Below are 55,169 nucleotides of genomic sequence, written 5' to 3' on the forward strand. Positions count from 1 at the left end.
ATGGTAACTATGCACAAATACCTGTGGATCGCCGCTGAGACGGACGTTCACTCGACGATGGAGATCGTCGAATTTCGATCCCCCTCCCCACGTCTCCGCTGTGACTGACGGCCGTGTCCGCTCGCTTGCCGGGCGTGTCACCAGCGACGCCTCGGTGGCTGCCGTTGACCGACTGGGACGATTGCCACCGACGCCAGCCCGCCAGTTGCGGGCTCATCGATCGGATCAACACCAACGATTCACACACTGCTCGCACAGCTGTCGTACGACCGGGTTGCAGAACGTTCGGCGGCGACTCTCGCTGCGAGTGTCCGATCGAACCCCCTCTCGGGTCGCCTCCGTTTCACCCCCATGAGAGCGGCTGTCGCTTTCCCATCCTTTAATCCGGTCGTGCCCTCACGATACGTATGGAACGGCTCACTCCACGAGTGCGCGTCGTTTGGCTCCTCCTCGCGCTCGTTCGAGCCGCGATTTTCGGTGGCGTCATCGTCGGCGCGGCGTTCGGTCTCACCCGGCCGGCCGTCTGGGAGTCAGCGCCGGCCGCCCTCGTGCCAGCCGCCGCCGCCCTCGCCGTCGCGCTCGCGCTCCTTCGCATCCTCGTGGCCTGGCGGCGCTACGGCGTCTGGCGGTTCGAGCTTCGGGACGACGATCTTTACATCGAACGCGGCGTCTTTACGCGCGTCAAGACGGTCGTCCCCTACGTTCGGGTCCAGCACGTCGACTCTCGGCGGTCGCCGCTCGAGCGAACGACCGGGCTCGCGACGGTCGTAGTCTATACTGCCGGCTCCCGAAGTTCCGACGTGGCGATCCCGGGACTCACACCGACTCGAGCCGAGGACCTGCAGGAATCGCTTCGCCAACTCGCGATCGAGACGGCGGGTGAGGACGCCGTATGACGACGCTTCATCCGGCGTCGGTCGCCGTCCGATCGCTCTCGCGGAGCCTCAACACCGGCTTCCTGTTTTTCGTCGTCGGGATCGTCGCCTCGCCCGGCGGGAACGGGACGAATCTGCTGTCCGTGGTCGGACTCGTCGCGATCGGGATCGTCCTCGGGATCGTCTACGAGTTCGCCTACTATCGGCGGTTCCGGTACGAACTCACCGACGACACGTTCGACGTTACCTCCGGCGTACTCGCACGCAGAAATCGGGAACTTCCCCTGGGACGGGTCCAGAACGTCGACATCAGGCAGAACGTCCTCGGCCGCGTCCTCGGGATCGCCGCTGTCCACATCGAGACCGCGGGCGGCGGTCAGACCGAAGTCAGCCTGCAATACGTCGACGAAGCCGAAGCCCGCCGTCTCAGACGCCAACTCCGCGACGGTGCGAGCACCGACACAGCCGACGCGGACGAGACGGGGACCGCCGTCACCGAATCCGACGCGGCGTCGGCCGACGACGAGACGGTCCTGTTCGACATTCGACCCCACGAACTCGCGATCTTGAGCGTCTTCACGATCGATCCGGGGGCGAGTCTGCTGGGCGGTATCGCGCTCTCGTTCGCCAGCGGGTTCGACCCCGTGGCGCTGTTTCCGGCAAACCGTCTCGGCGGACTTCCCGGCCCGGAAACGGGCGTGATTGCGATCGCATGGGGTCTCCTGCTCTTCGTGCTCGCGGCCTGGCTCATCAGTGCCGTCCTCACGTTCACCCGCTACTACGGCTTCCGGCTCACCCGCGTCGGCGACGAACTCTACTACGAACGCGGCCTCCTCCAGCGGTACAGCGGGACGATCCCCCTCGAGAAGGTCCAGACGCTGACGATCACGGAATCGATCCCCTTCCGCTGGTTCGGCTACGCCGCGTTGAGCGTCGAGACGGCCGGTTACGCGCCCGGCCAATCCGAGTCCCGCGGATCGGAGTCCGCGATCCCGCTGGCCGACGCCGACCGGGTCGCCGAACTCGCGCGTGCGATCGAACCTTTCGGCCCGGTCGACCTCGAGTCGCCGCCGCGACGCGCTCGCGAACGGTACGCGGTCCGGTACCTACTCGTCGTCGCCGCCGCCGTCGGCGTCGCGTTTCTGCTGGCGCGATACACGGGCCTCATCCGCCAGTGGTACGTGCTCGCCGCCCTCGCGGTCCTCGCCCCGATCGCGGCGCATCTGAAATGGCGGAATCGGGGCGTCCGCCTCGACGACCGATACATCCTCGCCCGGACGGGGTTCTGGCGGCGAACGACGAAGGTCGTCCCCTACTACCGGGTGCAGGCCGTCCTCCACCAGGCGACGATCTTCCAGCGCCGACGGCGACTCGCCAGCGTCACCGCCGATACCGCCAGCTCCGCCTCGCTGCTCGGCCGAGCCGCGACCGCTCACGACGTCGATACGGACCGGGGACTCGAGCTACAGGCCGTCATCGAGGACCGGTTACAGGATCGCCTCCGGGCGCGCCAGCGCCAGCGGTCGGTCGGACGCTGGTTCCGCGACGGGATCGATCCGACGGACGAGGATTCGGCAACCGAGAGTGACGGTGAGGAGTGACCGCCCGGCGAACACTGCCTTGCTGCTCGAGCGGGTCGGCCACTGTCCTGTCGAGATCGGCGTTGGACATCGAGAATCAGTACGTCAGGCTCATCCCGCCGTCGTGAGTCATATCCCCGCCGTTGAGGTGCTTGCTGTGCTGTGAACAGCCCATCACGAACAGGTTCGCGACCTCGTAGGGTTCCATCATCTCCGTGACGCGGGTGTGTTCTAGCATGACGTTCTCGACGACTTCGTCGACGGTCATATCGCGGCGGTCGGCCGTCTCGGGGAGTTGTTTCGCGACGAGCGCCGTCTTGACGTAGGCAGTACTGACGGTGAACGCCCGGACGGCCCCGTCGCCTTCGGCGGCGATCGACTGCGTGAGTCCGCGTAATCCGAACTTCGTCGTGTTGTACGCGACCTTGTCCTGGGTGACGATGTGGCCGTGGACCGAACACATGTTCCCGACGACTCCCGCGCCGTCCTCGTTGTCGCGGAAATGAGGGAGACAGTGTTTGGTGAGGACCATCGGAGCCCGCTGCATGACGTCGTGCATCAGATCGTACTTCTCGAGCGGGAACGACTCGATCGGCGCGACCGTCTGAATTCCGGCGATGTTGGCCAGATATCGAATACTGCCGTGCTCGGCCGCTTCGTCGACGATCCGCTCGAGGTCCGAATCGATGGTCAGGTCGGCGACGACCGTCACGAGGTCGCCCGGCAGGGCCAACTCCTCGGACTGCGTTTGCGTTTCGGTGAGCCCGTCCTCGTCGCGGTCGGTTGCGACGACGGTCAGTTCGTTCGCGGCGAAGGCCAGCGCAGTTGCTCGGCCGATCCCCGAACCCGCACCCGTTACGATCGCGACGTTCTCGGCGGTGTAGTGTGGGTCCTCGAGTTCCAGCAGGTCGTCGCGAGCGAGTTCGGACGGGCCGTACTTCGCCAGGGCCTCGTCGACAGTCATGTCAGCCATATCGAGTCGGACGGCGACCAGCGTGGAATAACTACCGCCCGGAAGGGGTTTACGCTGCTACCGGTGAGTCCCTCATTCGAGTCTCGAGGGCGGAAAACGGGGGTGGTTATTCGATCGGCCCCAGTCTCGCTGACCCGCTTCCGACGAGTATCGATACGTACCGTGGGCTCTGTACTGGATATAGCGTCATATTGTTTATACAGGTTCGGACGGGTACGCCGCCTGAAGTTCGACTGACCGAAAGCACCGTCGGATATGCTCCCCGAAACTCACTCCGACTCAGTGCCGAGACGGATCGCCCAAACAGTGCCGATACCGAAGCCTGCCCCCCATCGCTGAAGCCACTCAGTGGCGTTCTGAGAGGGGGCAACCAGAGAAGGCTCAAAGGTGGCCCGATCCGGGAAACGTCGCCTTAGCGAAGTCTACGAGGAACCACGCACGACCTGGGGCCCCGGACGGGCGCGACCGCTGTGGCGGACCTCATCGAGACCGTCGCGGTCGAAGCCGGTCTTCCAACGATTCCTTCGGACGACTCGCCCACTCCCGTCGACGGTTGCAAGGAGATGCGAGTCCACATCGCTGGCCGCTCGAAATCGAACGGAACGAACGCTGGCGAGTCACGATACCACAGCACTCCGCGTCGCCGAGACAGGGTCCGGATGGTCGTTGCAGTCGGCCGGACCCGCCGGTTGCCGATCGACGGTTGCGATGGAGATCGTGGTCGCCGCAGAATCAGGACGCTCGAGGCGGGGAGCGGCGACTCGGTGAGCGAGCGGGTACTGCATTCCCATCGGATAGCAGTCGGATCGACTCCGAGGGCTAGGTCGGGATTGATAGCCTCCGGCCCGTGCCGACGGAACGTCGCTCCGTCCGATGGAGCGACAAGTCGATTCGAGTACTAGCGATCTACCCACCACCGCCGGGAATCGACGAGTCGACGCACGGTAGCCGATCCGACCGGGAATGGCTACGACAGGTGCGTGGAACCCGTGGTCTCTCAACACGTTCGACCTCCAGCACTCGAGGACGATATCGATCGAGAAGTGAACAGACCACACTCGCGGGCAGTAAAGTGGAGGCTGCGAATGCTGATCGGGTATCGTTTACCGGTCGTTCGGCCACAGAATGTATCTCGAACTTTGGACCCAATACGCGCTGGCTTGTATCTCGACTGTATGACCATAGTTTGAGCAAATCCCAAACTATAGCACCAGAAACCACGCAATATGGGAACCACAAATGGAGATAAGCTCATTTAGCTCGAATAATAGGCAGATTGAATATCGTCGCGTCTGATTGATGGCGTATGGGCGATTCGACGGACACTGAGAAGACTGCTGTCAAAACATACGTGCCGACCTATCAAAAGGCGGAGTGGCAATCCCATGCTGACCGCCTCGACATGAGCCAGAGCGAATTCGTTCGGACGATGGTCCAGGCCGGCCGTCGGGGGTTCGAATCCGGCTCAGCGGAACCCGATTCCTCGTCCCCAGACCCTAGGGGTAACGCCCTCGAGACGCAGGTCCTCGAACTACTGTCCGCTGACACGTATTCCTGGGACGAACTCCTCGAGGCGGTCGCCGACGACATCGAGTCGCGATTGGACGAGACGCTCGAGGAGTTGCAGTCGGCAAACCGGGTTCGGTACAGTGGACGCCACGGCGGGTACACGACCGTCGACGGTGATGGCGATGGCGACTGAATCCGGGGCCGACGCCCCGACAGACGTGGCGGATCCGATCGAGTACTTCCTCGACGATCAGCGATACCACGGCAAAAGCGAGCGGACTCTCGAGGCCTACGAACGTGTGCTCCGGCGGTTCGAGGCGTTCGTCCGGGAACGCTTTGACATTGAAGCGGTCGGTGCGGCCCAGCGTCGCGAGTGTATGGCCTGGATTCACTCGCTGCGCGGCGAGTTCGAATCCAGCACGATCGCGACCTACGCCTCGTATCTCAACCGGTTTTACGATTACATGACCCGCGTCGGCGTCTTCGACGGCAACCCGATGGGGGTGGTCATGGAAGAGATGTCCGAATCGATCGATACGAACCCGACGAGACGGGACCTCTCGGTCGGCGAAATGCGATCGTTCGTCGGCTCGATCGCCCATCCCCTCGAGCGGGCCGTCGTCGTCACCCTCTTGAAGACCGGGATGCGTGTCGGCGAGCTCTGTAACCTCGATCTGCGGGACCTCCACCTCGAGACGCCCGCACTCGATCTCGAGTGGACGCCCCGCGTCGGACTCGAGCGGCGGCCCTCGTCGCTGTTCGTCTCGGCCGAGCCCGCCCGTGGAACGACCGTCAACGGGGAGGAACGGACGGCCTCGAACAAGCGAAAGCGGGAGACGGTCGTTCCTGTCGACGACGAACTCCGACGCGTACTGCTCGAGTGGCTGGCAATCCGTCCGGATGCGGTCTCGGGAGCGCGGCCGCTCTTTCTCGATACGCGTGACTCGTGGGGCCAGCGGCTCACGCCGTCGGACGTGCGCTATGTCGTCGAGAAGCACGCTCGAGAGCACGGGTGGTACCGGACTGGCGGCGGCACCCAGGAGAACGTGACGCCCCACTACTTCCGACACTTCTTTACCACCCATCTCCGGGATCGAACCGGGGATCGGGGGATCGTCCAGTACCTCCGCGGTGACGTCGCCGGCGACGTGATCGACACCTACACCCACAACTGGGGGGATCGAGTCCGTGAAACCTACCTCGAGTGTATCTACGGGGTGACTCGGTAGCGAGAACCGACCGTAGGCGATGTCCACGTCTGCGGTGGGTCGGTGCCGCTGTTTCGGTCAGTGCCGCGGAATTCGTTCGGAGCGATCTCGTATTTACTACGTTACGACTCAATCATTCCGTCCCGAATACGACTCGTAAATCACATACTGCGATATCAATATACTGCCGGCAGATGCGACACAGTTTCGGAGGAGAGGCCAGTTTTGGATCGAATCTCCGCCGGTTCTGGATCTATCTCCCAATGAAGCACTCGATTCCTGCCCATCCTGAACGAGATAACTGACTGAGACAGGCGGAGGCCGGTGAGAATTTGGCTAAGGGGCAAAGGTCACTGAATCAGCAGCCAACTGGTTTGGCGTATCTGAACGTGCTGTCGGCCTCTATGCTCGATGCAGTGCCCCAATCGTTGTCCGGGTTTCCTCAACGAGTTCCGTGACGGCTGTCTCCGCCGACTGGATCTCGTCGACGCCGCCGGCACTTTGGCCTGCGTATAGCGCCATCGCTTCCAGATCGCCTTCCATGCCACCAACAGGAATGTCGTCCCCGTACCGCTCGACTGGCTGTCCGTTCGGATACCGGCCGACCTCCTCGCCTTCCCCCGGCCGCTCTCCAGGCACGGGACATCCCTGCGTTTCCCACGCTTCGACCGTACTGTTCCGGAGCACTCGGTGGGGAGTCCCCTGCCAGCCGCCATCGAACAGTTCGCCGTAGAACGTCTCGGCCTCGTCGGCGTCGATCACCCGGTCGCGGTAGGCCCGAGCGACGTTGGCCTCCTCGGTGGCGACGAAGCGGGTCCCGAGCCACGCACCGTCTGCCCCCAGAGCAAGCACTGCGGCGACGCCCCGGCCGTCGGAGATACCACCGGCTGCGACGACCGGAACGTCGACCGCATCGGCCACTCGCGGGACGAGTGGCATCGTTGCGACTTCGCTCTGGACGTGACCGCCAGCCTCCCAGCCCTGCGCAACCACGACGTCGACGCCTGCATCTTCGGCAGCGCGAGCCTCCGCAGCGGTACCGACGCTGGCTAAGAGTGTCGCGTCCGCCGCGTGGACCTGCTCGACGTGTGGTGCTGGGTCGCCGAATGACAGCGAGATGATCGGTGCCCCAGCGTCCAAACACGCCTCGAGGTGCTCGTCGGTCGGGTGGCGAATCGTCGCCTCGTCGAGGACGAGATTGACCGCGAACGGCCTATCGGTCAACTCGCGAGTCCGTTCGATGACCTGACGCGTGTTTTCGACCGAGCGCCAGGTGACCGCAAGCATTCCCAAGCCGCCGGCATTCGAGACTGTTGCGGCCAGTTCTGGACAGGACGCGCTTCCGATAGGTGCCTGTACGATTGGATGTTCAATGCCGAGCGTCTCACATAGCGGCGTTGGAAGTACAGCCATTAGACGGTACCATGCAGGCAGATAGCAAAAATCTCAGGTATCACCACGTTCCTACGGCAGATAACCGATCCAATCTCTAGATCATGAACGGAAGGCACGCATCAAAAACCATCCTCCGAGGTTGTGGATGCGAAAACGGGATGGGACCGTCGATGCGTCTCCCCACTTCTCGCGTCGCTCCTCGATGTCTTCGGAGGGACGCCGCGTCACGGAAAATCGTGGAGGATCTCGAGTCGCCGACCTCGTCAGGGCTCGAGACGAACGACCGGTACTGCTACTGGCTGACGGCGAGTTCCGTCTCGAGGTCGCCGCCGTTCAATAGCGACCGGACGAGCACGACCGTCTCGGTCGTCTCCGCCGCGTTTTCGAGCAACACCGTCTCGCTGGGGAACAACTGGTCGCCCAGCAAGAGCCCGTATTCGCGTGCGGTCGAGCCGGTCACCGTCAAATACACGCCCAGCCCCGCGTCGGCGATGGCCGCTTCTTCTTCGCGGCCCTCCTCGGGGTAGCGGAAGTCGATGCCGGCGAGCGCTCGCGTGCCGAGAACCGCCTGTACGAGCCGTTCGTATCTCGGTTCGATACAGAGCGATCCCTCGTAGTGCTCGAGGAAGTCGCGGTCGAGCGATCCCGCGGCCGGCGCGACCTCGGGCGTAGCCAACAGCGTGTGATAGACGGTATCGCCGAGGCCGGTGACGACCTGTACGTCGGTGTCGGCGGGATCGATCCGAGCGTTGATGTCGGCGATCCGGTCGAGCGGCTCCGGTCTGAGTTCGACGACTTCCTCGAGGACGAGGTCGGCGCTGTCGAATCCCAGCGCGAACTCGTGGGTACGCAGGGAGCGAAACGGCTCTTCGCGCCCCACGAGCTGAATCGCCGCGTCGTCGGGGACCCCTTCGACGCTAGCCAGCGGAACCGTCACACTGTCGAAGACGATTCGGCGCGGTTTGCCGGCCCGGTCGTCCCGCACCAGCGTGTACTCGGGCTCGGTCGGATCGTCGACGGCGCTGTAGTCGGCGAGACGATGGTAGACGTCCTCCTCGTCGGGGTCTATGCTGCCCTTCGTGAGCGCCTTTTCGTGGCGAAGCGTCGACGTAATGTCGTCCGCGAGTCCGGGGACCCCAAGACGGTCAGCGAGTCGGTCGAGCACTGACTCGAGGGGTCTTCCTTTGCGCGGAACAGCGATCGGTATCGTCTCGCCCATCGACCGATGGTCTACTGCCGACGGATAAACGAGTTGTGTTTCCGGAATAGCCGCATTTCGGTCCGGAACCGTTGCCGATTCAGTCCGAGAACATCGAGCCGAGCTGGTCGCGCCACTCCTGGATGTCCGTCACGTCCGCCTTCACGTCCTCGAGTTCGGCCTCAACCGACTCGACGTCGGCTTCCACGTCTTCGAGGTCTTCCGCGACGGCTTCGAGCCCGTCCTCGACGTCCGCGACATCGGCCTCCACGGACTCGACGGACCCCTCGACCGAGTCGACGTCCGATTCGACGGTTTCCAGGCCGTCCTCGACGGTATCGACGGTTTCTTCGACCGTTTCGAGCTCGCTGGCTACCGTCTCGACCTCGTCGTCGACCCCATCGAGATCGGCCGCGAGGTCGTCGACGGTCGCTTCGAGATCGTCCACGTCGTCGTCAACCGCGTTCAGATCGGCCTCGAGGTCGGCGTTCCATTCGTTGAGATCGGCGACATCGTCGTCGAGGCCGTCGACCCGTGATTCCGTTCCGCCGAGTCGCTCGTCTACCGACGCGAGGTCGGCTTCCAGCGCCTCGAGATCGGTCTGGAGGTCCTCGATGAGGTGTGCGCCCGTGCCGTTCTCCTCGAGGAACGTTTCGAGCGCGTCGGTGTAGGCGGCGACTTCCTCGACGCGGGACTGGAGGTGCTCGACTTTCGCGATGTCGGGTCCGGACGGCTCGAGGTCGAGTGCCGCCCGAACGGTCTCGAGATCGTCGTCGTCGACCGTCCCGTCGCGAATCTCGGCCGCGAGGCGGGTCGCGATCGAGCCGTCCATGGCGTCGGCTTTGGCCGCCACATCGTCGGACGCGGCCGTCGGTGCCGGTTCGGTCACCGTCTCAGCGGAGTCGCTCGAGGCGGTCTCGTCCGTCGCGGGAGCGTCGTCTGCGACAGCCCGGTCGCCGTCGTCGACCGATCCCTCGTCAGCAACCGGTTCGTCGTCGCTTTCGTCCGTGTCGATAGCCGGCTCGGGTTCCGCGTCATCCACGTCGGGAGTCGATTCGGCTTCCGTCTCATCCGTGTCCGACTCGGGTTCCGAATCGTCGGCCTCGACTTCAGTTTCGAGATCGGCGTCGAGTGCCGACTCGGCGGCGTCCTCGCTTGCATCGTCCGACTCGTCGGGTTCCTCGGTGGACTCAACGGGGTCCGATTCGGGCTCCGACGCGATGTCGTCTTCGTCGGCGGTAGCAGCCGCCTCCTCGAGTCCGAGGTCGATTTCGGGCTCGGCGTTCTCGTCTGCTGCAGCGTCGTCGCCGTCGGCTACGTCGGCATCGCCGGGTCCGGTATCGTCCGTCCCCGCCTCGTCCGTATCGGTGCCGAGATCGAGTTCGACCGCGGGCTCGTCGTTCGTCTCCCCCGCCGTGACATCGAGCCCAGTATCGTCGTCGGACTCGGGTATTTCGTCTTCCTCGAATCCGAGGTCGATGTCGGGCGTGTCCGTTTCTTCGTCGTCACCCGCATCGGGGGCGGTCGGCTCAGGGTCGGTATCGACATCACCGAAGTCGAGATCGAGCCCGTCGGACCCGTCGTCGTCCTCGCTGGTCTCGGTCTCCGTCTCGGCGGTCGCAGCGTCGGCATCGTCGTCCTCGAGCCCCGGCACGGCGTCGGAGTCGCCGGCGATCATGTCCTTGACGGCCTGATTTCGGTCCTCGGAGACGATATTACCGATGACCTCGTCATCGACTTCGTCGGCCTCGACCGCGTCGTCGCCGCCGGTCCCGCGTTCGACGATCGTCGGTTCGGTAAGAAACGCCGCGGCCTGACTTTCGTCGTCGATCTGGATTCCGTAGACCGTCTCGAGTCGCGCACCCGGCTCGATCGTGGCGGTGAACTCGACGTGGTGGTCCTGATAGGCCGTCCAGTCGTCGCTGTGAAAATCGGGGTGAAATCCGACCTTGTCCATCGGGAACGACTCGGGAACGTCCTCCGAGAGCTGAAACGTCACGGCATCATCACGGTTCGACTCGATTTCGAACCGAATCGCGGGGACGGGAAACTCGTCCGCCGTGAACGTCTTTCGGACGGCTATCCCGTCAGTACTGACCTCGATCACGTCATCCGTGTCGGCGGTGCTACTCATATGGGCCCAACGTTACGATACCACTACTATAAATTGTGCGGACGGATTCAGGCTCGATCTACGACAGGTCGACGCGATCACCGATCTCGACGATCTCGAGTCGTCGGGGGTGATCGAAGCTCGCCGCGTGGTGGTGCAGCGCCGCCGGATCGGCGGTGAGCCCTTTCCACATGTCCCAGTGGCTCGGCAGGAGTCGCTCGCACTCGAGGGCGGCGGCGCACTCGACGATCTGGTTCTCGTCGTTGTACCAGCGCGTCCGCTTCGGCTCGCGGGTCTGCTTGTCCGGGATCCGCCCGACGCTGCCGAACGCGAGCGCCGCGAGATCGATCGCGTACTCGTCGCCGATCCGCTCGAACTCGTCCGTGGGTTTCGTGTCCCCACCGTGGAAGAACGTCCCCGCCTCGTGTTCGAACACGTAGCTTACGGGGTGGGTCGCATCGGGATCGTTCGCCTGCTCGACGTGGACGGTGAACTCGCCGATCTCGAGGGTGTCACCCTCGGCGACTTCGGTTAGCTGGTCGCCGGCCACGTCCCACTCGTCGGTCCACGCCTCTTCGTCGCGGGCGACCGCGACGCTGTCGTCGGGCGCGTAGAAGGTCGCTCCCGTGTTCGCGAGGATCGGCGCTTGGCTCGGCCCGTGAACGTGGTCGGTGTGTTCGTGGGTCGCAAACACCGCGTCGGCTGCTTCGACGTCGTCCGGATCGAACGGTACCGGAATCATGCGAATCGTCCGCGGCGGATCGCCCAGACCGAGGTACGGATCGATGTAGATCGTCGTTCCCTCGCGGCCCTTGACGACGAAACCGTTACAGCCGAGATACCAGATCGCGACGCCGTCCGGAGCCGCGTTCTCCACGTCGCGAACGAGCCAGTCGCCCCAATCGCTTCGGATCATACGGGAGGATGCGGTGACCGATTGGGTAAGTGTTGTCGTCTCCGCCAGCGAGGTACCGATCCGATCTAGCGAGGACGGCCCGGCACGCTCGGAGTGCGGGATATGCAGGTGGTGACAGTAGCCGGGATCGCGCTCGTGTCGGCCTCGTGCACCGCGATATCGCGGGCAAGCGTTGGATCCTGTCGGGTATCCCTGATCCGTCTACCGCGAGCCCCGTCCGTCAGCGACCGTCGGCCGGAGCCTCGGAAATGGTATCGGTTCCGTCAGCATCGGTCCCCTCGCTATCGGAACACAGGGTTTCGACTCCGAGTCCGTCGATCATCCGGCGATCGACGAGCCGCAGCAGACCGTCGTCGGTCTCCTCGAGCAGCCCCGCGTCCGTCAGGCGGGGCAGGAGCCTGTGATGGAGCGCGACGAGCGCTCGATGGTGGTCGTCGTCGGTCACCGTAGCGAGTTCTTTCTCCGCGGTGACTGCCGCGAGCCGGAGCGCAAGGTCGTCTTTCCCGATTCCCTGGGGCGTTCGGTCACGGACGAGACGGAGGACGGTTCGGCGGCGGCCGTCGGCGAGGGCGTCGAAGAGTTCGTCGCGGGTGGCCGCCGCGGACCCGCTCCGTGCTGTGTTACTCATCGACTATCTGTCGGGGACTACCATACAAAAGATCTCCCCCAAACTGCTTTGGATGCAGTGTTCGGTTACTCATTGGTGGGAGAAAATCAACTAGATTCGCTAGTTCTGTAGAGAACGTCCGATTTCGATTCCGTCTATTTGGCGAGCACGCAATCAGTCGCTACCGTCGTTCGCTGATGATAGTCGCTGTGTCCCGACCGCATCGATACGAGTCGATCGGATCGGCAAACGAGCGCGGCGCGAACCTGATTGCTCGTCGCTACCAGGTGCCGTGGAACGTATCGAACGAGAGGCTATCGAGCGGTTCGTCACCGACGGCGATCCGGTACTCGCCGGGGGTGAGCATCGGCTTATGGAACTGCGGGCCGTCGTCGGTCGTGATCCGCGGACAGCCGGTGTTGACGAACGCGTCCATATCGAAGTTTCGCAGGCGATCCGGCGTCACCTCGTCCATCGTGATGAGATAGGCGTTCTCGTTGTCGTCGAGGATCTCCTGGGCCATCTCCCAGCGGCCCTGGCCGATCTTGGTACAGAAGATGACGCCCCACTTCTCGGCATCCATCGCGCGGTGGATGGCTCCGTAGCGTTGTTTCATGAACTTGTCCGTGTCCGCGACGGTGACGACGTTGTTGACCGGGTCGGCGATGACGACGTGTTTGTCGGGGTGTTCCATCGCCAGCCCGAGAGGATGGAACTTCCCGCCGCCGACGTACAGCACCTGATCAGCGGGTACGTCCGCGCTCGCGTAGTTACAGCCGAGCACCTGCCCCTCGTGGGTGAGCCGATCGTCGCCGCGACGGCTGTGGACCTCGTACCCCCGCTCCTCTAAGAACGCCGTCATCTCGTCGTAGCGGTTCATGTGCTGGGCCGTGGTAACGAGGCCGACGCCCTCCGTCTCCTCGGGGGGCTCGAGCGTCTCGAGGGACTCCTCCATGATCGGCGTGACCTCGACGTTCGAGAACAGCGGGACGTAAATCACCTTGTCCGTGTCTTTCATCGGCGAGTGGCCGAAGTGAACGAACACGTCGGTGCGTTTCATCAGATAGGTGTCGAGATCGCAGGCACCGTAACACGGCTGGCCCGAGAGCATGAACGTCACGTCGTCGTCGGCCAGCTCGCGGAGGTCGTCCGCGACGGCCGGGCCGCGCCGCTTCAGTCCTTCGGGGAACTGGAGCCCGACCTTCGTCGCGTCCCGTTCCTCGATCGCGTCGACGATCTCTTCGAGTTCGTAGTCCCACTCCCGATCGTGCTTGAGACGCATTCCCGTGTTCCGGAGGTCCCCCTCGGTGTACTCCGACTCCTGACTCATTGGCCGCCCTAACGCCCACGGACGTATATACTGCACGCTGTGCCGAAACACGCGTGTTCGCCGTGCTCGCCGTCGGGACCTGCGTGCCGGGACTGGGACGGCCGCCGATCGCTGCCGTCCGGCAATCGGAAGCTGTCGCCGCCGTCCGGCGGTCGAGGCGACGTGTGCGGCCGCTCGAGCGTTCGTTTTTCGTCCCAACAGTCATAGTACTGGAGCATAAACGGAGCGTTAATGGCAGCGGAACAGGCCGCAGACGGCTATCTCTTCGACCTCTATCGTCGATACATCGGTGAACCGGAGGACCGGACCGACGTCTACGTCGGTTTCGGTCTGTTTCTCGGCGGGATCGGGCTGGCAATCGTCGCCCTCGTACTCTTCGTCTGGGCCAACACGTTCGAAGCGCGGTCCGGGAGCTACTTCGCGTGGGTCGGGCCCGCGTACGCGCTCGCGATGATGGCCCTTCCCGTGACCATGCTCGGAATCGTCGTACTCCTGCCCTCGGAGCGCCGCATGCTGTATACCTCGGTCGCCGGCGTCGTCATCACTGCCGGCGCAGTCGTCGGCTTCCTGGTCGTCTATCCCGACCACTGGAACGGCTACGGTGCCGATTACACCGTTTCCGTCGTCGCGGTCTACGCCCTCGGACTCGCCGGGATCACCGCCTCGACTGGCGCGGCGCTGATCGCACACTACCTCGACATGGCACAGCAAGCCGAAGTCGTCGCAACCGACACCGACGAGGACGACGCCGAGCCCGAACTCACCGACGCGGAGGTCCAACGGGACATCGACGACGCGATGGACGGCGTCGAACTCTCGTGGGGAGGCGTTGAACAGACCGAGCACAAACGGCTCTCCTTCTCGAGCGACGACCTCGACGACGTCAGTATCGACTCGGACGCCGGGACGACGACGACCCGCTCGTCGGGCGTCGATGCACAGGTCGCTGGCCTCAAGGGACTGAAAGGGGGCGAGACGAAAGAGACCACCTCGAGTTCGACGGTCGACGACCAAACGGCGAAACTGCGGGAACTGCGGGAACAACAGCGCGCGGAGGAGTTGGCCACGGCCGACGACGACGGTGGTGCCGTCGAAACCGTGGCAAAGCCCTTTTCAGGGCTCATCGAGAGACTGCGGGCTCTCGTAAAACGGAATTAATGTCGTCTGGCTGGAGGAAATATGAAATTGTATCGTAATCTATGAAAGCGGAATTAATCCACATAGATTTATAATCCGTCGGTGGCCTTGCCCACGTATGGCCAAAGGCCTGGACGTCGGTACGATGAACATCCTGTCAGCACAGCAGGATGGGAACGATACGGTTTTCGTGCAACAGCGTAACTCATTCGTCGAGATCGAGTACTCAGATATGGCCGAGCAGATGCTCTCGCGAAGCGAAGTGCTCCACATTCGCAAGGACGACAAGGTCTACGTCGTCGGCGACGACGCGCTCAATTTTGCGAACATCTTCAACAAGGAGACCCGCCGCCCGATGAAACACGGGATCCTCTCGAACGACGAGCAGAGCGCGATCCCGATGATGAAACTCATTATCGAGCAGGTCGTCGGCGAACCCGCCTATCCCGACGAGAAACTCTACTTCTCGTCCCCCGCCGACCCGATCGACTCCGATCTCTCGACGCTGTACCACCAGAAAACGATCGAGTCGTTCCTCGACGACATGGGATACGACTCCGAACCGATCAACGAGGGCATGTCCGTCATCTACAGCGAACTCGCGGACAACAACTTCACCGGCCTGGGAATCAGCTTCGGTGCCGGGATGACGAACGTCTGTCTCTCCTACTACGCGGTGCCCGTCATGAAGTTCTCCGTCGCCCGCGGCGGGGACTGGGTCGACGAGCAGGCCGCCCGCGCGACCGGAACGCCCGTCGACAAGGTCACCTCGATCAAGGAGGACGACTTCGAACTCGACTTCACGACCGATGTCGGGGGCGTCGAAGGGGCGCTTTCGATCTACTACGAGAACCTCCTCGACTACGTCATCGAAAACATCGTCAAAGAGGTCGACGAGGAGGACGTCGAGGAAGGACTGGACGTTCCCGTCGTCGTCACCGGCGGTACCTCGAGCCCGAGCGGCTTCGAGGCGCTGTTCCGTGACCACCTGGCGGACGCGAACATTCCGTTCTCGATCAGCGGCGTAAGCCACGCGAACGAACCGCTGTACAGCGTCGCCCGCGGTGGTCTCGTCGCCGCACGCTCCGACGAGGACGTCGACCACCAACAGGACGACGAGGACGCGGAAGCGGCAGCCGCAAACGAATAAGGCTCACAACCGCGGGCCGCGATTCTTTCGGGACGCCACGGAGAGCGACGGGTCTCGAGGTCACTCGACGACCGACTCCTCGTAGAAGCGGTTGAACGCGTCCCGCCAGGATTCGGGCTCGTCGCCCTCCGGCTGGTGTTCGACCGGGACATCGGCGAACCCACAGTGGGGACACGCGACCGTCGACATCTCTCCGAGGGAGAGCTCTTCGACGGATCCCCCACACCGTGGACACTGCTCCATACGTGTAATTTTCCCGGAGCGTCCTTAACTCTATGCGAACCTGTCGCGGCGCGGAAGCGTTCCCGTCGGGCCGACTCGTCGGCTCCGCGGACGGCAGCAGGTCGTCCGGCGTATTACTACTGCGAATTCAATAACCTTTTTGTATGCAGCCTATGTATGGTGCGGCAATGAGTACGACGTCGTCCCACGGCTCCACGATCGATCGCTGTCACCCCGCAGATGCCACGCCGGTTACCATCGAGGCCGCAGCGCTCGAGTCGACGGCACCGGAGTACCTCCGCGATCTCAAGGAGCGACTGACCGATGAGGGACTGGTCCCCGCCGAACTGACCGTCGACGCGTGTTTCGACGAGGACTGCTCGCTCGCGACGCAGGCGGAAGTGGATCGCATCCGCGGCTACGTCCGTGCCGGGTCCTTCCTCGGCGTCGGCACGGTGACCGTCACCGTCGATGGCGTCGCGGACCCCGAGAAGGTCCGCCCCGCGCTGGCGGCCTGTGCGGAACGAGCCGACCGCGACGGGATCGCGTTCGCTCTCGAGGGACCCATCGCCGTCGACGCGTGAGATGACCGGACCCTCGCGACGGACGCTCGCTCGCCGTCTCGAGTCGATCGTGGACTTTGCTGACCCCGCGGCCGACCTCGAGCAGTATCTGACGCCGGCGGAGCTTGCGGCCCACATCTGTCATCTGGCCGGGTTGCACGACGACCTCGAACGGCGCGTCGTCGATCTCGGAACGGGAACCGGGATGCTCGCGATCGCGGCGTCGCTGGCCGGTGCCCGCCGGGTGGCGGGGATCGACGTGGACTCGGGAGCCCTCGACCTGGCTCGACGAAACGAGCGGACGGTTCTGGACGGACACGGAGCGGGCAGCGATCGCACTCTCGAGTGGCTCCGCGGGGACGTCACTCGGCATCCGTTCTCGGTGACCGACGCGACCGTGGTCTCGAACCCCCCGTTCGGTGCCCAACGCGGGAACCGACACGCGGATCGGGACTTTCTCGAGACGGCCGAAGAGATCGCGAACGTCTCCTATACGATCCACAACGAGGGGAGTCAGTCGTTCGTCGAATCCTACGCCGCGGACGCCGGTGGCGAGGTGACACACGCGTTCCGCGCCGCGTTCCCGATCGCGAAGCGGTTCGCGTTTCACACCGAAGCCGAGGCAACGCTCGAGGCCGAAGTCTTCCGGATCGAGTGGGAGACGGCTTAGGTTCGTTCGGGGCGAATCCCGGGGCCGGAATTACCGCGGTCGCTGTCGGCGACGCGCCGAGCGCTGACACCCACGAGATAGCTGCCCACTGCGAGCGGAAGGCCGATGACGATCGCAGCGCCCGCCCCATCGGCGAACGCTTCCGGTAGCGAGACGACCACCGTCATGTGTCCGACCGTGTATTCGATTCCGTACCGAGCGAGTCCGACGCCGAACGGGACGCTGGCGACCAGCGCGACCGTCGGGACGAACCCGCCGGTGATGGCGGCGCTTACAGCGCCGATGCCGACGACCAGACAGGTCGCGGCCACGACCTCGACGTGGAATTCGGCACCGGTCCACGTTTCGACGACGAGGTCGGCGACGCGGCTGCTCCCGATCGTCATCCCGACACCTGCTGCGACTGCGAGGGCGAGTATGGCCGCGAGGACGCCGACGGCCAGGGATGCGACGGGACGGCGACCGATGAGCCAAGGTGAGACGACCGAGGCGAGCGACCGGCCCCGTTTGCGGAGCTGACTGGCATCAAATGGCATGCATCTAACTACTCCGTCCATTACTAAAAAGTAACTGTTACACGCCCACGATGGGACCGCGATTATCCGACCGCGCCGTACGTCTCTTCGCTCGCGATCGCGACTCGCGTTCCGTCGGCGGCCGCGTAGATCGACTCGTCTTCGCGGTCGAAGGTGAGTCCGCCCGCCGTCGTCGTCTCGTTTGCAGCCGGCACCGTCGTCGTCGCGACCCCATCGGTCTCGGTCGGTGTTACCTCGAGGACGAACTCCCCATCGTCGGAACTGATCGTCACGTTCCGGCCGGCGATCTGTGCCTCCGCCCGGGACTCGTTTGACTCGTGTGCGAGCCGTCGGTCCTCGCCGTCTGCCCACAGCCAGACCTGATAGACGGTCTCGTTGCCGACGGGTTCCCACCCGGTTCGCTCGACGTGGACCGCTTCGCGCCAGCCGGGACCGCCGACGTACACCGTCTCCTCGCCGGTGAAGGAGAGCCGCTGGGCGCTGACCGCCTCGAGCCAGATCTCGCGTCGCTCACTCGCGACGATCACCCCGCTCGAGTCGAGACCCGCGTCGCTCTCGATGGCTTCGACGCCGATTCCGGTCACGAGCCCGTTCGGAACGCCCTCGACGTACTCGACGGTGTAATCCTCGATCTCGACGGCCGCGTTCGATGCCGCCGTCGCGTCCTCGACGACCAGGAAATTGGCGGGGATGGCGATGCCGGCGACGACCGCGAGGACGCCGATGACCGCGAGGAACGCGGTCCGTCTGCGGGTGAGGCCAAGCAGCGAACTCGAGTCACGGGCCCGCGATCGGGTTCCCGCGATGATCTCGCGAATCCGGTCGACATGAGCCGCGACGACGCCGTCGCCGTCGGTGTCGCCCGCCAACTCGAGTGGCCGATCGATCGCCGACGGAGTCCCGCCGTCGGACCGGGAGGACTGTCGCTGCGCTCGCGCGAGCAGGCGTTCGAGTCGCTCGGGGATGACCGGGTTCTCCGACGCGGTCATCGAGAGGGTGACCACGAGCGCGAGTATCGAGACGACGGCGACGCCTGGACCCTGAAAGAGGACGTACGAATCGTCGCCGCCGAACCAGTAGATCGCCCACAGTCGCTTCGAGAACCCGAAGAGGAGGACGGCAAGCCAGAGTCGCAGCGGGTTCGGGCGGGTCCCCCGACGCTCGAGGAGCGCGATCCCGAGGACGAAACCGAGAAAGAGACCGAGCGCATGGCCCTGGATGGCGATCCCGGCCCACGACGGCGGCGATGGGGGACTTGGCTGGGCGGTGTATACCCTGATCGGGTCCTGCAGCGCGTAATAGAGGCGCAACACGACGTTCTGGACGCCGAGCATCCCGACGATCGTCGCGATCGGATAGTGGACGATGGCGAAGCCGGCGAACGCGAAGACGACGCCGGAGAAGCCGATCACGGGACCGAGCGCGAACAGGCTCGTCACCAGACCGACGGCGACGACCGCCAGCGGAAACACCGCGACGGCACGGACTCGCGGATCGGTTCGCCACGAGCCAGCCCGTTCCGAGTCGCGCCCGTCCGGATAGTGACCCCAGGCGTATTCGGCCAGCGGTGCGACGACCACCGTTCCGGCGAGGTTCCCGACGAGGTGGCCGGGGCCGGCGTGGGAAAACGCCGCCGTGACCATCCCGAGCGGATAGAAGTACGACCAGGTCCGGTAGGGGATCGTCACCGGCTCGTCGACGTTCGTGAGCCCGTCCTGTACGAAGAGATAGACACAGACCACGAACGCGATGACCACGAGCGATCCCCACGGGACGCCGTAAACGAATCGCGACTGGAGCACGTCACGCCAGCGCCGAGCCGGCCGGTGGACCCGCCGTACGACGGCGATCGACCCCACCAGCGCCGCGGCGACGAGGACCGTCAGCAGGGCCGCAAGCGAGCGCATGTCCCGTGGTTCGAACGGGGGCGTATAGTGATTTGCCTTCAGCGACCCGCGCGAGCGGCGGCTTCGAAAGGTACAAACAACCGACGACCGGAGTGGATGACATGGAACTGCGGGTCACCGAGAGCACCGAGAACGAACTCTCGATCGAAATCGCCGGCGAGGACCACACCTTCATGAACGTACTCAAAGGCGCACTGCTCGAGCACGACGACGTGAGTGCAGCGACCTACGACGTCAACCCCGAACAGTCGGGCGGCCAGACCGAGCCCATCCTGACCATCAAGACCGAGAACGATGCCGACCCCCTCGAGTGTCTCGAGGACGGGGCCGTGACGGTTCGCGAGAAAGCGAACTCGTTCAAGAACGCGTTCGAAGCGGCCGCCTGAAACGCAGCCATCGGCGGCGAACCGATCGTCCGATTCGATTTCGGCGCTCGTTTTTATCCGAGTCACGTTCCCTCTCCGTCGCCGCGCTCCTCGTCAGCACGTCGCGTAAAAGGCGTAGATGTCCCCGTTCGGGGCGACGTGAACGTCGACGCCCTCCGCGTCGAACCCGGTTCGCATCGCGTCGCCGTACCGCGAGAGGGACTCCGCGACGATCGCGTCGGCGAGGGCCGCCTCGTCGGAGTAGTCCGCGGGCGAGACGCCCGTAATGACGATCGGCCCCTCCTGAGGGATCGCATCGCCACACGCGTGATCGAACCTGCCGGGGTCGACGGTCTCGGGATCGGAGTCCCCGAACTCACGCTTGACGAGCCGACGGTTCTGGTACTCCGCGTAGGCCGCGAGGCCGCTGTCGTACGTCCGACTCGCGGCTGTGTCCCGTTCGTTCTCGAGTCGGTCATGAATCGCCCCCTCAGTGGCCTCGAGATCGAGCCCTCCCGACTCGGCCCCGTCCCCGGGCGCGTCCGGCGGTGACGGGTGGCCGATCCCCGGCAGCACCGACGGCGGGACGATCCCCGTCGCGAACAGGGCGACGACGATGCCAATGACGACGAAGAGCGGCAGGTAGGGCTTTGCGACCTCGAACCAACTCGGCGTGTCGAGGTCCTGTTCGAGCCCGTCGTAGGTCTGCTCGACCCGCTCGAGGTCCGGGTTGCCACAGCGCGAACACGGCGGAGTGTTCCGGACGTGTTCCCGGCCGCAGTTCGGACAGGCCCAGACGTAGTCCGGCCCGGTTTCGACGGTTCCGGACGCGATGGGGTCGCGGTCACCGTCGGGAGCGCCACCGCTCCCGGCCCCGGAGTCGCGTTCCTCGTCGACGCGAACGATCGCCTTCTCGAAGCTGTTGTGGCCGCAGGCGTCACAGGGTGGGTCATCGTTCGCGTGCGGTTTGCCACACCGCGTACACCGCCACTTCACTACCGAAACGCGGGACCGGGACGAAATAAACGTACTGGATACCCGACCGAATCGCCGAGGTCGCCGACCGCTGGCGATCGGTTTCGAGAACGCCCTCAGAGACGGACGGGAACGCCGTGCTCGTCGAGGTAGGCCTTCGTCTCCGCGATGGAGTACTCGTCGAAGTGGAAAATCGAGGCCGCGAGGCCGGCGTCGGCACCCGCCTCGGTAAACACGTCGTACATGTCTTCGGGGCTGCCACAGCCCGAGGAGGCGATCACCGGCGTGTCGACGGTGTCACAGACCGCTTCCGTCAGCGCCAGGTCGTAGCCGTCTTTCGTCCCGTCCTTGTCGATCGAGTTGACGAAGAGTTCGCCCGCGCCGCGGGACTCGGCTTCGGCGGCCCACTCGAGGACGTCGATGCCGGTCCCCTCGCGGCCGCCCTTTTTCGTGCACTCGAACCAGCAGGACTCGCCGTCGATCTCGACGTAGTGTTCGCCGTCCTCGTCGAACCGCCGTCTGGCGTCGACGCTGATGACGATACACTGGTTGCCGAACGCGCGCGCGCCCTCAGTGATCAGTTCGGGCCGCTCGAGCGCGCCGGTGGTGATCGAGACCTTGTCCGCGCCGGCCCGTAGCGTTTCCTTGATGTCCGCAGTGGTACGGATGCCGCCGCCCACGGTGAGCGGGATAAAGACCTCATCAGCGACGCGCTCGACGACCTCGAGCATCGTCTCGCGGCCCTCCGCGGAGGCGGTGATGTCGAGAAAGACGAACTCGTCCGCGCCGGACTCGTTGTAGGCTTTGGCCATCTCGACCGGATCGCCGGTGTATTGCAGGTCCTCGAAGTTGACGCCGGTGTAGACCGCCGGGTTCCCGTCCTCGTCGAGATCCACGTCGATACACGGGATGACTCGCTTGGTCAGTACCATGTGATTCTTGTCCGATCCTTCGCACCGGTGGTAGTAAAGGGGTCTGGATCGAGCAACGGATGCGACCGTCGTGACGACGCCCTCGTCAGTCCTCGAGCACGCGCGATCGAAACGCATCGACCGCCTCGGGAAGCACCTCGAGGGACGCACGAACGCGCACGTAGTTGCCGTACTCGCTGGTCAGCGAGACGACGGCGTCGGGGTCCGCGTCGGCTTTCCTTCGGACGGACCGATCGGCCCACCCGAGTCGCTGGACCGTCTCCGCGAGTGCCAACGCCCCGGGTGATGGGGCAGTGAGTTCGTTTCGCGCCGTCTCCGCTGCCTCGATCGCGGCCTCTCGTTCGGTTCGGATGTCATCGATCGTTTCCGGGAGCGTCACCGACTCAGCCGCGATTCGATCCCGAACGACTTCGAACACTCGGAACGCCTGTTCGAACCGAACGGCGTGACGGAGTCCCGTTCCGGGGTCCCCGTCGCTTACCGCGGTCTTCATCCCCTCCAGTTCGTCCGCGACGGCGCCACCGGTCCGCCACAGGATATGCTCGATGTACGATTCGTCGATATCGCCGACGCCGACCTCGTCGAACCAGTCGTCGTCCTGTGTGGGAAACTCGACGCTGTCGGCGTGATCGACGCACCGCTCGAGCGCATCGATCAGGACCGACTCGAGGTCGATCGGATCATCGAGCGTCGCCTCGTACCGCCGGGCGCAGTGTTCCCAGACATCGGCGGTCGCGGCTGCGGACTCGAGTTCGCCGGCGGCCTCCCCGATGTCGATGACGGTGGCGGTTTCGTCGATCGCCCACTGTGTGAGGGACCCGACCGCCCGTTCGAGAGCCGCCTCGAGTTGGGAGTAGTAGAGAATCGACCGGAGCAGGTCGTCGGCGGACCCGCGGTACGTGATCGACGTGCGCTGATCGCGGAGCCGCGGCTGGAGTTCGCCGTGTTCGTCCGCGAGATCGGCTGTCAGCGTCTCGTCGTCGATGGCCGCCCACGTCGCCCTCGCCTGTCTGGCCTCGGCGCGGGCACCTCGGAGATCACGAAGGGCGTGATACGACGCGGCTCCCGTCGTGTCGGCCGCCCCGGCCCGGATCCCGCTGGCCTCGTCCCGCGCGTCGGTGATCGATTCGCGGACGACACCGTTCGGGACCGCCTCGGCGGTGAGCGGGTCGGGGACCGACGCCAGCAGTTCGTCGACGCGCTTGAGTGCGTCGTCGACCGCGCTCGCGTCGGGCTGGACCGGTATCGGCTTCTCGACCAGTGGCACTGCCGTCGTCAGGATGCCGTCGATCTTCGACGCGGCGAACGTCCCGTTCGACTCCTCGTCGGTCCATGGGAGGGTACTACAGCCGGCGACGGCGACTCCCGACGCCGTGACGAGCCCCGCGAGGAACCGCCGTCGATGAGTCGAGCGCCGGTTCGGCCCCGTCATTCGCGATTGCCCTCCTCGCTGTCGGTCGCACCCGTGTCGGCGGATCCGTTTCCGCTCGTGTTCGTCTCGAATCCGTTCCCGGCCACGATGATCGATCCGCGGCACGACGCGCTCTCGGACCGAGAACGACTCGACGGAGCCTCCTCGTACGGTCGGTGGACCCGAAAGACGACAGCCTGCATTACGTCGGTATCCGCCTCGCAGGGCGTCATCGGATCTTTCAGCGTCCGACAGTACTGTAGACTAAGGTCGTCGTCCATCGCTTGTACGCCCAACACCTGTCTGTGATAGCAGTCGCCGATAGGACGCTGATTGACGACGATCGACTCGGTCTCGAAATCGGTGTCGGCGACGAACTCGCGTATCTCGGTCGCCTCCACGGCGTTCCCGTTGGAGGCAATCCGAAGCGTATCGGCATCGTCGTCGTCGATCACGAAAAACAAGTGATCGTGTCGCAGTGGTCGATCCTCATCGTCCTCCTGCTGGGCCGCCGCATCGTCCGGATAGATGAATTGTGCGTTGTCGGCCGAGCGCACGAACAGTACGTCGTACTCGTGGGTCGATTCGGACACCCGATTCGTGTCGTGGACGGTCTCGCTGTCGCTGGTCGATCCGCCGTTCCCAGAACATCCCGCAACCGCGGTCGAAAGACAGCTCCCACCGGCAGCGAGGACCCGCCTGCGGGAGAGCGTCGTGGAGGACATCGTCCACCGATGGTTACTCGATCGATATATACTTCCGGGTGACAGGACGGCCGAGGCGGCATTGCTCAACGCTCCGCTGTAGATGTCTTTAAGGGACCGAGTCGAGAAGGGGCACCTATGACGGACGACACTGCAACCTCCGACGGTGACGATTCGGGAGCCGACGTCGGTCACGATCTCGCCGCCGACCGAACGACCGCGCCGATGAGCGAGTACTCGGCGCGAGCCGTCCTGATCGGGATACTCGTCGCACTCGTCGGCTCGGCGATCGCGTTCGGGATACCGCTGCTCGCAGTCGGCGTCTAAGCTAGAAGACGTATTCGTCGTCGTGGCCCATCATGCCGTCGTCTTCGAAGCCGGTGCCGCCGGTTGCTCCCTCCTCTTCGTCGGAGGGTCCACTGGTCTTGTAGGCCTTGATGCCCGTCGAAAGGAGGTCCTCGATCGCCTCCTCGCGGTTGACGAACTCGCCGCGTTCGACCATCTGGGCGATCTGCATCTCGAGGTGTTCCGGTATGGTGATCTCTACTTTCGGCATCTGATTCGGCTTTCGGCGAGGGGGTATTTAGGTTTGACGGGGAGTCAACACCGACGAGACGGAGCCCGGTCGCGGTCGAACCGATGGCGTCTCTGGCGGTGCGACGCCGATACAGGGACCGCGTGGGTGAGATCCGCGGGCCGATTCAACTGCCACCCATTACCGAGTCGATCGCGTCCCGCAGTTTCGTTCCGGGCTGGGTCAGCGTCTGGAGTTGTTTGCGCATCCGTCGCTGGTTGAAGTAGCTCGCGAACGCGAGGATCGTCGGGGGCCACAGGCCGACGAACGTCCCGAGTTCGCGTTCGCCCTGAATGAAATAATAGTACAGGGCGAGGCCAACCGACGCCGCCGACGCGACGAACGCGGGCCCCATCGCCTGTTCACCGACTTCCGCCGTTGTCTGTCCGGACATCTCCCGCTCCGTGAACTGTTCTGTGCTCGCCATGCATCGCTATCCCTCGCCGAGACCGTACTAAGTGGTGGCGAGGGTTTCGCGGGAAACACTCGAGTTGTCCCCGCTTCGTGACCGTTGCAGTCAGTTTCGAACCCCGTCCCCGGGTGTCAATCGGGTGTTTCCCGTGGACTGCTCCTTCGATCGGTGCGAGATGTGTGTGCGAGCGATCGATGGCTCCGGCCGTCCTGCATCGCGGCTGCGAACGTGAGCAGTCGCCCGGCGATCGCGTGGCCGACGACGAGGCGTCACATCTACGTCTTTCGGGACGTATCGACGAGTATGGATGTGACGGACGTGACGGATCTCTATCAGGAGTTCGGTGACGAGCGGCTGCCGCCGGGACAGCGCGAAACCAGCGCGTTTCCCGTCCTCTCGAAGAGCGGGACGCCCGACTGGGACCCCGAGACGTGGGACTTTACCGTCACCGGTGCGGTCGACAAGGAACTGTCCCTATCGTGGGACGAGTTCCGGGACCTGCCGAGTGTCACTCAGCGACAGGACTTCCATTGTGTGACCGGCTGGAGCAAGTTCGACTGCGAGTTCACCGGCGTCCCCTTCCCCGAACTCGCCGACCGAGCCGGCGTCCACGACGACGCCGTCCACGTCATGTTCTCCGCGCTCGATGACTACACGACGGATCTGCCACTCGAGGACTGCATGCGCGAGGAAGTCCTTTTTACCTGGGCGTTCGATGGCGACCCGCTCCCCGAGGACCACGGCGGACCGCTCCGCGTCGTCACGCCACATCGATACGCCTACAAGGGCGCGAAGTGGGTCGACGGAATCGAGTTCCTCACCGAGCCCCAACGTGGCTACTGGGAGCGGCGGGGCTACTCGCAGACGGCGGACCCGTGGCAGGAGGAGCGGTACAGTTAGTGTCCCGGTCGGAGAATAGTTAGGCTGAAGGCCGGGCGGTCCTGACGTGCGGTCGATGGATCGATCGTTGGGCGATGGCCGACTGACGGGCGAAACGGGGTCGATTGACGGTGCCGATGACCTCGTCAGCCGGAGTCGCGAACTCGAGGGTGTCTCTTTTAGCGCGATTCTCGACGGGAGCGCCGAGTCACGCGTCCAGTGGGCTACGCCAGGCGGTCTCGAACTCGTCGGTCGCGGCGTCGCCGCTCGATTCACCGCCGACGGTCCCGACCGGTTCGACCGTGTTCGAACGCAGGCGAGCCGCGCCTTCGACGGGCTCGTCCACGACGGTCCCGAAGCGGCCCGCCCGCGAGCCGTCGGCGGCGTCTCGTTTCACGACGGCCACGAGCCGGCCCCACCCTGGACCGGGTTCGACGCTGCCTCCTTCGTCGTCCCGCAGGTGCTCGTCACCCGGACCGACGACGGAACGTGGCTGACCGCGGTCGGAAATCGCAGCGACGATGTCGACGACCGCCTCGAGCGCTGGCACGAGCGCCTGGCGGCGCTGCCGTCGATGCGACCGAGCGGTTCGACGCCCGGCGTCGCCGCGACGCGGCGCACGACGTCTCCCGCCACGTGGACCAGCCAGATCGAGGCGGTACTCGAGCGAATCGCCGACGGGCGATTGACGAAAGCCGTCCTCGCGCAGGCCCTTTCGGTGACGCTCGAGGGGCCGGTCGACGTTCCCGCGACCCTCGAGCGCCTGCGCCGACGGTATCCGAACTGTTACCGGTTCTTGGTGAGCTACGATATCGGCGGTACGTTCTTCGGCGCGCCGCCCGAGGGACTGGTTTCGAAATGCGGCCAGCGCGTCGAGACGGAGGCCCTCGCCGGGTCGGTGCCCCGCGGGGAGACGCCGGCCGAAGACAAGGAGCACGTCGACCGCATGCGAACCGACGAGAAGTCCCAGCACGAACACGGGCTCGTCGTCGACGCGATCCGAAAGCAACTCGCCCCGTTCGCGCGCGATCTCACCGTGAGCGACCAGACGATCCGGCGACTGGCAACGATTCAGCACCTCCAGACGCCGATCGAGGCGATGCTGTCGGGCGACCGTCACGTCCTCGAGATCGTCGAGGCATTGCATCCGACGCCCGCGGTCGGCGGCGTTCCACCTGCCGTGGCCTGGGAGACGATCCGGGACACGGAGACGTTCGAGCGGGGCTGGTACGCGTCGCCGGTAGGGTGGTTCGACGGCGATGGCGACGGCGAGTTCGCGGTCGCTATTCGGTCGGGGATCGCGGCCGACGGAACGGTGACGCTCTTCGCCGGGAGCGGCATCGTCGGCGATAGCGACCCCGAGGCAGAGTGGGACGAAGTACAGCTGAAGTACCGTCCGATCCTCGATGAACTACAGTAGTACCTGACTCCGATGTCCGCACCGAACCGCGCGACCCTGTGGGGTCGCGTCCTCACCGACGAACTCGCGAAGGGAGGGCTCGATGCCGTCTGTATCGCCCCCGGGAGTCGTTCGACACCGCTGACGGTTGCGTTCGCCGAGCAGCCCGAGATCGATGTATACTCGCAGTTAGACGAGCGCTCGGCGGCCTACTTCGCGCTCGGACGCGCCCGCCGGACCGGCAAGCCGACGGCACTGGTCTGTACCTCCGGCACGGCCGCGGCGAACTTTCACCCCGCGGTGATGGAGGCCGATCGGGCCCGCGTCCCGCTGCTCGTCCTCACGGCCGATCGACCGCCCGAACTCCGGGACAGCGGCGCGAACCAGACCGTCGACCAAGTCGACCTCTACGGCGACGCAGTCCGGTGGGACGCCGACCTTCCCGAGCCCGAAGCCGACGAGCGGAAAGTCCGCAGCCTCCGCACGACCGCCGCTCGCGCGCTCTCTGAGACCACCGGCGTCGAACCCGGCCCGGTCCATCTGAACTGTCCGTTCCGCAAGCCCCTCGAGCCGATCACGGTGCCGGGGGACGTACCCGACTCCTTCGCCGAGACGACGGCCGGACGAGGACGGGACGGCCCCTTCGTCGAGACCGGCGGCGGAACGCGGACGCTCGCGGACGACGACCGCCGTCGGCTCCGACACGCGCTCGCGGCCGCCGACCGACCGCTGATCGTCGCCGGCCCCGCCGATCCGACGACGCTCGCGGCGCTCGAGCCCGCGGCCGTCGTCGACCTCGCGAATCGACTCGGCGCGCCGGTCCTCGCGGACCCGCTCTCGGGACTCCGATTCGGCCCCCACGTCGGCGGAGCGGGCGACGGTGACGGGGACGGCGACTCGCGAACGATCTACGGCGGCTACGATACCTACGTCCCCGAGTTGCCGACGCCGGATGTCGTGCTCCGATTCGGTGCCTCTCCCACGTCGAAACCGCTCCGCCACTGGCTGCGGGACGCCGACGCTCGACAGTTCCTCGTCGATCCCGCAGGCGCGTGGCGCGAGGCGACGTTTACCGCAACCGACCTGCTCGCGGCCGATCCCGCGACCGTCGTCGACGGACTGCTCGAGACGGTGACGACCGCGGAGGCCGGGTCCGACGACGCGTGGCAGGCCCGGTTCGACGCGGCCGAGCGCCACCACTGGGCGATCCGCGACGAGGCGCTGACCGCCGACGCGCTCGCGTCCGCCCCGTTCGAGGGTGCGATCCTCGCGTCGGTGGTCTCGAATGCGCCGGACCCGGCGACGGTGTTCGTCTCGAACAGCATGCCGATCCGGGACGCCGACCGGTTCGCCCGGCCGCGGACCGCCGCTTTGACGATGCTCGCGAATCGCGGCGCGAGCGGGATCGACGGGATCGCTAGCACGGCGCTCGGTGCCGGCAGCACGACCGACGACCCGCTGGTGCTCGTGACCGGCGACGTCGCGTTCTATCACGATTCGAACGGGCTGCTCGCGGTCGATCGGTGCGACGTTGACGCCACGATCGTCCTTCTGGACAACGACGGCGGCGGCATCTTCCACGAACTCCCGATCGAGGCGTTCGATCCGCCCTTTACCGACCAGTTCAAGACGCCCCACGGCGTCGCGTTCGACGCGCTCGCCGACGCATACGGTCTCGAGTTCGAGCGCGTCGCGCCCGCGGCGTTCGCAGAGGCCTACCGACGGTCCCTCGAGCGCGCGGGGACACAGGTACTTGCAGTCGAGTTCGATTCCGAAACGAGTCACCGACGACGCGACGAACTCGAGGTGCGAGTCGAGGACGCGGTCGACGCACTCGAGTCCGACCGCGACTGAGTTCAGGGCCGCAGGACCCACCAGAGCGCGCCCGCGTAGCCGAGCGGGATCCAGGCGAAGGCCAGCGTCAGCAGGCCGAACAGCGAGAGGAGTTCGACCGATTCGAATCGGGCGATGCCGACGGGAAAGAGCACGCTCCAGATCCCGAACGTCACGGCCGCGATCCGCGGCATCGTCAGCAGATAGCCGATCAAGGCGAGCGTACAGGCGGCGATGACCGCGTTGATCGGGAGCGAAAACAGCGGCGTCAGACTTGCGGCGACGAAAAGCGGATAAAGGAGCGCAGCGGTGCCGAGCGAGAGGACTGCAGTCTGATCGATCCTCGGTCCTTCCCATTCGAGGTCGACCTCGTCGTTCCAGTCGTGGACGGAGTACGCGGTCCCCTCGGACTCCGCTGTGTCCGTCGTCTCCGTGGTCGCGTCCGTCGTAGCCCCTGCGGCCGTGGCCGTTTCGGCGCTCGAGCGCGCCGTCTCGTCCTCGTCGAACGACCAGCCGGCCGCCGCTTGCCGTTTCGCTCGTTGCCGGCGGCGCTTGGAGCGCTGTCGCGCGTGGTGGCTCTCCGTTCCGGCAGTGTCATCGGTCTCGGTTCGTTCGCTCGTCTGTCGGCCGTTCGTGGTCGTCCGTCCGCCGGCCGTGTCCGATCCAGCCGTTCTCGTCCCAGTCGCTGTTCCCGAACCGCTCGTCGTCTGTTTCCCAGTAGCCCCCGTCCCGCTACCGGCCGACGTCCGTCGGGCATTCGTGCGGTTCGAGGCTGTGGCCGACCGCTCGGACGCGTCGCTCGAGTCGGCGGCGGTTCCGTCGTCGAGATCGACGTACGCCTCGTGGCCGAGGCGGTCGTACCGCGCGCGCTCCGTCTCGTCCGTGAGCACCGATTTCGCGGTCATCACCCGCTGGAACCGCTCGGCCGCGTCGGGGTCGTCGGAGTGATCCGGATGCGTCTCGAGGACGCGGTCGCGATAGGCCGACTCGATTTCGTCCCGGGTCGCGTCCGGATCGACCCCGAGGACATCGTAGTACGTGTCCCCCATCGCGTGAACGGTCGGCTGGCTGCGTAAAAAACCACTCGGCTGAAACGACTGTCGCCGACGGCGACGGGTTTCTCGAGCGCCGACACCGGTCGATCGCGATCCACCGACGGTCGGCTTGCGACGGATAAATTCTATTTCGGTATATCAATTGGTGGCTGATAGAAGTTGAGACTACGGCGAGTTTAGCAGCCCTGTAATGCGTAGTATCGGCCGATTCAGTGCACGGAAACTGACACAGATTGCTCTCCAAACGGCCAATCTTGTTGAATTCCCAACCGAATGCGGGGATTTTAGCGACTCTGGGATGCCGAAGGTGGTCATCATTGATGCAAACTTCTGCTGGTAGATTTGTTACTTTGAGTTGGGAACTCATCTTCTGCTTCGGTTTCCAGGACGACAACATCGTACCCACGGTCAGCCAGATTTCGTGCACACTGCGCCCCCGCTGGACCTGCCCCAGCGATGATTACATCATAACTTTTGGACATCATTGGTGAACAACTCCTCAAAAGAGGACGGACAAGATGTCGGAACACAGTGTCACTTTTCGGCTGTTTCTACACAGACCTGGTGCCCACCATCTTAGTGGGCAGACATCTGTGAAACCACGTTAACGCAGTAGACGCCACCAATAATGAGGCAGATTCCGAGAAGGCCTGCCAGATCAACTGGTTCACCAAAAACAACGGCTCCGATACCTGCCACACCGACGATCCCTAATGCTGCCCACGTCGCATAGACGACACCAATCGGTAATTCCTCTAACGTCAGGGATAGTAGATAGAACGCCGCCCCATATCCGAGAACAACACCAATACTGGGTACCGGTTGTGAAAACCCATCGGAGAGTTTGAGGGCAGTTGTCCCGAATAATTCGGAGAGTATTGCACCAGCGAGCAGTACGTATGGATGCATATCGTTAGGTCTCGAAGCCGCCGATATACGGCTATTGAAACAAAACAGCACTTACAATTTGTTTGGAGGCACAATGACAATCTATGACGGAACTGGGCGAGCTTGGGCTCTCAAGTTACGAGGAGAAGGCCTATCGAACGCTTCTCGTGACGGGGGCAGTGACGGCAGCCGAACTCTCTGATACTAGTGGGGGCCCAAAAGGACGTATCTACGACGTGCTAAACGGTCTTGAAGCTCGCAAGCTGATTTGGCGACAGTCAAGCGACCCAAATCGGTACGTGGCCGTACAGCCAGAAACCGTCGTCGACAGGCTTCTGGCTGAACGAGCGTATGAACTGAAACAAGAGTGGGATCGTTACCACGAGACAGCACAAACAGTTCGTTCGAACCTTTTGCCGACACCACCAACAGAGAGTAGTTTCTGGCTTGGATCGCTCGGGAGCGACGAAATGAGTACAGCACTCCAGCAGCATATGCGAACCGCGGAGAACGTTGTCCAAGCAGCCGTTGGGCCTCCCTACGAGGATGCGACGTGGGAGACACTCCAATCTGAAGTGGAAGGCTTTTTCGACGGTGCTAATACAGATTTGTCTGTCGACCTCCTATTCAGTGAAAAAGTAGTTACCGTACTCCCTGACCGGTTCCCACATCTAATTGAAAACCAGTCTGCAGACATAACTGTCAGAACGATTCCTGAAATTGCGCTTTCGTTTGATATCGTGGATAATGTAGAGACGACGATCGATGTTCTGCATCCGGTATCTGGTAACGATCGGGTCGGTGTGATCGGAATCAACGATTCGCAAGTCGTCTCCGAGTTTGAGCAGTACTTCCAACAACTGTGGACCAATGCTGTTCCTCTCCTTGAGTGAGACAGTGGTGATGGGAGAAAAACGTGAGGCGGTGTAAGTGACTCAAACTGAATATTGCCTCTATGCATTGAGGAGACCAGTCTCAACTCCTGGTGGCTGAGGAGTTGCGACTGCCATCGAAAGCGGTCACGAGAAACGATCGTCACCATCGAAAACGGATCATGATCGGCCGACACTGCTCGAATCTATAACTAGGATGGCTTTCGGGGCACCCGTCCAAAAAACAGCGCCGCTCATTATAGATCGCTCTCACGAGAGACAAATCCCCGAAACGAGTTACACACTGCTCACATAACCGTCGTGCGATCGGGTGTGAAGGAGTTTCAGAAGGCACTATCGATCGATGCGGACGCGTCAGCTCAAGCGATCCGCTCGTGTGCGATTCACACCGGCGCACCGAGGAGAACCGAAACCCGGTCGAACGGGGTGTACCGAACCCGCGTCAGTCGGTGCTAGGGTCGTCGGACCGGGGATCGAGTTCCCTGACCTCCTCGAGCGTGCCTTCGAGGGTCCCGCGAGTATCGGCAATCGTCGCACCCACGAGGCCACCGATCGCGCCGCCGGTACTGGCCGCGTTACGACTGAACAGGCCGCCGATCGCTGCGCCGACCGCCGCGCCGATCGCCGCGTATCGCGCACGGAGCAACACCGCTGTGATGCGTTCTCTCATATTTCCTACTTGGTGACTGTTACGGATAAATATACCTCTCGAGCGCTCGCATCGACTCCATTGCGGCGCGGACGCGCGCGATCGCATCCGTGCATTCCGATCGAATGGGCGCTCAGAGCAGCGTCCCGACCGCAGCCAGCGACTCGAGGACGTGATCGGGGTCGGTGTCGGCGTCGGTGTCGGCGAGATCCACGCGGTCGGTAACACCGGTGAGCACGAGGGCCGTCTCCATGCCGGCGCGGTTGCCGAGTGCGATGTCCGTGTCGAGTCGATCGCCGACGACCAGGACGTTCTGCGGGTCCGCGTCCAGCCGGTCCATCGCCGCTGCGGCCGCGATCGAGGACGGTTTGCCAAGAATCGCGTCCGCCTCGCGGCCGGCGACGGCCGCCATCGCGGCGAGAACCGCCCCCGTCCCCGGCATCTCGCCGTCGTCGACCGGAATCGTCGCGTCCGGGTCGGTGCCGTAGAACGGAACGCCGTCCTCGAGCGCCCGCAGGGACTCCCAGAGCGTGCCGAAAGAGAAGTCCCTGTCGAACGAGCCGAGCACGATCTCGGCCGCGTCGGGATCCGTCGTCAGGTCGACGGCCGCATCGGCGAGGATGGCCCGGAGTCGCTCCCCGCCGACGAGGTAGACCGACTCGTCGGGGTGGGTCGCCGCGAGGTACTCCGCCGAAACGGTCGCCGACGTGAGAACGGTGCCGGGATCGACGTCGATCCCGTGGGGCGCGAGTTGCTCGCCGTAGTGATCGGCTCCCCGCGTCGGATTGTTCGAAAAGAGCAGCCGCGAACAGCCCGCCGCCTCGAGCGCGCGCAGTCCGTCGGTGACGCCGGGCAGCAACGCCTCGCCGCGGACGATCGTCCCGTCGACGTCGAGGATCACCGCCTCGTAGTCAGTCATCGCTCGACGGTACGGCTGGTCGGCGATTGAGTGTTTGGATGCTCGACCGTGACGGTCGCCGACCCGGCCCGCTCGCCGTTCGCCGGCCCCGACTCACGGAAGGAATTCTTATCCGGGAACCCGACCTACGACCGCCCATGACACTCGAGGTCGAGCCCCCCGAGCCGCCGGAACTGGAGTTCGTGGACCCGAACGAGTACGAGGACGCGACCATCAGCGCCGACGGGACCGCGGAGATCGACTACCGCCGCGAGGAACTCCAGGCGTTCCTCGAGGACGGCGCATGGATGGAGTCGTTCGACGAGTGGCGCGCGGACACGGACCTCGAGGCGGCCGAGTACGAGATCGCTCGCGACCTCGATCTCTTCGCGGGCTTTGACTTCTTCTGGGACGACTTCGCCGACCGCGTCGGGTATCACGCGCCCGGCATTCCCGAGGACTGGCAGGCTCGAGAGTACCATCCCGACCTCGATACCTGGGGAACGGTCTCCTCGATCAACGCCGAACTCACCGAGTTCGGCCAGATCGTCTCGGTCACGCTCAAAGAGGAGTACGTCGACTGGGAAGCCGAGTACGAACCGCCGGAGGACCTGCCCGACTTCGAGTAACCGCGCCGGTGTCGCCTCTCGAGGCCGGTGTGAGACCCGCGCCGTGATCGGGCGGACCCAGTGAGTCACTCCCGCGGAACCGCGAGGTTGTGTAGCTGCCCGCCGCATTCGGGACAGGAGCCGGGCGAACCGGCCGTCCGTCGATACCCACAGTTCCAGCATTCGTAGTGCGATCGGTCGGGGGTATACGGATCGATGTAGACCATACGCATCGTTAGAAGGAGTTAGCAAAAGCATTACGCCAAACCAGTTGTGGGTGCGTTTGAGTTGTTTATTAGAGAATGTCGGGGAATAGTTATTCATACGTCCAACCAGGGGACACAAGTCGTACCGATTCCGATCGTCGCCACCAAGCCACGGACGAGTCCGATCTCGAAGCCGGGAGGCGAGTTGTGTCGTCACCGTCGCGACGGCGAAATCACACCACGGAGAAACGCGATCGGCACGTCACCGGTTCGACCGAGCAACGCGACTCGAGTCGGTCGCTCGCGGTCCGAAACACGACGCGAGGCGGAGCGGCCGTTAGCCCGACCATTCGCCGGCGAGATCGCCGGCGATGTTCTGTCGCCACTGATCGAATCCGTCTTCGCAGTCGGTGTTGTCGTCGATGTGGTCGACGAATCCGGCTCCCGGGGATGCGAGTTCGTCGCCGCAGAACGGACAGGTGATCGGATCGATCCAGTCGGTCGTCGTGTTCGTCGCCATTGTGCCAGTATCTATCAAGACCTGTCATATAAGCCCCGTCCGTTAGGAACTATTACAATTAATATGGCATATAATGCCATATGTTGTGAGTCGGCGGAGCCGGAATCGATGGATCCTCGAGCGATCGCTCTCGAACTCGACTCTCACTACCACCATCGGACTCGACGGCGGACCACTGTGCAAAGAGTTAACACATTCTGTTGTGTATGGTTTCTCATGACACTCGAGGAGCAACGCGAGTACGTCTGCGTCCAGTGTGGCCGGCAGGAGACGGTCGGAGATGCGCTCCTCAGCACCTGTCAGCAGTGCGGGGGCGAAATGCGAAACGTCGACCTGATCCGCGACTAGCCATACCCGGCGTCGGTCGGTGCGAGATAGTGTCCCCGCTCGAGCGGTGCCGCTGTCGTCGAGGGGGTCGCGCCATCAGTTCGGTCACGTGCGAGCGAGCCCCACCGCGACCGCGATCAGCGCGAGTCCGAGAAGGCTACACCGCCGCCGCCGATAGTCGTCGCGCCCGCGAGCGCGGTGACGCACGCCGGTAACGACTGCCTGCACCCCCACCGCCGGCGACGACCGCAGGCGAAAGTGTCGACGACGCGGTCGCCTCGGCTCGAAGCTCCTCGAGATCCGCCCCCCGGATCGCCCCCGGTCCGATGTCGAGAATCGGGTTCGGTGACTCGGACCACCCTCTTGGCCGTTTGCCCCACAGTCCCGGATGTGAAAACCGGGTCAACGGCGGCGTCGACCGGGTATCTGCTCTCACGACCTCGAGCACGGGACCCCGGGTCGAGTCCGGATGGGTGCCGTCCTGTCCTCCGATCGCCGATTAGAATTATTTCTTACTCGAGTACCTATTGTCATCCCTCTGATTACGAACTATTTTCGATGGATAGTGATACTCCTTCTCGAGACCATCACAGCGCTATAAACCGATTTTTACCCTTCAGTGTTGGGTATGTCGTACCACACAGCGAATAGAATCCTCCATGCTTATGCATCAGGACAGTGGTGCATCACGTGTATGTCTGAAACCGGGATGGAGTCCCGTCCGCTGGTCCGACAGCTCCCGGACCCAGCCACAGCGCCGAACGTGCGGTACGATCCGTCGCTCGAGGAACTGCGCGAACTCGCCGCGCCCGACGAGACGACCACCGAGTTCGGATCGCCGTCGTACGTCAGCGAGTTCCGTTCGCGGAGCGCCGATCGGACGAAAAACGCCGTCGACGACGAGTTCACCGACCGCGATCACGCACTGATCGACGAGGCCGTCGACAGCACCGACGACACCGAACTGCTCTGTGTCGACCGCCTGATGGGCCGCCATCCGGAGGCGAGTTTCTGCTGTCGGCTCTTCGTTCCCGTCGACCACGCCCGGATCGCCTACGCGTGGGCGAAACTCTTCGAGCCGTCGGACGGGAGAGATCCCGATCTCTACACCGTCCAGCTTCCCGACCACGACGAGACCGCGATCCGCGTGCTTCCCGACATCGGGTTCACCGCCGTCCTCGGCAGCGACTACACCGGCGAGGCCAAGAAGTCGTTCCTCCGGCTGTTCATGTACCGAATCAAACAACAGGGCGGGCTCGGACTCCACGCGGGCAGCAAGCGCGTCCGCGTCCGCGACGCTGACGGCGATCTCCGGACCGTCGGCCAGGTCTTCATGGGACTGTCCGCGACCGGCAAATCCACGCTGACCTCCCACGGCTGCTGGCTCGAGGAGCCGGAGGGGGCCTCGATGCGACAGGACGATGTCTGTGGCCTCCTCTCGGACGGGTCCGTCGCCGGCAGCGAAGGCGAGGGGCTGTTCATCAAGACGATCGGCCTCGACGAGGCCGAACAGCCCGAACTCTACGCGGCCGCGACCGACGAGTCGGCGATCCTCGAGAACGTCGCCGTCGACGACGACGGGACCGTCCGCTTCGACGAGGACCGCTATACGTCGAACTCCCGGGCCATCATCCAGCGCGACGAACTCGAGAGCGCCGACGAGGAGATCGACCTCGGCCGCATGGACCAGGTTTTCTTCATCACCCGCAACCCGCTGATGCCCCCAGTCGCCAAACTCGACGAGGAACAGGCTGCCGTCGCCTTCATGCTCGGCGAGTCGATCCAAACCAGTGCAGGCGATCCGTCCCGGGCGGGCGAGTCGATCCGCGTCGTCGGGACCAACCCGTTCATTATCGGCCCTGAGGGAGAGGAGGGAAACATCTTCCACGAACTGATCGACATCCTCGACGTCGACTGTTACGTCATCAACACGGGCTATCTCGGCGACCGATCGGCGGATATCGGCGTCACCGAGTCCGTGACGATCCTCACGGAGGCCGCCCGCGGCACCATCGAGTGGACCCACGACGAGCGGATGGGGCTGACGATTCCCGAATCCATCCCGGGACTCGATGTCGACGACTACTACGTCCCCGACCACGTCGACAACTACGACGCGGCGCTGGCGGACCTGCGAGCCGACCGCCGCGAGTACTTGGCGCAGTTCGACACACTCCGCAAGGTGATCAGGGACGCCGTCTACTGATCGATCGTTCCCCCACGCCTCGGAGCGCGAACGATACCCCCGGCTTTCAGACCGCGTTGTGATCCTCGGTGGGTGGCAGTACTTGCCGCACACGCACAGCGTTATATGTGTTGAGTTCCCACGGTTCGGTAATGAGTACCCAAGTGCGGAAACCGACCGTGAGAATCTGCGAATCGTGTGGTCGAGGTGAACGGTGGGACGAACGCCTCGAGGCCTGGCAGCTCGCCCGCGACGACGGCGAGAAACAGGTCGGCAACCCACACTGCATCCACGAGTGGGATATTACCGGCACCTTCACGCCTGTCGACGCGACCGACAGCTAGCCGACGCGCCGCGAGCGACGACACGGACGTTTTTGCCTGACTGGTTCGTAGCGCGTTGCATGCCGACCGTCTACATCACGGCACCGCCCGAGGCGGCCGACGAACTCGCCGAAACGCTGGTCGAAGAGCGACTCGCGGCCTGCGTCAACCGACTGTCGACGACATCGACCTACCGCTGGGAGGGCGACCTCCACCGCGACGACGAAGTCGTGTTGCTCGCGAAGACCACCGACGACGCCTACGACGACCTCGTCGACCGCGTTCGCGACAGCCACCCCTACGAAGTCCCCTGTATCGAGCGCTTCGACGAGAGCGACGTTCTCGAGTCGTTTGCGGCGTGGCGAACGGAACACGTCGACTGATGGGACGGCACCCTTGGCCTGTGTACGGCAGACGGTCACAGACTATGACTGCCCGAATTAGCAACCCTTAAAACTCGCGCACGGGTTATCACGGATATGGCTGGAACCATCGAAGTGCTCGTTCCGGGTGGCCAGGCCAACCCTGGCCCACCACTCGGTCCCGAGCTCGGACCGACGCCCGTCGACGTGCAGGCCGTCGTACAGGAGATCAACGACCAGACCGAAGCGTTCGACGGAACCGAAGTCCCCGTCACCGTCGACTACGAGGAGGACGGCTCCTTCGAGATCGACGTCGGTGTCCCGCCGACAGCGGCACTGATCAAGGACGAAGCCGGTTTCGAGACCGGAAGCGGCGAGCCCCAGACGGACTTCGTCGCGGACCTCTCCGTCGATCAGGTCAAGAAGATCGCCGAGCAGAAACACCCCGACCTGCTCGCGTACGACACGATCAACGCCGCGAAGGAAGTCGTCGGAACCTGCGCCTCGATGGGCGTCACCATCGAGGGCAACGACGCTCGAGAGTTCAAGCAGCGAGTCGACGACGGCGAGTACGACGATGTGCTCGCCAGCGAAGCGAGCGCCTGAAGACGGCGCAGCGAGTACTTCTCCGTTCTCGTAAGCGGCCGGTAGCGTTGGCGATACCGTTTGACACGTCGGGACGGCCGGTCAGCTTCTATCTCCCGTTGAGACTGCCGTTACCGCCAGTATCGGTCGGGATCGAACTCTCGCGTTCGATGGCCGGCGAATGGAGGAAACCGAAATCGCCCGTAAGCTGAGGGTCCGAGCAGGAACGCAGTTGGGACGGCTACCTAGATCTTGTTCGCGGGCGGGACGGTCCGATCGTCGGGACTGGTCGCCCCGGACGCACCGAATAGAACCCGGATGAAGGCCCCCGTACCGAGCATTCCGGCGAGCCCGAAGAGAGCGACGGTGGCCGGAAGCGACAACCCGGCGGCCCCGCTCGCAAGCGCCCCGACGAACAGCCCGGTCGCGAGCCGGTCGTCACCGAGCCGCGCGGCGACGGTTCGGCCGATCGCGACGCAGCCGATCGCCATCGTCGCCGGGAGGACGACCGCGCCGAGGATCACCATCGGAATCCCGAAGAACGTCCCGATGTCAGTATCGACGATCAGGTATCCCGTACTTGCGAGTCCAACCACAATGAGGAACCCCGGAATCCCGATACAAAGCGAGATGATAGGGCTCTGGCGTGATTTCGACACTGCCCGTCTGCTGACGTTCTGTACCAAGCCGAAGACGACCATCGCCACGAGGGCGGTCGCGGCGAACTGGACGCCCATCCGAACGAGCGGCTCGAGCGACCGGTACGCCTCGAGTTCACCGCCGGACGGTGCCAGCACGGCGACCGAACCGATCCCCGCTCGACCGATGATAGTATATAAGTCTATTGGCCACATAAGTACAAACTACACTAGCACGCATAATAGAGTTTTCGGTTGTTGTGAGCGTGAATAATACGTTACTGTGATGAAACGAGGTGGGAAGAAGGCGGCCGCGTGGCGTCCATCTCGCCGGGCCGGTTCCCGTGGAGACGACGGACCCAACCGCGAGGCGAGCGTACTGGTAGTTCGACGGGTTTAAGTTCGGGTTGGCCCTCGGTTCAAGGGAGACAGGCATCGCCTGTTTCACTGACCCGTAGGAGCAGTCCTGCGTACTACGGAGGTGAACGATGGCAGATTCGGATATTGAAACAGCAGTAGCGCGCGCACTCGAGGATTCGCCCGATCGGAACTTTACCGAAACGGTAGACCTCGCGATCAATCTGCGCGACCTAGACCTGAACGAACCGTCGAACCGCGTTGACGAGTCGATCGTCCTGCCGGCCGGAACCGGCCAGGAGACTCGGATCGTCGTCATCGCCGAAGGAGAGACCGCAGTCCGTGCCGAGGAGGCCGCGGACGAGGTGCTTTCGGTGGACGACGTGGCCGATCTGGACGACGACGAGGCCAAAGACATGGCCAACGAGACGGACTTCTTCATCGCCGAAGAGGCGATGATGCAAGACATCGCCCGGCACCTGGGTACCATTCTCGGTCCCCGAGGGAAGATGCCGGATCCGCTCTCGCCCGACGACGACGTCGTCGAAACCGTCAACCGGCTCAAAAACACCGTGCAGCTTCGCTCCGGCGACCGGCGAACGTTCCACACGCTCGTCGGTGCCGAAGACATGGACGCCGAGGACATCGGCGACAACATCGACGTCATCCTGCGTCGCCTGCACGCCGACCTCGAGAAGGGGCCCCAGAACATCGACGCCGTCTACGTGAAGACGACGATGGGGCCGTCCGTGGAGGTGGCCTAGAATGAGCGCACAGGCTGAACGCAAAACCGAGAACCTTCCCCAGTGGAAGAAAGAGGAAGTCGACGAGCTCGCACGAATCATCGACGAGTACGAGAGCGTCGGCGTCGTCGGTATCGCCGGCATTCCCTCGAAGCAGCTCCAGGACATGCGTCGCGACCTGCACGGTACCGCCGTGTTGCGCGTCAGCCGCAACACCCTGCAGACGCGTGCCCTCGAGGACGCCGGATTCGGCGACCTCGTCGAGCACATCGGTGGGCAGGTCGGCATCATCGCGACGGACGAGAACCCGTTCTCGCTGTACAAGGAACTCGAGGCGTCGAAGACGCCAGCGCCGATCAACGAAGGCGAAGTCGCCCCGAACGACATCGTGATCCCCGAAGGGGACACCGGTGTCGACCCGGGCCCGTTCGTCGGCGAACTCCAGGGTATCGGCGCGAACGCGCGCATCGAAGACGGATCGATCCAGGTCATGGAGGACTCGACGGTCCTCGAGGCCGGCGAGGAAGTCTCCGCCGACCTGGCGAACGTCCTCAACGAACTCGGAATCGAGCCCAAGGAAGTCGGGCTCGACCTGCGCGCCGTCATCGCCGAGGGCGTGCTCTTCGACCCGGAGGACCTCGACATCGATGTCGAGGCCTACCGGAGCGACGTGTCGACGGCCGCCGCCCGCGCTCGGAACCTCTCGATCAACGCGAGCGTCCCGACCGCGACGACGGCCCCGACGCTCATCGCCAAGGCTACGGGCGAGGCCAAGAGTCTCGGCCTGCAGGCCGCCATCGAGGACGAAGACCTGATGCCCGACCTCGTCAGCAAGGCCGACGCACAGCTGCGTGCGCTTGCCGGCCAGATCGACGACGAGGAGGCGCTTCCTGACGAACTTCAGGACGTCGCGGCTCCCGCCGAACCGGCGGCAGCCGACGACGAGGACGAATCGGCAGACGACCAGACTGACGACGAGGCCGAGACCGAAGACGCCGATACCGATGATGACGACGAAGACGACGGCGACGGCGCGGCTGGTCTCGGCGAGATGTTCGGTTAATCAACGGAGGATCCAACAATGGAATACGTATACGCTGCACTCATCCTGAACGAATCGGACGAAGAGATCAACGAAGACAACCTGACGAACGTGCTCGACGCTGCCGGCGTCGACGTCGAGGAGTCCCGAGTCAAGGCGCTCGTCGCCGCGCTCGAGGACGTCGACATCGACGAGGCAGTCTCCGAGGCCGCTGCCGTCCCCGCTGGCGGGGCCGCCGCAGGCGGTGCCGCGGGTGGCGAGGCCGCTGCCGACGAGGGCGACGAGGAAGAAGAAGCCGAGGAGACCAGCGACGTGCCGGACACGACGGACGACGACGACGATGACGACGAGGCCGACGGCGAAGGTCTCGGCGAACTCTTCGGATAACGCGTCCCGTCGATCCGGTTTCGACGAGTTGCCAACCCCGATTTTTATCGCTGCTGGACGGTGAGTGACACTGCCGCCTGCAGGGACAGCGGATCGCAACTCGAGCGCTACGAGCCGAGACATTATAACGGAAGGCGCGGCCAAAGTCGGCGATGCCCACCCCGGTCGAGATCGTCGCCGAGCCGGTGTTGACACTCCAACTGCTTGCGTGGGTGGTCGCCGGCTCGCTGCTGGGGTGTTGTAGCGGGCTCGTCCCCGGCATTCACGCCAACAACTTCGCGTTCCTGCTGGCCGGGGCCGCGCCGTCGATCCCTGCGCCGCCGCTGTTCGTCGGCTGTGCGATGCTCGCGGCCGGCGTCGTCCATACGTTTTGTAACGCCGTCCCGGCGATGGCCCTCGGCGTTCCTGACGCGGAGATGGCCGTCACCGCACTGCCGGGCCATCGGATGGTTCTCGAGGGACGGGGCTACGAGGCCGTTCGGCTCTCCGCGCTCGGCAGTATCCTCGCCGTGATCGCGGCGGTTCCGCTGGCCGTGCCGGTCACCTGGGCTGTGACGGCCGTCTATCCGACGCTCCGGGCCCACCTCTCGGTCGTTCTCGCGACGGTCACAGTCGCACTGATTGCCTCGGAACCGACGTGGCGCGGCCGGTTCGGTGGGGTGCTCTCGTTCGCGCTCGCGACTGGCCTCGGCGCGCTCACGCTCGATCTCGCCACGGACGCCCCGCTCGAGGCGGGCGGCACGCTCGCGCCCCTGTTCGCCGGCCTCTTCGGCGCGCCGGTGTTGATCGACGCGATCCGGGGCAGCGGGATTCCGCGACAGGAGAGTGCCGGCGTACGGGCCTCGCGACCGTTCATCGGCGTCACCGCCGCCGCCGGCGCGCTCGCGGGTGCCGTGGTCGGTTACGTGCCCGGAATCACGGCGGCGATCGCCGCCGTCGGGGTGTTGGCGCTCGTCCCGAACGGAGCCAGCGACCGCGGCTACATCGTCGCGACCAGCGGCGTCGATACGTCGAACACGATCTTCGCGCTCTTCGCGTTGGTCGCGATCGGTCAGCCCCGTACCGGCGTGGTCGTCGCGTTCGAACGCACCGCCGCGCCGCTCGAGTTGCCGATCCTGCTTGCCGGTGTCGTCCTCGCGGGGCTGATCGGGTTCGCGGTCGTGATCGTCGTCGGCGACGCCTATCTCGAGGTGGTCGGCCGGCTGACCTACTGGAAGGTATCGGTCGCCGTCCTCGTCGTCCTGCTCGCCCTGTCGTATCTGTTTACAGGCCCGGTCGGCATCGCGATCTTCGCCGTCGCGACCGCGATCGGACTGGTGCCGGTTCGGGTGCGGTGTCGCCGCGTCCATCTGATGGGCGTACTGATCGGGCCGCTGATGCTCGGCCTCTGATCCGTTCGCCGTCAATCGTCGCTAGATGGCATCGCGAGCGGCCGCGACGACCCCTTCGACGCGCTCCCGTGAGACCGGAGCGGTCGTCTCGCCACCGCGTTTGAGTGCGGTGCCGACGATGACGCCGTCTGCACCCGCGTCGAAGCACTCACTGACCGTCTCGCTCGTCACGCCGCTCCCGACGAACACCGGGACCCGATCGTGGTCCCGCTCCGCGAGCGCGTCGGCGACGCGGTCGACGTCTGCGAGTGAGGTTTCGACGCCGGTTCCGGCCCCGGAAACGATAACGCCGTCGGCCGCGCCGCGCTCGACCGTCTCGAGGGCCGTCCGCTCGATATCCCGCTGTCCCATCGGCGTCGCGTGCTTGACGTGGACGTCCGCGAGGATGGCAACGTCGGCCCCGATCCGATCGCGAAGCCGGAGCGTCTCGTGGGCCCGGCCCTCGATGAGTCCCTGATCGGTTGCTGCGGTGCCCACGTGGACGTTGACCCGGACGAACGCGGCGTCAGCGGCCGCCGCGATCGACAGCGCGGCGCGGGCATCGTTGCGGAGCACGTTGATTCCGAACGGCACGTCGACGGCGTCGGTCAGTGCCGTCGCGACGGCCGTCATCTCCGCGACGACGTGTTTCGGAACGTCATCGGGATGGAACGGCCCGTCGCCGAAGTTCTCGAGGATGATGTCGTCGACCCCGCCCGCCTCGAGCCGGGTGCCATCCTCGAGTGCGCGGGTTCGGACGGCCCGGCGGTCGCCGTCGAAAGCCGGTGCGCCGGGGAGCGGCGGGAGGTGAACCATGCCGATAACGGGGCGGTCGGCGTCGAATCGGTCCCGGAGTGCTGTGGCCGTGGCCATATCAGTGCTGGGTCCGAGCCGGATAAATGAGTGCGGATCGCTCCGTCGGAGGGCACGGTGTACGGACGATCCGGCAAGCCCCGCTCCCTCCACGGTTGTTTTTTCGTCGGCGAGGTAATGTTCCGCTGATGGCAGACTTACTCGCTCCGTTATCGTTGCGCGACCGTGAGGCGGAAAACCGGATTGCCGTCTCGCCGATGTGTCAGTATTCGTGTGAGCGTGACGGGCTCCCGACCGAGTGGCACCGCGTCCACCTCGGGAGCCGGGCCGTCGGCGGTGCCGGCATCGTAATGACCGAGGCCACGGCCGTCGAGCCGGCCGGCCGCATCACGCCCTACGACCTGGGCATCTGGAGCGACGAACACGCGGCCGCGCTCGAGCCGATCACCGAGTTCATCCGCGAACAGGGCGGACTGCCCGGCATCCAGCTCGCCCACGCGGGTCACAAGGCCAGCAAGGAACGGCCCTGGGAGGGCCACGTCCCGATCCAGCCCGACGGGACCGACCCCCACGGTGCGTCCGGTTGGGAAGTCATCTCGCCGTCCCCCGACGCCTACCCGCCGTTCGACGGCGACCGGCCGGCGATGCGGAAGGCCGACCAGGACGATATCGAGGGCGTCATCGAGGCCTATCGCGCGGCGGCCGAACGGTCACTCGAGGCCGGCTTCGAGATCGCGGAGATCCACGCGGCCCACGGCTACCTGCTCCACGAGTTCCTCTCGCCGGTCACGAACACCCGCGAGGACGACTACGGCGGCAGCTTCGAGAATCGGACGCGGCTGGTCCGCGAGGTCGTCGCGGCCGTCCGCGAGGTCTGGCCGGACGACAAGCCGGTGTTCGTCCGCATCTCCGGTACCGATTGGCTCGACGACCGCGAATCGTGGAACATCGAGCAGTCGGTCCGCCTGGCGAACGACTTCGCCGATCTCGGCGTCGATCTGGTCGACGTGAGTTCGGGCGGGCTTCACCCCGAACAGTCGATTTCGGGCGGTCCGAACTTCCAGGTGCCGCTGGCAGAACGGGTCCGTGCGGACGCGGACGTCGCCGTCGGCGCGGTCGGCGGCGTCACCGAACCGGAGCAGGCAGACGCGCTGGTCCGCAACGGCCGCGCCGACCTCGTGCTCGTGGGCCGGGAGTTCCTGCGCGATCCGTACTTCGGCCTCCGCGCAGCCGACGACCTCGAGCGTGACCCGGACGCGGCCGCGAACGCGTGGCCGGCCCAGTACCGGCGCGCCGCGAAGCGGTAACGCGGTCGACTCGACTGCGGGTTCGAACCGGTCCGACGGGCGGGACTCGAGTTACGCGCCGTTGAAGCCGTCCAGCCAGCCGGTGACCGAAGACTGCAACGCGCCCGTCGTCGTCCCGATATTCAGGAGTTGGTAGCCGTTCGCGGCCTTTTCGTTGACATCGTCCATGCCGAAGCCGAGGCCACCGACCGGCACGTCGGCCTCGACGGCGGCCGACCGGATCGTCTCGACGGCTTCCTCGACCTCCGGATGATCGAACTCGCCCGGATGGCCCAGCGAGACCGAGAGATCGAGCGGGCCGATGAAGACGAAGCCGAGTTCGGGGACCGCGAGGATGTCGTCGAGTTCGTCGAGCGCGGACTGCGTCTCGACCGTGACCCCGACGACGGCCGACTCGTCCTCGCTGGTCACGTACTCGTCGGTCAGCCCCCAGCGGCTCGCTCGAGGGTTGGCCATGCCCCGGCGGCCGGGTTCGCCGTCGTACTCGAACCGACCGGCCCGAACCGCCGCCCTGAGTTCCTCGGCGCTGCCGACTCGCGGGAGGAAGACGTTTCGAACGCCGGCGTCGAGGGCTTTCCGTACCAGCGACGGATCGGTATCGGGAAGCCGCACCAACAGCTCCGTCCCGGTGCCGTCCACTGCGCGTAGCAGTTCCTCCAGTCGGCCCGCGTCCCGCGGGCTCGGCCCGCCGTGCTCGAGGTCGATCCAGACGAAATCAACGCCCAGCGCCGCGTAGAGTTCGACGACCGTCGGACTGTACGTGTTCTCGAGGACGCCGAGGGCCACGTCGCCGGACTCGAGCGTCTCCCGAAGCGCGTTGGTGCGCGGGTGCTGACTCACACGTCGATTCATACGGTCCCGGACTAAAGGCTTGGGCCGGACCGGCGGTAGTGGGCCACGTTTACGGGTCGAACCGCCTCAGTCGTCTTTCCACTTGATCGAACAGCCACGGGAGGGCTGCCACTCGAGGTCGACTGACGTACCGGCCAGCACGGATTCGATCGCCTCGCGAACGTGGAACCGGGTCGGCTCGTCGTCGGGGTTGAGAGCGTCGTCGAGACGGCCGTGGTAGACCAGTTCGAACTCGTCGTCGTCACGCGCGAAGAGGAACGGATCCGGCGTGCAGACCGCACCGTACGCACGGGCGACGTCCTGGCGCTCGTCGCGGAGGTACGCGTCGTAGTCGACTTTCCCGTCGTCGACGTACTCCCGCATCTGATCGATGGAATCGTCGGGGTACTCCTCGGCGTCGTTGGGGTTGATCCCGACGACCGCGACGTCATCGTACTCGGCGGCCAGTTCGTTCAGCAGGTCGAACTTCGCCTGCGCGTACGGGCAGTGGTTACACGTGAACACGAGCAACAGCGCCTCGTCGTCGGCGAAGGAGTCGAGCGAGTACGTCTCGCCGTCGACGCCCTCGAGTTCGAACTCGGGAGCGGGGTCGCCGGCCTCGAGTTCCGATTCGGACTCTTTGAGAACCATATCCGACCGTTCGGCTCGTTCGGCCTTAATCGTCACGCTCGGGACAGTCGGCTCGCGACCGTGATACCGCGTCCTAGCCGAACAACTCCGCGAACTCGAGGAGCAGGCCGGGGACGACCAGCAGGGTGATCCCGCCGACGAGCAAGGCGAGCGGGACGAGCAAGCTAACATCGGTCAGCAGCCAGAGGGCGAGTCCGCCAAGGATCGCCAGCAGGCCAACCAGCCGGAGCAGCCAGACGAACAGCCCCTCGAGTTCCGAATCGGCGACGACATCGGCGAGTTCGAATACTTCGTCCATGAGTGGTCGAAACTGGCCGACGGACACACTTAATTCCGGCGGCGAGTGTTATGAGTGGATCCCTCGTGTTCCCCCGTGACGACTTACATATTTGTACCCCCGGCCGCATCGACTGGGTATGAAGACGCTCGAGGTCACCGACGAGCAGTACGCGTTCATCCAGTACCTCCGCGAGGAGATCTCCGAATCGGTCGTCGGCAAGTACGGGTTCGTCCGCGAACAGGACGCCGTCCAGTTCCTGGTCGACAACCTCGATGAGGAGATCGAGATCGACGCCGACGAGTTCGACTCCTCGGCGACCGACGACGTTTCGGCGTCCGTCGGTGCCGCCATCGACGGCAGGGACGATCCGACCGAACTCGAGGAAGTCTCCTACGTCGAAGGCGACGCCGCCGACCCGCCGGCCGACGACGCGGGAGACGCTGACGGCTCGAGCGAGACGGGTCCAACCGACGACGCCGACGGGACCGGAACTGACTCGGACGACGGCGAAGCCGACCCGGACGCCGACGACGGCGACGATGGGGACGATGAGGACACAAGCGACAACGGCGGCGACGGCTCGGCCGACGACGGCGACGATGGGGACGATGAGGACACAAGCGACAACGGCGGCGACGGCTCGGCCGACGACGACGACATGTTAGACGAGATGATGAGCCTGCTCGAGACCCACGACGACAAGTGGGCGGAGTCCGACGCGGCGGATTTCCGGTACACCGTCGACCTCCCCGACGGCTCGAGCGAACAGGTACAGACGAAAGACGACGTACGGGCGCTGCTGTTCAAGAACTACCGGTAACCCGAGGAGCCGGCCCGCCGTTTGCGGCTGGCACCGTGCCTATCGTGGCGGGAGGGAGTCGCCACGCCCTCCGCAACCGATTCCGGCGATCATCGACCCCGATGGCTCGCGCTGCTCACGGCGGCTGTGCCGCCGCTGGATGCCGGCTGCCCAGTGTGAGATGAGATAGCTCCCCATGAGTTGTGCTGACACTGTCGCCGGTACGGCGGCCCAACAACGTTAAACCTTTACACACGCTCGCGCTTTCACGCCGTATGAGCGAACGCGAGGTGCTCGAGTTGCTTCGTGAGAACGCGCGCTACTCCACGGCGGATATCGCGCGAATGACCGACCTCGAGGAACGCGAGGTCGAGGCGACCATCGAGGAACTCGAGGCGACGGATGTCGTCCGGGGCTACCAGGCGGTCGTCGACTGGGACAAGTTGGAAGACGAGCGCGTCCGCGCCGAAGTCGAGTTGAACGTCACGCTCGACCGCGAGACGAGCTACGACGATATCGCGGAGCGCCTCGCGCGGTTCCCGGAGGTCAAAGCCCTGCGGCTGATCAGCGGCGACTACGACTTCGACATGGAGGTCGAGGGCGACTCCATCCGCGAGGTCTCGCAGTTCATCAGCGAAAAGGTCGCACCCGTCCCCGAGATCACCCAGACGGTCACCCACTACGTGATGGCCTCCTACAAGGAGAACGGGATCGAACTCGGCGACGGCGAGGGGGACGACCGCCTCTCGTTCTCACCCTGACCATGACGTTCGAACTGTCAGACCGCGTGGAGACGGTGCCGCCCTCGGGCATTCGGCGCTTCTTCGAGATCGCCGAGGAACGCGACGATGTCATTTCGCTTGGCGTCGGCGAACCCGATTTCGCGACGCCGTGGGCGGCCCGCGACGCCGCCATCACCTCGCTGGAGCAGGGAAAAACGTCGTACACGGCCAACCGCGGCAAGCGCGAGCTTCGCGAGGCGATCGCCGACTACGTCGCCGATCGGTTCGATCTGGGGTACGGTGCCGACGAGGAGATCATCGTCACGGCGGGTGCCAGCGAGGCGGTCGACCTGGCCTTCCGGGCCTTCGTCGATCCCGGCGACACGGTCGCGATCGCCCAACCGGCCTACATCTCCTACGAACCCGGCGTGATCTTCGCCGGCGGCGACGTGTTGCCGGTGCCGACCAAAGAGGAAGACGACTTCCGGCTCACCGCCGAGGCACTCGAGGCGGCCGGCGCGGCCGACGCGGACGTGCTTGTCCTCTGTTATCCCAACAACCCGACGGGCGCGATCATGCCCGCCGCGGATCTCGAGCCGGTCGCGGCGTTCGCCCGCGAGCATGACCTGACGGTCTTTTCCGACGAGATCTACGCCGAGTTGACATACGACGGCGAGCACACCTCGATCGCGACGCTGCCGGGGATGCGCGAGCGGACCATCGTCTTCAACGGCTTCTCGAAGGCCCACGCGATGACCGGCCTCCGGCTGGGCTACGCCCTGGGTCCCGCCGATGCCATCGGTGCGATGAACAAGATCCACCAGTACACGATGCTCTCGGCCCCGACAACGGCCCAGTATGCCGCGCTCGAGGCGCTGGAGTCCTGCGATGACGACGTCCGGGAGATGGTCGCGCAGTACGACCGCCGTCGGCAGTTCGTCCTCACGCGGTTCCGCGAGATCGGGATGGACGTCTTCGAGGCCAAGGGAGCGTTCTACTGCTTCCCCGAGGTTCCCGAGGGCTTCACCGCCGAGGAGTTCGCCGAGGAAGTCCTGCGCGAACAGGGCGTGGCCGTCGTCCCCGGCGACGTCTTCGGCGAGGGCGGCGCGGGTCACCTGCGGATCTCCTACGCGACCGGCCTTGAGGACCTCCGACGGGCGCTCAACCGGATCGAGGCGTTCGTCGAAGAACACGCCTGAGACGGGAGTGACCGGCGTTGCCGTCGAGCACACCTCTCTCGAGTAGTCCGCCCACCCGGATACGCCGGCCCTGCACTACTGGAGCCATTGAACGGCACTGCACACTTGACCGCATAACGGCGGTGCGGTCAGCGTGGCGATCGATGCAGTGGCACCGATTGATGTGGCGATCACGAACAGTTTTCCCGGTCGCCCGCCCTCTCGTGTACATGGTCGACTATCGTCCCATCCCGGACGAACGGGACGTCTTTCACGAGTACCGCAGCTACGCGTTCAGGCCCGAGGAGGGGGTGCCGGCGTACGACCCCGACGAGCACGAAACGCCCCGCGCGACGCTCGGGTCCCGTCGCGGCGTCTACGAAGCCGATGGGGCCGACGACGCCGAGCCCCGCTGTGTCTGCCGGCACTACTGGCTCGAGTCCCGCGTTCGCGACGAACACCACCGAACGGCCGGACTCGCGTCCGTCGCGACGCCACCCGAGTACCGCCGTCGGGGGTACGTTCGGCAACTCCTCGCCGACTCGCTCGCGGAGTATCGCGACCGTGCTATCCGGTTTTCCGTCCTGTGGCCGTTCAGTTATCGGTTCTATCGGCAATACGGGTGGGACACGTGCAACCGGATCGTCACCCACGAGTGCGAGCCCTCGGTGCTCTCGTTTGCGACCGCCGCGGTCGACCGGGACGTGGGATCGATGCGCCGATTCGCGGCCGACGAGTTCGAGTCGCTTATCCCAGCCTACGAGGCTCACGCCGACCGATACGCGCTGGCCCTCGAGCGCGACGCGGACTGGTGGCGACATCGTGTGTTCGCCGGCCACGATCGGGACCCGTTCGTCTACGCGTACGAACGCGACGGGCGGGTGCGGGGCTATCTCGTCTACACGCTCGACGGCGAAATGGGTGACCGGACGATGGCCGTCTCCGAGTTCGTCTCCGCGGATCGCGATGCCACCCTGTCGTTGTTGTCTTTCTGTCACGATCACGCGTCACAGGTCGAGCGCGTGCGACTTCGCGTTCCCGCGGCCGTTCCACTCCGCGATCTCGCTCGAGATCCCGACCGGATCGAGACCCATGTCGAGGACGGGCCGATGGTCCGCATCGTCGATGTCGCGGAAACGCTCTCCGCACTCTCGTACCCGGCTCTGGACGTCGATCTGACGATCGCCGTCGATGACCCGCTGGCCGAGTGGAACGAGGGCGTGTTCCGGCTGGCGGTCGCGGCCGACCACGCGGACTGTACCCGTCTCGGCGACCGGTCGACATCGGCGGCCGACGCCGACGTTCGCCTCGAGATCGGTGCACTCTCACAGCTCGTCGTCGGGTTCCGGTCCGCGGCGCGCCTCGAGCGAACCGGCGGGATCGAGACGGCGGAGTCGGAGGCTGTGGAGGCGCTGTCGACGCTCTTTCCCGAAACCGACGTCTACCTCGGTGATCAGTTTTGATCGCACGCGACGCTGCGTCGGCTGCTCCCTTCGACCGGCGGGGGAGAGAACCCGACGACGGACGGCGATTGTCACAGCGTCCCATCCGAACGCTCGGCCACGGCACTGAAATAGGCCGTTCACTAACTACGTGCTAACTGTCTGTCGATGATGACTACGGTTGTGAGTGGCGATCGCCTTGAGCGCGAGGAGGGTCGGTGTCGGTCGGCGGGCGGGGGTGGAGAGCCGTGACGATGCGGTCCGTTCCGATCGTCGATCGGGTGACCGACGCCTTCTTCGCCCTCGATACGGGCTTTCGGTTTACCTATCTCAACGAGCGAGCGGAGACGCTACTCGAGCGGTCCCGCGAGGAACTGATCGGGCGCGTCATGTGGGACGAGTTCCCCCAGACCGTCGAGACCCAGTTCCCCGACGGGTTCCATCGCGCGATGGACGAACAGGTGCCGGTCTCCTTTGAGATCTATCACATGCCCCTCGAGACGTGGTTCGAAGCACGGGCATATCCGTCCACCACCGGCCTCTCGGTGTACATGCGCGATGTGACTGAGCGGAAGGCACAGGAGACGACGCTGGCCCAACACGCCGCCGTCGTCGAGGCGGTCCACGACGCCGTCGTCACGCTCGACCGTAACCGCGAAATCGTGACGATAAACGGCGCGACCGAGTCGATTCTGGGCGCGGAGCGGTCGGCCATCGTCGGGGAACACGTCGAAACGCTCACCGAACTGGCCGGCATCGACGACCAACACGCCGTCGACATCGGCCGCGCGATCACCGATGTCGACGTCAGGAACGCGGATCGCCGCCAACTCGAACTCCCCTACGTCGGCCCGGAGGGTGACGACCGGATGGCCGAGTTCCGGTTCGTGCCGATCGAGGACAACACGGCGACCGTCGCCGCCGTGGTTCGAGACGTCACCGACCGACACGAGTACGACCGCGTCGTCACGTCCCTCCACGAGATCACGCGGTGGCTCCTCGAGTCGGACGATCCGGAGGAGATCTGTGCGATCTCCGTCCACGCCGGCAGCGATCTGCTCGATCTCCCGATCAGCGGCGTCTGGCTCCTCGAAGAGGAACGTGGCTATCTCGAACCCGTCGCCGGGACCGCGGGTGCCCACGACGAGTTCGGCGGCCTGCCGCGGTTCAACGCCGGTGAAGGGGTCGTCTGGGACGTCTTCGAGGCCGGCGAGGTCGAACTGTTCGACGACCTCGAGTCGGTCGACGGCCTCTACAACCCGGAGACGACGCTCGGGTCGGAGATCATCGCCCCGATCGGTACCCACGGCGTCCTCATGACCGGCTCGCTCGATCCCCACTGGTTCGACGAGACCGATGTCGATCTCATCTCGACGCTCGTCGAGAACACGCGGGCCGCCCTCGATCGGGCCGAACGGGAGCAGGTCCTTCGGGACCGGACGACCGAACTCGAGCGCCAGACCGAGCGCCTCGAAGCCGTGGCCGATGTCCTCTCGAGCGATCTGCAACGCCAACTGGAGGCCGTGGCCGACGCGCTCGAGGACGACCGCGCCGACGAGTGGGAGTTCCCCCTCGCGGAGGACACGGTCGAAACGACGCTCGACCGCACCGAAGGGCTCGTCGACGACATCCGGGAGTTCGCCCGTAACGCTTCGCGAGTCGGGGCCCGCAGCCGGCTCCGCCTCGAGTCGGCGATCGCCGACGCCGTCAGCGAGTCCCGCCTCGACGAAACTGCCGTCATCGTCGACGGCCCGGCAGTGCTCCGGGCCGATCCCGATCGTTTTTCCCACCTGCTCGAGACGGCCTTCGACAGCGCCGTCGCACGGGCCGAAGGCGACGTGACGGTCCGGATCGGGCTCGTCGGGTTCGACGATGACGGGAGCCGCGGCTTTTTCCTACTCGACGACGCGGCGAAAATCCCGCCGAACGCACACGATCGCGTGCTCGACCCGACCGCCGACGACGAGACCGCGATCGACGGACTCGGTCTCGCGCTCGTCCGTGCCATCGCCGAGGCACACGACTGGGAGTGTACCGTCACCAACGGCGACGCCGGCACGCGGATCGAGTTCCGGGACGTGACGACACTCGAGCGCCGACTCGAGTAACTTACTCTCGAATCACCGATTCGCCCGCGATGTCGTGACAGAGCTGTCGGTAGCCGTCCTGTTCGAACAGCGACTGCATCGTGTCGTTGACCTGGACCCGGAGGACCGCCAGTCGGTCCCTGAGTTCGGCGTACTCCTGGCTCGACTTCCGTTGGGCCTCGGTCTTTTGATCGTCCAACAGCGCCTTCTTCGACGCGAGCGCGAAAAACTCCTGAAGGTTCTCGTTGTAGCTCGCTCGGAGCTGCAGTTGGTCGATGACCTCGATCAGTTCGCCCTTCGAGACCGGCTTGACAAGGTAGTCGTCGAACCCCAGCCCGATGATGTCGAAGTCCGGTTCGACCGCCGTCACCATCGCGACGCGGCAGTCGAGGCCCCGCTCCCGGATCGTATCGAGAACGGTGTCGCCGGAGAGTCCCGGCATCCGCCGGTCGAGCAGCACGACGTCGATCGAGCCGTCGATGGCGTCTAGCGCTTCGTTGCCGTCGTAGACCGTCTCGACGTCGCAGTCGTCCGCGAGCCAGGCGGCGTAGAGATCCGCGAGGTCGGGTTCGTCTTCGACGATCAGGACGGCCGGGGTGTCGATTATCATCGAAGTTCCTCCGAGACTATCGGTTCGTCGGGTAGGTGGTTCCGACTGTATATCAATATTCCGGATAATAGATCGACGGAATCACGACACGGATAGTTATTACTGCCCCTTCGGTAGAGTGACACGAATGTTAACCTGAACCGCGGTCGCTTCGTCGACGGCTCGTTATGCGAGTTCGCGGTCGATCGTCGCGCGTCGCTCGCGGATCGTCGCCGCGTCGGTTTCGATCGTCCGCTCGCCCGCGTCGATCACCAGCCGTCCGTCGTCGGTCGCGGTCCCGAGTTCGACGACGGGTGCGACGCCGTCGAACGCGTCGCGGACCGCCTCCGGCGCGTCGGTCTGGATCAGTGCCCGCCCCGGCTGTTCGTGGAACAACGTGCCCGCGGGATCGTCGCCCGGGATTGACACCTCGAGACCAGCGTCCGCGGTGACCATTTCGGCGAGCGCGACGGCGAGGCCGCCGTGGCTGACGTCGTGGACCGCGAGCGTCGCGTCCTCGTCCGCGACCGCTGCGAGCGTCTCGATCAGGGCCGCGGGGTCGTCGGGGAGCGCCGGGAACCGATCGCTGCCGTCGAACTGCGCGAGGTACTCCGAGCCGCCGAGTCGGACGTCGTCGGCTGCGAGGCCGCGATCACCGACGAGCAGCAGGTCGCTGTCGGCTGCGACCGACAGCGGCGGCGTGTCGTAGCCGTCCTTGGCACCGACCATCGCCAGCGTCGGCGTCGGCGGGATCGGCCCGGCGACGGAGTCGTTGTACAGCGAGACGTTTCCGCCGACGACCGGCGTCGAGAGCGTTTCGCACATTTCGGCGAGTCCATCGACGATTCCCGTGAATCCACCGTACACGTCCGGCTTCTCCGGGTTGCCGCCGTTGAGACAGTCGACCGCGGCCAGCGGCGTCGCCCCCTTGGCCGCGATGTTCGTCGCGTTCTCGAGCGCGACCGCGCGGGCCCCCTCGTAGGGCGCGGCGTCGGTCCAGTTCGGTGCCCCGCCGGCGGAGAGCGCGAGCCCCTGCTCGGCTTCTCGGACCGCCATAATCG

General features: G+C 65.0%; 59 protein-coding genes and 1 pseudogene (1 of these 60 running past the window's edge). 30 read left to right on the forward strand and 30 right to left on the reverse strand.

All coding sequences use genetic code 11. The features are described from left to right. Positions 1–407: 407 nt before the first annotated feature. Positions 408–896: a PH domain-containing protein gene (locus tag C486_RS16995; RefSeq protein WP_008458346.1), complete on the forward strand. Its 489-nt coding sequence runs from the start codon at positions 408–410 to the stop codon at positions 894–896. Continuing rightward, a complete protein-coding gene (locus C486_RS17000) occupies positions 893–2,476 on the forward strand; it encodes a PH domain-containing protein (protein ID WP_008458348.1) in 1,584 nt (527 codons plus the stop codon). The genes C486_RS16995 and C486_RS17000 overlap by 4 nt, the downstream gene beginning before the upstream one ends. Before the next feature lie 76 nt (positions 2,477–2,552). Here C486_RS17000 and C486_RS17005 read toward each other — a convergent pair whose 3' ends face one another. Beyond that, the gene (locus C486_RS17005) at positions 2,553–3,419 is read right to left on the reverse strand and encodes an SDR family NAD(P)-dependent oxidoreductase (RefSeq protein ID WP_008458351.1); all 867 of its coding nucleotides are present in this window, start codon (positions 3,417–3,419) and stop codon (positions 2,553–2,555) included. A gap of 1,315 nt (positions 3,420–4,734) precedes the next feature. Between C486_RS17005 and C486_RS17010 the strand changes: the two genes are divergently transcribed. Beyond that, positions 4,735–5,130 (forward strand): DUF5805 domain-containing protein, encoded by a 396-nt coding sequence (locus C486_RS17010; protein ID WP_008458352.1) that lies wholly within the window; start codon positions 4,735–4,737, stop codon positions 5,128–5,130. Then, complete coding sequence (locus C486_RS17015) at positions 5,120–6,166, forward strand: tyrosine-type recombinase/integrase (RefSeq protein ID WP_049910664.1); 1,047 nt, start codon at positions 5,120–5,122, stop codon at positions 6,164–6,166. Before C486_RS17010 ends, C486_RS17015 begins: the two co-directional genes overlap by 11 nt. A gap of 381 nt (positions 6,167–6,547) precedes the next feature. Here C486_RS17015 and C486_RS17020 read toward each other — a convergent pair whose 3' ends face one another. The 6 genes from C486_RS17020 to dph2 form a co-directional block, all read right to left on the reverse strand. Beyond that, entirely contained in the window at positions 6,548–7,558 is a 1,011-nt protein-coding gene (locus C486_RS17020) for an NAD(P)H-dependent flavin oxidoreductase (protein ID WP_049910656.1), read from the reverse strand. 274 nt (positions 7,559–7,832) lie between these two features. Next, positions 7,833–8,759 carry a hypothetical protein gene (locus C486_RS17025; protein WP_008458360.1) on the reverse strand — a complete coding sequence of 309 codons (927 nt, stop codon included), beginning with the start codon at positions 8,757–8,759 and terminating at the stop codon, positions 7,833–7,835. 79 nt (positions 8,760–8,838) lie between these two features. Continuing rightward, positions 8,839–10,872 (reverse strand): hypothetical protein, encoded by a 2,034-nt coding sequence (locus C486_RS17030; RefSeq protein ID WP_008458362.1) that lies wholly within the window; start codon positions 10,870–10,872, stop codon positions 8,839–8,841. A gap of 58 nt (positions 10,873–10,930) precedes the next feature. Next, on the reverse strand, positions 10,931–11,767 hold the full coding sequence (locus tag C486_RS17035; protein ID WP_008458364.1) for an MBL fold metallo-hydrolase: 837 nt from the start codon (positions 11,765–11,767) through the stop codon (positions 10,931–10,933). A gap of 220 nt (positions 11,768–11,987) precedes the next feature. Beyond that, on the reverse strand, positions 11,988–12,395 hold the full coding sequence (locus tag C486_RS17040; protein ID WP_008458366.1) for a DUF7344 domain-containing protein: 408 nt from the start codon (positions 12,393–12,395) through the stop codon (positions 11,988–11,990). 259 nt (positions 12,396–12,654) lie between these two features. Continuing rightward, positions 12,655–13,704, reverse strand: a complete 1,050-nt coding sequence (dph2, locus tag C486_RS17045) for a diphthamide biosynthesis enzyme Dph2 (protein WP_008458369.1) — start codon at positions 13,702–13,704, stop codon at positions 12,655–12,657. A 231-nt stretch (positions 13,705–13,935) separates the two neighbouring features. Here dph2 and C486_RS17050 point away from each other — a divergent pair, with 231 nt between their 5' ends. Both C486_RS17050 and C486_RS17055 read left to right on the forward strand, forming a co-directional pair. After that, entirely contained in the window at positions 13,936–14,862 is a 927-nt protein-coding gene (locus C486_RS17050; protein WP_008458371.1) for a DUF7139 domain-containing protein, read from the forward strand. 97 nt (positions 14,863–14,959) lie between these two features. Next, a complete protein-coding gene (locus tag C486_RS17055; protein WP_008458373.1) occupies positions 14,960–15,991 on the forward strand; it encodes a hypothetical protein in 1,032 nt (343 codons plus the stop codon). Between the two features lie 60 nt (positions 15,992–16,051). Here C486_RS17055 and C486_RS17060 read toward each other — a convergent pair whose 3' ends face one another. After that, entirely contained in the window at positions 16,052–16,234 is a 183-nt protein-coding gene (locus C486_RS17060; protein WP_049888330.1) for a zinc finger domain-containing protein, read from the reverse strand. Between the two features lie 167 nt (positions 16,235–16,401). On the opposite strand from C486_RS17060, the gene C486_RS17065 reads away from it, so the two are divergent. Both C486_RS17065 and C486_RS17070 read left to right on the forward strand, forming a co-directional pair. Next, the gene (locus tag C486_RS17065; protein WP_008458377.1) at positions 16,402–16,797 is read left to right on the forward strand and encodes a hypothetical protein; all 396 of its coding nucleotides are present in this window, start codon (positions 16,402–16,404) and stop codon (positions 16,795–16,797) included. Between the two features lies 1 nt (position 16,798). Continuing rightward, positions 16,799–17,446, forward strand: coding sequence for an METTL5 family protein (locus C486_RS17070; protein ID WP_008458379.1), 648 nt, complete (start codon positions 16,799–16,801; stop codon positions 17,444–17,446). Here the strand turns inward: C486_RS17070 and C486_RS17075 are convergent. Together C486_RS17075 and C486_RS17080 are read right to left on the reverse strand one after the other, a co-directional pair. Beyond that, entirely contained in the window at positions 17,443–17,982 is a 540-nt protein-coding gene (locus C486_RS17075) for a hypothetical protein (RefSeq protein ID WP_008458381.1), read from the reverse strand. The genes C486_RS17070 and C486_RS17075 overlap by 4 nt on opposite strands. A gap of 62 nt (positions 17,983–18,044) precedes the next feature. Further along, the gene (locus C486_RS17080) at positions 18,045–19,889 is read right to left on the reverse strand and encodes a rhomboid family intramembrane serine protease (protein ID WP_008458384.1); all 1,845 of its coding nucleotides are present in this window, start codon (positions 19,887–19,889) and stop codon (positions 18,045–18,047) included. Between the two features lie 101 nt (positions 19,890–19,990). On the opposite strand from C486_RS17080, the gene C486_RS17085 reads away from it, so the two are divergent. Continuing rightward, complete coding sequence (locus C486_RS17085; protein ID WP_008458387.1) at positions 19,991–20,275, forward strand: DNA-directed RNA polymerase subunit L; 285 nt, start codon at positions 19,991–19,993, stop codon at positions 20,273–20,275. Positions 20,276–20,368: 93 nt separating this feature from the next. Here the strand turns inward: C486_RS17085 and C486_RS17090 are convergent, their stop codons facing one another. The 4 genes from C486_RS17090 to C486_RS17105 form a co-directional block, all read right to left on the reverse strand. After that, positions 20,369–21,250: a hypothetical protein gene (locus C486_RS17090; RefSeq protein WP_008458388.1), complete on the reverse strand. Its 882-nt coding sequence runs from the start codon at positions 21,248–21,250 to the stop codon at positions 20,369–20,371. 95 nt (positions 21,251–21,345) lie between these two features. Beyond that, a complete protein-coding gene (hisF, locus tag C486_RS17095; RefSeq protein WP_008458391.1) occupies positions 21,346–22,161 on the reverse strand; it encodes an imidazole glycerol phosphate synthase subunit HisF in 816 nt (271 codons plus the stop codon). Positions 22,162–22,246: 85 nt separating this feature from the next. Beyond that, on the reverse strand, positions 22,247–23,593 hold the full coding sequence (locus tag C486_RS17100) for a hypothetical protein (protein WP_008458393.1): 1,347 nt from the start codon (positions 23,591–23,593) through the stop codon (positions 22,247–22,249). Beyond that, positions 23,590–24,297, reverse strand: a complete 708-nt coding sequence (locus C486_RS17105; RefSeq protein WP_049910657.1) for a hypothetical protein — start codon at positions 24,295–24,297, stop codon at positions 23,590–23,592. Before C486_RS17105 ends, C486_RS17100 begins: the two co-directional genes overlap by 4 nt. Before the next feature lie 117 nt (positions 24,298–24,414). Between C486_RS17105 and C486_RS17110 the strand changes: the two genes are divergently transcribed. Further along, positions 24,415–24,603, forward strand: coding sequence for a DUF7550 family protein (locus tag C486_RS17110; RefSeq protein ID WP_008458395.1), 189 nt, complete (start codon positions 24,415–24,417; stop codon positions 24,601–24,603). Between the two features lies 1 nt (position 24,604). Here the strand turns inward: C486_RS17110 and C486_RS17115 are convergent, their stop codons facing one another. Then, positions 24,605–24,832 carry a ribbon-helix-helix domain-containing protein gene (locus tag C486_RS17115; protein ID WP_006184071.1) on the reverse strand — a complete coding sequence of 76 codons (228 nt, stop codon included), beginning with the start codon at positions 24,830–24,832 and terminating at the stop codon, positions 24,605–24,607. A 145-nt stretch (positions 24,833–24,977) separates the two neighbouring features. Next, positions 24,978–25,277 carry a hypothetical protein gene (locus C486_RS17120; RefSeq protein ID WP_006184070.1) on the reverse strand — a complete coding sequence of 100 codons (300 nt, stop codon included), beginning with the start codon at positions 25,275–25,277 and terminating at the stop codon, positions 24,978–24,980. Positions 25,278–25,565: 288 nt separating this feature from the next. On the opposite strand from C486_RS17120, the gene C486_RS17125 reads away from it, so the two are divergent. The 3 genes from C486_RS17125 to menD are packed head-to-tail and all read left to right on the forward strand — an operon-like array spanning position 25,566 to position 29,394. Beyond that, on the forward strand, positions 25,566–26,162 hold the full coding sequence (locus C486_RS17125; protein ID WP_187290125.1) for a sulfite oxidase-like oxidoreductase: 597 nt from the start codon (positions 25,566–25,568) through the stop codon (positions 26,160–26,162). A gap of 55 nt (positions 26,163–26,217) precedes the next feature. Next, on the forward strand, positions 26,218–27,561 hold the full coding sequence (locus C486_RS17130; protein WP_008458401.1) for an isochorismate synthase: 1,344 nt from the start codon (positions 26,218–26,220) through the stop codon (positions 27,559–27,561). Between the two features lie 12 nt (positions 27,562–27,573). After that, positions 27,574–29,394, forward strand: coding sequence for a 2-succinyl-5-enolpyruvyl-6-hydroxy-3-cyclohexene-1-carboxylic-acid synthase (menD, locus tag C486_RS17135; protein WP_008458403.1), 1,821 nt, complete (start codon positions 27,574–27,576; stop codon positions 29,392–29,394). Between the two features lie 2 nt (positions 29,395–29,396). Here the strand turns inward: menD and C486_RS17140 are convergent, their stop codons facing one another. From C486_RS17140 to C486_RS20600, 3 genes and pseudogenes are all read right to left on the reverse strand, one after another. Further along, on the reverse strand, positions 29,397–30,422 hold the full coding sequence (locus tag C486_RS17140; RefSeq protein WP_008458405.1) for a J domain-containing protein: 1,026 nt from the start codon (positions 30,420–30,422) through the stop codon (positions 29,397–29,399). A 291-nt stretch (positions 30,423–30,713) separates the two neighbouring features. Next, positions 30,714–30,910, reverse strand: a pseudogene (locus C486_RS20595) (FAD-dependent oxidoreductase); the annotation flags it as partial. A 94-nt stretch (positions 30,911–31,004) separates the two neighbouring features. Continuing rightward, positions 31,005–31,337, reverse strand: a complete 333-nt coding sequence (locus tag C486_RS20600; RefSeq protein ID WP_008458406.1) for a DMT family transporter — start codon at positions 31,335–31,337, stop codon at positions 31,005–31,007. Positions 31,338–31,420: 83 nt separating this feature from the next. Here C486_RS20600 and C486_RS17145 point away from each other — a divergent pair, with 83 nt between their 5' ends. Then, a complete protein-coding gene (locus tag C486_RS17145) occupies positions 31,421–32,209 on the forward strand; it encodes a TrmB family transcriptional regulator (protein ID WP_049910658.1) in 789 nt (262 codons plus the stop codon). A 442-nt stretch (positions 32,210–32,651) separates the two neighbouring features. Here the strand turns inward: C486_RS17145 and C486_RS17150 are convergent, their stop codons facing one another. Both C486_RS17150 and C486_RS17155 read right to left on the reverse strand, forming a co-directional pair. Next, the gene (locus tag C486_RS17150; protein ID WP_008458410.1) at positions 32,652–32,879 is read right to left on the reverse strand and encodes a hypothetical protein; all 228 of its coding nucleotides are present in this window, start codon (positions 32,877–32,879) and stop codon (positions 32,652–32,654) included. 112 nt (positions 32,880–32,991) lie between these two features. Continuing rightward, positions 32,992–33,777 (reverse strand): HAD-IIA family hydrolase, encoded by a 786-nt coding sequence (locus C486_RS17155; RefSeq protein WP_008458413.1) that lies wholly within the window; start codon positions 33,775–33,777, stop codon positions 32,992–32,994. Positions 33,778–33,914: 137 nt separating this feature from the next. On the opposite strand from C486_RS17155, the gene C486_RS17160 reads away from it, so the two are divergent. Continuing rightward, positions 33,915–34,385, forward strand: coding sequence for a hypothetical protein (locus tag C486_RS17160; protein WP_049910665.1), 471 nt, complete (start codon positions 33,915–33,917; stop codon positions 34,383–34,385). Between the two features lie 65 nt (positions 34,386–34,450). Here C486_RS17160 and C486_RS21165 read toward each other — a convergent pair whose 3' ends face one another. Beyond that, positions 34,451–34,597, reverse strand: a complete 147-nt coding sequence (locus tag C486_RS21165) for a rubrerythrin-like domain-containing protein (protein WP_394295341.1) — start codon at positions 34,595–34,597, stop codon at positions 34,451–34,453. A gap of 310 nt (positions 34,598–34,907) precedes the next feature. Further along, positions 34,908–35,090, reverse strand: a complete 183-nt coding sequence (locus C486_RS17165; RefSeq protein WP_006187265.1) for a DUF7501 family protein — start codon at positions 35,088–35,090, stop codon at positions 34,908–34,910. A 216-nt stretch (positions 35,091–35,306) separates the two neighbouring features. On the opposite strand from C486_RS17165, the gene C486_RS21170 reads away from it, so the two are divergent. The 5 genes from C486_RS21170 (at position 35,307) to C486_RS17185 (ending at position 38,893) form a co-directional block, all read left to right on the forward strand. Continuing rightward, positions 35,307–35,438: a rubrerythrin-like domain-containing protein gene (locus tag C486_RS21170; RefSeq protein ID WP_008458419.1), complete on the forward strand. Its 132-nt coding sequence runs from the start codon at positions 35,307–35,309 to the stop codon at positions 35,436–35,438. A 673-nt stretch (positions 35,439–36,111) separates the two neighbouring features. Next, positions 36,112–37,623: a phosphoenolpyruvate carboxykinase (ATP) gene (locus C486_RS17170; RefSeq protein ID WP_049910659.1), complete on the forward strand. Its 1,512-nt coding sequence runs from the start codon at positions 36,112–36,114 to the stop codon at positions 37,621–37,623. Between the two features lie 131 nt (positions 37,624–37,754). Then, the gene (locus tag C486_RS17175) at positions 37,755–37,946 is read left to right on the forward strand and encodes an HEWD family protein (RefSeq protein WP_008458423.1); all 192 of its coding nucleotides are present in this window, start codon (positions 37,755–37,757) and stop codon (positions 37,944–37,946) included. A 59-nt stretch (positions 37,947–38,005) separates the two neighbouring features. Next, a complete protein-coding gene (gene cutA / locus C486_RS17180) occupies positions 38,006–38,308 on the forward strand; it encodes a divalent-cation tolerance protein CutA (RefSeq protein WP_008458425.1) in 303 nt (100 codons plus the stop codon). Positions 38,309–38,404: 96 nt separating this feature from the next. Beyond that, positions 38,405–38,893: a 50S ribosomal protein L11 gene (locus C486_RS17185; RefSeq protein WP_008458427.1), complete on the forward strand. Its 489-nt coding sequence runs from the start codon at positions 38,405–38,407 to the stop codon at positions 38,891–38,893. A 224-nt stretch (positions 38,894–39,117) separates the two neighbouring features. On the opposite strand, the gene C486_RS17190 is transcribed toward C486_RS17185, so the two are convergent. Then, positions 39,118–39,726, reverse strand: a complete 609-nt coding sequence (locus C486_RS17190) for a hypothetical protein (RefSeq protein WP_049910660.1) — start codon at positions 39,724–39,726, stop codon at positions 39,118–39,120. 272 nt (positions 39,727–39,998) lie between these two features. On the opposite strand from C486_RS17190, the gene C486_RS17195 reads away from it, so the two are divergent. The 4 genes from C486_RS17195 (at position 39,999) to C486_RS17210 (ending at position 43,430) form a co-directional block, all read left to right on the forward strand. Next, positions 39,999–40,631, forward strand: a complete 633-nt coding sequence (locus C486_RS17195; protein WP_006187271.1) for a 50S ribosomal protein L1 — start codon at positions 39,999–40,001, stop codon at positions 40,629–40,631. 1 nt (position 40,632) lies between these two features. Continuing rightward, a complete protein-coding gene (locus tag C486_RS17200) occupies positions 40,633–41,673 on the forward strand; it encodes a 50S ribosomal protein L10 (RefSeq protein ID WP_008458431.1) in 1,041 nt (346 codons plus the stop codon). Between the two features lie 18 nt (positions 41,674–41,691). Then, the gene (gene rpl12p / locus C486_RS17205; RefSeq protein WP_008458433.1) at positions 41,692–42,039 is read left to right on the forward strand and encodes a 50S ribosomal protein P1; all 348 of its coding nucleotides are present in this window, start codon (positions 41,692–41,694) and stop codon (positions 42,037–42,039) included. A gap of 152 nt (positions 42,040–42,191) precedes the next feature. Next, positions 42,192–43,430 carry a tripartite tricarboxylate transporter permease gene (locus tag C486_RS17210; RefSeq protein WP_008458435.1) on the forward strand — a complete coding sequence of 413 codons (1,239 nt, stop codon included), beginning with the start codon at positions 42,192–42,194 and terminating at the stop codon, positions 43,428–43,430. A 21-nt stretch (positions 43,431–43,451) separates the two neighbouring features. Here the strand turns inward: C486_RS17210 and C486_RS17215 are convergent, their stop codons facing one another. Continuing rightward, positions 43,452–44,282 (reverse strand): BtpA/SgcQ family protein, encoded by an 831-nt coding sequence (locus C486_RS17215; RefSeq protein WP_008458437.1) that lies wholly within the window; start codon positions 44,280–44,282, stop codon positions 43,452–43,454. Positions 44,283–44,410: 128 nt separating this feature from the next. Here C486_RS17215 and C486_RS17220 point away from each other — a divergent pair, with 128 nt between their 5' ends. After that, on the forward strand, positions 44,411–45,529 hold the full coding sequence (locus tag C486_RS17220) for an NADH:flavin oxidoreductase/NADH oxidase (protein WP_008458438.1): 1,119 nt from the start codon (positions 44,411–44,413) through the stop codon (positions 45,527–45,529). Positions 45,530–45,580: 51 nt separating this feature from the next. On the opposite strand, the gene C486_RS17225 is transcribed toward C486_RS17220, so the two are convergent. The 3 genes from C486_RS17225 to C486_RS17235 all read right to left on the reverse strand — a co-directional run bounded on the left by C486_RS17225 (position 45,581) and on the right by C486_RS17235 (position 47,309). After that, positions 45,581–46,369, reverse strand: a complete 789-nt coding sequence (locus tag C486_RS17225) for an HpcH/HpaI aldolase family protein (protein WP_008458440.1) — start codon at positions 46,367–46,369, stop codon at positions 45,581–45,583. Between the two features lie 78 nt (positions 46,370–46,447). Beyond that, the gene (locus tag C486_RS17230; RefSeq protein WP_049910666.1) at positions 46,448–47,011 is read right to left on the reverse strand and encodes a thioredoxin family protein; all 564 of its coding nucleotides are present in this window, start codon (positions 47,009–47,011) and stop codon (positions 46,448–46,450) included. A 73-nt stretch (positions 47,012–47,084) separates the two neighbouring features. Next, positions 47,085–47,309, reverse strand: coding sequence for a hypothetical protein (locus C486_RS17235; protein ID WP_008458444.1), 225 nt, complete (start codon positions 47,307–47,309; stop codon positions 47,085–47,087). Between the two features lie 118 nt (positions 47,310–47,427). Between C486_RS17235 and C486_RS17240 the strand changes: the two genes are divergently transcribed. The 5 genes from C486_RS17240 to C486_RS17260 all read left to right on the forward strand — a co-directional run bounded on the left by C486_RS17240 (position 47,428) and on the right by C486_RS17260 (position 53,540). Continuing rightward, complete coding sequence (locus C486_RS17240; RefSeq protein WP_008458446.1) at positions 47,428–48,111, forward strand: hypothetical protein; 684 nt, start codon at positions 47,428–47,430, stop codon at positions 48,109–48,111. Between the two features lie 254 nt (positions 48,112–48,365). After that, positions 48,366–48,851: an Lrp/AsnC family transcriptional regulator gene (locus C486_RS17245; RefSeq protein WP_008458448.1), complete on the forward strand. Its 486-nt coding sequence runs from the start codon at positions 48,366–48,368 to the stop codon at positions 48,849–48,851. A gap of 2 nt (positions 48,852–48,853) precedes the next feature. Next, entirely contained in the window at positions 48,854–50,011 is a 1,158-nt protein-coding gene (locus C486_RS17250; protein ID WP_008458451.1) for a pyridoxal phosphate-dependent aminotransferase, read from the forward strand. A 209-nt stretch (positions 50,012–50,220) separates the two neighbouring features. Next, positions 50,221–51,453 (forward strand): GNAT family N-acetyltransferase, encoded by a 1,233-nt coding sequence (locus C486_RS17255; RefSeq protein ID WP_008458453.1) that lies wholly within the window; start codon positions 50,221–50,223, stop codon positions 51,451–51,453. A gap of 233 nt (positions 51,454–51,686) precedes the next feature. Continuing rightward, positions 51,687–53,540, forward strand: a complete 1,854-nt coding sequence (locus C486_RS17260; protein ID WP_049910662.1) for a PAS domain-containing sensor histidine kinase — start codon at positions 51,687–51,689, stop codon at positions 53,538–53,540. 1 nt (position 53,541) lies between these two features. On the opposite strand, the gene C486_RS17265 is transcribed toward C486_RS17260, so the two are convergent. Together C486_RS17265 and purL are read right to left on the reverse strand one after the other, a co-directional pair. Beyond that, positions 53,542–54,129 carry a response regulator transcription factor gene (locus C486_RS17265; protein ID WP_008458458.1) on the reverse strand — a complete coding sequence of 196 codons (588 nt, stop codon included), beginning with the start codon at positions 54,127–54,129 and terminating at the stop codon, positions 53,542–53,544. Positions 54,130–54,294: 165 nt separating this feature from the next. Next, positions 54,295–55,169, reverse strand: the end of a protein-coding gene (purL, locus tag C486_RS17270) for a phosphoribosylformylglycinamidine synthase subunit PurL (protein ID WP_008458460.1). The gene runs 1,276 nt beyond the window's last position; 875 of the gene's 2,151 nt are visible here — the last part of the coding sequence; its start codon lies beyond the right edge, outside the window; it ends in the stop codon at positions 54,295–54,297.

The sequence above is a fragment of the Natrinema gari JCM 14663 genome (assembly GCF_000337175.1).
Lineage (GTDB): Archaea > Halobacteriota > Halobacteria > Halobacteriales > Natrialbaceae > Natrinema > Natrinema gari.

Excerpts from the sequence above, each read along its gene's own strand:
- C486_RS16995 (WP_008458346.1), top strand. The coding sequence starts at position 408 with ATGGAACGGCTCACTCCACGAGTGCGCGTCGTTTGGCTCCTCCTCGCG.
- C486_RS17000 (WP_008458348.1), top strand. The coding sequence starts at position 893 with ATGACGACGCTTCATCCGGCGTCGGTCGCCGTCCGATCGCTCTCGCGG.
- C486_RS17005 (WP_008458351.1), bottom strand. The coding sequence starts at position 3,419 with ATGACTGTCGACGAGGCCCTGGCGAAGTACGGCCCGTCCGAACTCGCT.
- C486_RS17010 (WP_008458352.1), top strand. The coding sequence starts at position 4,735 with ATGGGCGATTCGACGGACACTGAGAAGACTGCTGTCAAAACATACGTG.
- C486_RS17015 (WP_049910664.1), top strand. The coding sequence starts at position 5,120 with ATGGCGACTGAATCCGGGGCCGACGCCCCGACAGACGTGGCGGATCCG.
- C486_RS17020 (WP_049910656.1), bottom strand. The coding sequence starts at position 7,558 with ATGGCTGTACTTCCAACGCCGCTATGTGAGACGCTCGGCATTGAACAT.
- C486_RS17025 (WP_008458360.1), bottom strand. The coding sequence starts at position 8,759 with ATGGGCGAGACGATACCGATCGCTGTTCCGCGCAAAGGAAGACCCCTC.
- C486_RS17030 (WP_008458362.1), bottom strand. The coding sequence starts at position 10,872 with ATGAGTAGCACCGCCGACACGGATGACGTGATCGAGGTCAGTACTGAC.
- C486_RS17035 (WP_008458364.1), bottom strand. The coding sequence starts at position 11,767 with ATGATCCGAAGCGATTGGGGCGACTGGCTCGTTCGCGACGTGGAGAAC.
- C486_RS17040 (WP_008458366.1), bottom strand. The coding sequence starts at position 12,395 with ATGAGTAACACAGCACGGAGCGGGTCCGCGGCGGCCACCCGCGACGAA.
- dph2 (WP_008458369.1), bottom strand. The coding sequence starts at position 13,704 with ATGAGTCAGGAGTCGGAGTACACCGAGGGGGACCTCCGGAACACGGGA.
- C486_RS17050 (WP_008458371.1), top strand. The coding sequence starts at position 13,936 with ATGGCAGCGGAACAGGCCGCAGACGGCTATCTCTTCGACCTCTATCGT.
- C486_RS17055 (WP_008458373.1), top strand. The coding sequence starts at position 14,960 with ATGGCCAAAGGCCTGGACGTCGGTACGATGAACATCCTGTCAGCACAG.
- C486_RS17060 (WP_049888330.1), bottom strand. The coding sequence starts at position 16,234 with ATGGAGCAGTGTCCACGGTGTGGGGGATCCGTCGAAGAGCTCTCCCTC.
- C486_RS17065 (WP_008458377.1), top strand. The coding sequence starts at position 16,402 with ATGAGTACGACGTCGTCCCACGGCTCCACGATCGATCGCTGTCACCCC.
- C486_RS17070 (WP_008458379.1), top strand. The coding sequence starts at position 16,799 with ATGACCGGACCCTCGCGACGGACGCTCGCTCGCCGTCTCGAGTCGATC.
- C486_RS17075 (WP_008458381.1), bottom strand. The coding sequence starts at position 17,982 with ATGCCATTTGATGCCAGTCAGCTCCGCAAACGGGGCCGGTCGCTCGCC.
- C486_RS17080 (WP_008458384.1), bottom strand. The coding sequence starts at position 19,889 with ATGCGCTCGCTTGCGGCCCTGCTGACGGTCCTCGTCGCCGCGGCGCTG.
- C486_RS17085 (WP_008458387.1), top strand. The coding sequence starts at position 19,991 with ATGGAACTGCGGGTCACCGAGAGCACCGAGAACGAACTCTCGATCGAA.
- hisF (WP_008458391.1), bottom strand. The coding sequence starts at position 22,161 with ATGGTACTGACCAAGCGAGTCATCCCGTGTATCGACGTGGATCTCGAC.
- C486_RS17100 (WP_008458393.1), bottom strand. The coding sequence starts at position 23,593 with ATGACGGGGCCGAACCGGCGCTCGACTCATCGACGGCGGTTCCTCGCG.
- C486_RS17105 (WP_049910657.1), bottom strand. The coding sequence starts at position 24,297 with ATGTCCTCCACGACGCTCTCCCGCAGGCGGGTCCTCGCTGCCGGTGGG.
- C486_RS17110 (WP_008458395.1), top strand. The coding sequence starts at position 24,415 with ATGACGGACGACACTGCAACCTCCGACGGTGACGATTCGGGAGCCGAC.
- C486_RS17115 (WP_006184071.1), bottom strand. The coding sequence starts at position 24,832 with ATGCCGAAAGTAGAGATCACCATACCGGAACACCTCGAGATGCAGATC.
- C486_RS17120 (WP_006184070.1), bottom strand. The coding sequence starts at position 25,277 with ATGGCGAGCACAGAACAGTTCACGGAGCGGGAGATGTCCGGACAGACA.
- C486_RS17125 (WP_187290125.1), top strand. The coding sequence starts at position 25,566 with ATGGATGTGACGGACGTGACGGATCTCTATCAGGAGTTCGGTGACGAG.
- C486_RS17130 (WP_008458401.1), top strand. The coding sequence starts at position 26,218 with ATGGATCGATCGTTGGGCGATGGCCGACTGACGGGCGAAACGGGGTCG.
- menD (WP_008458403.1), top strand. The coding sequence starts at position 27,574 with ATGTCCGCACCGAACCGCGCGACCCTGTGGGGTCGCGTCCTCACCGAC.
- C486_RS17140 (WP_008458405.1), bottom strand. The coding sequence starts at position 30,422 with ATGGGGGACACGTACTACGATGTCCTCGGGGTCGATCCGGACGCGACC.
- C486_RS20600 (WP_008458406.1), bottom strand. The coding sequence starts at position 31,337 with ATGCATCCATACGTACTGCTCGCTGGTGCAATACTCTCCGAATTATTC.
- C486_RS17145 (WP_049910658.1), top strand. The coding sequence starts at position 31,421 with ATGACGGAACTGGGCGAGCTTGGGCTCTCAAGTTACGAGGAGAAGGCC.
- C486_RS17150 (WP_008458410.1), bottom strand. The coding sequence starts at position 32,879 with ATGAGAGAACGCATCACAGCGGTGTTGCTCCGTGCGCGATACGCGGCG.
- C486_RS17155 (WP_008458413.1), bottom strand. The coding sequence starts at position 33,777 with ATGACTGACTACGAGGCGGTGATCCTCGACGTCGACGGGACGATCGTC.
- C486_RS17160 (WP_049910665.1), top strand. The coding sequence starts at position 33,915 with ATGACACTCGAGGTCGAGCCCCCCGAGCCGCCGGAACTGGAGTTCGTG.
- C486_RS21165 (WP_394295341.1), bottom strand. The coding sequence starts at position 34,597 with ATGCGTATGGTCTACATCGATCCGTATACCCCCGACCGATCGCACTAC.
- C486_RS17165 (WP_006187265.1), bottom strand. The coding sequence starts at position 35,090 with ATGGCGACGAACACGACGACCGACTGGATCGATCCGATCACCTGTCCG.
- C486_RS21170 (WP_008458419.1), top strand. The coding sequence starts at position 35,307 with ATGACACTCGAGGAGCAACGCGAGTACGTCTGCGTCCAGTGTGGCCGG.
- C486_RS17170 (WP_049910659.1), top strand. The coding sequence starts at position 36,112 with ATGTCTGAAACCGGGATGGAGTCCCGTCCGCTGGTCCGACAGCTCCCG.
- C486_RS17175 (WP_008458423.1), top strand. The coding sequence starts at position 37,755 with ATGAGTACCCAAGTGCGGAAACCGACCGTGAGAATCTGCGAATCGTGT.
- cutA (WP_008458425.1), top strand. The coding sequence starts at position 38,006 with ATGCCGACCGTCTACATCACGGCACCGCCCGAGGCGGCCGACGAACTC.
- C486_RS17185 (WP_008458427.1), top strand. The coding sequence starts at position 38,405 with ATGGCTGGAACCATCGAAGTGCTCGTTCCGGGTGGCCAGGCCAACCCT.
- C486_RS17190 (WP_049910660.1), bottom strand. The coding sequence starts at position 39,726 with ATGTGGCCAATAGACTTATATACTATCATCGGTCGAGCGGGGATCGGT.
- C486_RS17195 (WP_006187271.1), top strand. The coding sequence starts at position 39,999 with ATGGCAGATTCGGATATTGAAACAGCAGTAGCGCGCGCACTCGAGGAT.
- C486_RS17200 (WP_008458431.1), top strand. The coding sequence starts at position 40,633 with ATGAGCGCACAGGCTGAACGCAAAACCGAGAACCTTCCCCAGTGGAAG.
- rpl12p (WP_008458433.1), top strand. The coding sequence starts at position 41,692 with ATGGAATACGTATACGCTGCACTCATCCTGAACGAATCGGACGAAGAG.
- C486_RS17210 (WP_008458435.1), top strand. The coding sequence starts at position 42,192 with ATGCCCACCCCGGTCGAGATCGTCGCCGAGCCGGTGTTGACACTCCAA.
- C486_RS17215 (WP_008458437.1), bottom strand. The coding sequence starts at position 44,282 with ATGGCCACGGCCACAGCACTCCGGGACCGATTCGACGCCGACCGCCCC.
- C486_RS17220 (WP_008458438.1), top strand. The coding sequence starts at position 44,411 with ATGGCAGACTTACTCGCTCCGTTATCGTTGCGCGACCGTGAGGCGGAA.
- C486_RS17230 (WP_049910666.1), bottom strand. The coding sequence starts at position 47,011 with ATGGTTCTCAAAGAGTCCGAATCGGAACTCGAGGCCGGCGACCCCGCT.
- C486_RS17235 (WP_008458444.1), bottom strand. The coding sequence starts at position 47,309 with ATGGACGAAGTATTCGAACTCGCCGATGTCGTCGCCGATTCGGAACTC.
- C486_RS17240 (WP_008458446.1), top strand. The coding sequence starts at position 47,428 with ATGAAGACGCTCGAGGTCACCGACGAGCAGTACGCGTTCATCCAGTAC.
- C486_RS17245 (WP_008458448.1), top strand. The coding sequence starts at position 48,366 with ATGAGCGAACGCGAGGTGCTCGAGTTGCTTCGTGAGAACGCGCGCTAC.
- C486_RS17250 (WP_008458451.1), top strand. The coding sequence starts at position 48,854 with ATGACGTTCGAACTGTCAGACCGCGTGGAGACGGTGCCGCCCTCGGGC.
- C486_RS17255 (WP_008458453.1), top strand. The coding sequence starts at position 50,221 with ATGGTCGACTATCGTCCCATCCCGGACGAACGGGACGTCTTTCACGAG.
- C486_RS17260 (WP_049910662.1), top strand. The coding sequence starts at position 51,687 with ATGCGGTCCGTTCCGATCGTCGATCGGGTGACCGACGCCTTCTTCGCC.
- C486_RS17265 (WP_008458458.1), bottom strand. The coding sequence starts at position 54,129 with ATGATAATCGACACCCCGGCCGTCCTGATCGTCGAAGACGAACCCGAC.